Consider the following 57,671-nt stretch of genomic DNA (forward strand, 5'->3'; position numbering starts at 1 on the left):
CACATACGCAGTCTTCATATCTTCATCGACTTTAACCTCAAAAGAAACATGTGTTGTATTCGGCTTCTCGTTCTCACGGTACTCCCGTAGATACTTCTCAATAACCCGCTTACGATACACGTTGTCCTTTTTCTCGCCTTTGAAATCATAGTGCAACTGCTGCATCAATTTCTCGAAATGTATATGCTGAACCTTTCTAGTGCCTATCTCGTTCTTTAACATAACAAAAACTGTCCAAATATCCTCAAAGCTAAGAGCATGCATAGACGGTTCTACATACCACAAATCCTTATCGGATAAGAATGTTTGAACGTCACCCTTCTCGCTCCCCATAATTATATCTTTTTCAAATGCTGACTCCTTATGTTTTGGCGTGAGTCTATGTATGCGAGAAGTAAATGGCTCCACATAACCATCAAATAGACCATCAATTGTAATCTTCACATCGTTCTTTACTTCACTCCACAAGGATTTTGATACGCCCTCAATAATACATTGGTTAAGATAGTATAGAATCTCTTTTAACCTAACGTCCCCGTACTCTTCTTTATACGTGTTAATCAAATCAACATGAGAGCCCAAACGAGCCTCCCCGCGTATATACTGCCCGATTAATCCATGTGTTCTAATTAAATCTCGAACAAACAAATACTCAGTAGAGTTTAAATTTGTCTCTATACGTTCGTTAAACTGAATATCACTAAAGATATCAGCAGAACCCTCGTTATGTACCAATAGATTAATCCCGCTTTTCTTCCATTGCTCCCGCTGTTTTAAAGATCCTACCTTTGCAAGCTCACTATACGTTAGTACCCTTTCAATAATACGATACGCTTCTTCATCTAAAGGCAACCCATCTAACACTTGCAGCGTACGGTGTACATAGTACAACACCGCATCTGTTTTTAATGCACCAAGTACTTGTACATTCTCATAGTTTTGATGTATCTCCTCTGCCTCGATTAGATGCTTTAACCACGTAGGGAGAGCATCAGAAATCCCTTCAATGTATGTATTTAGAACTTCAATGTTTTTCAACTTATTTACCCCCATATATAATCAATATCTGTAGTGAGTTCTGAGATACCTTCTCCAAAAAGAGCGTCACCTTATGTCCCTCCCCCTAAATGCTACTACTTGCTTTTTACCATCTACACCTCTTTCAAATACAAATGCATCAAACCCAGTCTTTTTATTATGTAAAAGAGAGTTATCAATTTCGTTACTAACATGCCAAGGTTGTAACACATTCTTTTGTTTATCTCTTATTTTATCTTCATTAGGAATTTCGGAGGATCACTTCTTAAATTGATAAACGTATGTTGTAACAGAATCAACTGAAAATTGAAACGGCAAGCGGGTGCACTCCACTTGCCGTTTTTTCATAGCTTAGTATGTACTTGAATTTCTTTTGCTTTCTCTTTTTCACCCTTCACGCGTACAATTAAATCATATGATCCGGATTTTGGCGCTTCAAAAGAAAGCAAGCCTTCTTTTTGAGAAGTGACTTCTTCTTCATAAATAACCTTATCACCTTTTGTAACTTGCAATAAAATCGTACCTTCTTCAACGGCTGCTTCATAAGGGATTTCCACATTTCCTTTTTCAGCTTTAAGCGTTTGTACATCGTAATACCCTTGCAGGGAACCAATTTTCAAAGTCGTTTCGCCATTTTTTTGAACCTTTGTAACTTGTGTTGCTGTATTGCACGCGCTTAGCAATACAACAAGAGTGAGGATCATAAATACACGTAGTGATTTCATAGAAATTCTCCTTTTTTATGTATATGAATTAAGATTCATTCTTTAACTATTTCAAAAATACCAACATCTTAAAAGAATCGCTGCTTTTCTTCAATTTCTTTTTTAAATAATTTTTGAAACTCTAATTCTGTTTCATTAATAAAACCAAGATGTAACAGACTAGAAATATCTTCATAATTCAAAAAAAAATTGCACTCTGAAGAAATATTACCACGAGGGAAATAACAACATACATAATCCCATGTTTTTTTGTTTCAGAATCCATCCGTCTTCTTCCTTAAACCATTAATGGATGTTCCCAATCTTTAAACATTACAACAGATCCTATTGGAAGTAATTCTAACTCTAAATTTTGTCCCATCTTATTTCCCACCTCTTAAAATAGCTTTTTTTACAATAAAATAAGTTATAGAGAATAGTAAACAAGCTCCAATTGTACCGAAAGTTGCAATTGAAATTTTCCCTGCTAATGATTCATTTGGATCTAATGCATTAGGTAAAACTGTCCCAAAAATTGCAATGCAAGCTAATATAACCATAAAATATTTTAAATTTTTCACTTTCTTATTCATACTAATTTTCCCCTTTATTCCTTAACATTAACTTCTAAACCAAATCACCGATATCCCCAAATTAATATCCCTCCAAGTATTATACATACCAATTAATTGATATAGAAAAAGCCCCGTTCCAATCGAAACCTTAAGCTCCCATCTTTTTTTATAATACTCAAATAATTACAAACAAACTTCTCTATCAATTCATCTTAATACTCCAAATTACCTTTTAAGTATACCAAGGACAAAATATATAATCTAATATTTTTTTATATAATTAATAACAAACATAGTTACAGTAAGAGAATGCTTGTATGCTGATTTGTACTGCATTCCCTTATTCCATGTATGCTATATTTCTATTCTTCTTTTCCGATATTAAAACCCTATAAAGAATAACAACCACATTCAAGTAGCTTCTTTCTTAGCTATTTAATTTCGTTTACTACTAACTTCTTTTCACATAAATAAACTGCTCAATCTGATTTTTTTACAACTTCTTATGAATACGTACCTACAATTTTGCATTTATCTTCTATATATGTCGGGAACACCACCAAAGGATTTCCCTGCCCTCTGTAAAAAAACCTTACTTTTAAAAAGTAAGGTTTTTTGTATTTATTCATTAGTGATATAAGCATTCTTATAAGTATAAACACCACCAAATTGATGCTTTTCAATTCCCTTTACGTAATCCTTTTGTACATATGCTGAACCAATATGATACAGTGGTGCTACAGCTGCATCTTCTAATAATACCTGCTCAGCTTCTAGCAATGCTCCCCATCGTTTCTCTGGTTCTAGTACAAAATCAGTTTTCGCTTTCCTTATTAATTCATCGTAACGAGAATTAGAGTAATTCATTTTATTATTTGGATTACCCGTCGTAAATAGCTCTAAATAACTAATTGGGTCTTTATAGTCAGGTCCCCAATTTGCCATAGTTATATCGTAATCACCTGTTTGTTCTAACTGTAATTTTTGCTTAAATGGCTGTTGTTTAATTTGTATCGTTAATCCATGCAAATTCTTTTCTAAATCACCTTTTATATATTCTGCCATACGTTTTGCATTATCTTGTTCAAACGTTAAAAATTCGAAGTTTACTTGCTCTACTCCAAGCTCTTTTTTCGCTTCTTCCCAAATCTTTTTCGCATTTTGCAAATCATATGAAGAAAGATCTCCGTTTTCTTTTCTAAAATCTGTACCAGTCTCTTCATTTATATGACCAACTGGTACAAGTCCGCTTGCAGGTTTTGCCCCGTTATTAATAAAGTGAGCAACGAAATCTTCTTTATTTAACGCGAATGAAATAGCCTGACGCACTTTCTTATTTGCTAACGCATTATTTTTTTCATTAAAACGTAGCATAGCAATTCCAGGATCGCTCGACATATGTAATTCCTTATTCCCTTTATACTTGTCTACAAATTGAGAATTAATAGGCACTCGATCCAAATTACCAGCTTCGTATAAATTAACAGCCGTCATTGTATCCTTTACAATTTGAAAGTTTATCTCGTCTAATTTCACTTTCTTTTCATCCCAATATGTAGCATTCTTCTTTAATTGAAACTCTTGTTCATGCTTCCACTTCTCTAATACAAATGGCCCGTTATATATGAGATTACTAGGTTCCAATGCATAATTCTTTCCTTGTTCTTTCAAAAATGATTCATGCTGTGGTAAGTAAATCGGCAGTGCTAACAACTGTAAAAAATACGGAATTGGCTGTTCGAGTTCCACTTCTAACGTATAATCATTTATTGCTTTAACTCCAAGGTTATCAAGAGGCATTGTTCCTTTATTAATTTCTTTCGCATTTTTCACATGAAAGAGCATGTACGCATATTGAGACGCTGTTTCAGGGTTAATTGCACGTTTCCATGCAAACATAAAATCATTTGCTGTTACATTGTCACCATTTGACCATTTTGCATCTTTACGCAAATCAAATGTATATTTTTTACCATCTTCACTTCTTTTTAACGATTTTGCTACCGCTGGAATAGGCTGATCTTGATCATCTAATACATACAACCCTTCAAATATGTTTTGCATAACGTGCGCTGACGTACCATCCATCGTTTTCGCAGTATCAAGAGAAGGAATTTCTTCTGATACCGTTACATTTAATACTTGTTTTTTTGCCTCTGTTTCGCTTTTATTCGCTTTATTATTACAAGCTGTTAATAATAAAGATGTAACAAGTGCCATTACCATTAAATGACTCTTTTTCCACTTCATAAGTTGTTCTCCTTAAAAATATAATATTATAAAACGTTATATATTATAGCAGAAATACTACCAGAAAGATGCGACATTCTTTTGAATATTTATTCGTTCAAGAAAAAAGCTTTCTTTTTTAAAAGGGTACGGACTATCTTGGAATCTTTTTGATTTTTAACAAAAAACACATATAAAATAATAAGGTGAATTTTTTGGTTATAATCCCCAAATATCCAACTGGCAGTCCATCTTTAATTTTAATTACTCGTGTATCTTCTCACAGCGTATTTACAGCATGTGAAAATAATCATGATCCCGAAGAAGATGAAAAAGAAGGAAACGCAAAAGATTTCAGAGAGTTATTCACTCCTGAAGCGAAGAAAATCGTTACTTTTGTGGTCGGAAATGCAGATCTAATGAAATCAGTTAGCAAAGATCTTAAAAGCTATAAAATCCAAAAAAGTGAAGCGAAAAATGAAATTGCTACACTAACTGTTGATGCTGTATATAAAGGTAATCCTAAAAAAGTAATCGTAATTGAACTAGAGAAAACGGATGATGGTTGAAAAATTAGTAAATCATAAAAAAACGTTCTAGAATTCTAGGCCGTTTTTTAGTTCCCTCAATCTTCTTCTTCAAAATCACGTAGACTAGCAAGCAATTCTGTAAATGTTGAGCAAACAGGATATATTGCTTCCTCTATGTTTTCCTCCTCATGTTCCCAAAATACTACTGTCGGTGATTCAGGATTGCTACGGTAATCAAAACACAGATGATTCCCAAATGAATCCTTGCCAAAGGGATATACTTTATTTGCTAATCTATCTTTAATATCATCATAAACTTGAATGATTGAATTTCTACTTTCTAAATCAAAAGTTAAAAGCTTACTAAATACATTCTCATCCTGTCCGGGTACATCAAATATTTTTGGTCTTGGATAACCACTATCATATTTCTTTACACATTCTACAAAATCCATAGGGAACTTAATATTGAAATATTGTTCTACTTTCTGAATGTTTTCATCTGTAATTTCTTTTTTATTTACTCCAATCCAAGTAACGTTGCTCATATATACTCCTCCTTACTTATCGCTGTCTTTTCCCAAAATTTTATATCCGCCAGTGTGACCTGTTTTCCTATGTGTTTCATAATCAACAAGTTGCATTCGTCCTGCTTTACTAAGACCCTTATCCCCCAGAAGCCCGAGTCCTAACGTTGCTATACCATAAGCTACATAATGCTCTCTACTTTCCAGATCCCCATTCCAAAATTTATTCATAAATGTATCTGATACAGTGTTCCATGCAGCAGGAATAGTCTCCCTATAGTTTACAATCGCATCTCGCATATTAAGCCAGGTTTCTTTATCACCTAAGGATATCAGTCCTTCCCACGCATCCACTGCACCATCTACAAACCCATTAGAAATACCAGTCCACGCAGCATTTAAATCTTTTTTATTGAAAAATGACTCTTCTGATTTTGAAGGGAGTTTTCCGCACATGGCTCCTTCCTGAATATCAGAGTCAACTAAATTTCCGCCATACAATTCATCCGCTTCTCGGAATTTAACAGCTGCACGTTCTAATTCTACTGCGATTTTATCTAATTCTTGCAAAATGTTAAACATCATTGGCTTTGCTTCATCAAACATCTGATAGAAACGATCACTGCTTGCTCCGCTCCACTGAGAAGCTATATATTCAGTTTGAGAGTATAAGTCTTTATGTATATATTCTAATGATGATCTCGTATCTACATACACAGATACGCGCTACTCACAATCATTTTTTAAGCACCCCTCATAAGAAATCTATCCTTTCCCTCTTTTTATCAATATTGGCACAAAAAAGGCTCAGACACCAAAACAGGCTGTGGAGAAGACTTTCTCCACAGCCTGAAAATACTTATCTTTGTAAACCTCGTTTATATCGACTTGCTTCAAATATAATACGCTCTTCATCTAACGTTTTACATTCGCCATTCCAAACGACATGTTTTCCGTTAATAATGACATCGCTTATATCTTTTCCACTAGCAGCATATACAAGGTGTGATAACACTTCATCCGCTGGTTGTAAATGCGGCTTATTAGACGGGTCAATCGTAATAAAATCAGCACACTTTCCAACCTCAAGTGATCCTGTTTGTTTCATACCAATTACTTCAGCAGCTCCTTTAGTCGCAAGTGTAAGTGCTGTTTCAACTGGTAATGCTGTTGCATCTTGGTGAATACCTTTTTGTAATAATGTTGCTATACGCATTTCTTCAAACATATCTAAATTATTGTTAGATGCCACACTATCTGTTGCAATTCCTACTTTCATTCCTGCTTCTAGCATCGCTTTTACATTCGCTATACCAGAACCTAGTTTTAAATTACTATTCGGATTATGAGCTACTCGAACGTCATGTTCTGCTAAAAATGCACGCTCATCGTCATTTAATACTACACCGTGTGCAATAACTGTTGGTCTTTTAAACAACCCGCAACTTGCTGCATATTCTACTGGACGTTTTCCGTACTGTGCTTCAATATCACGTACTTCACGCTCCGTTTCCGAAAGATGAATATGAACCATCGTTTGATTTTCTACTGCAATACGTGCACACTCTTCTAACAGTTCTGTACTGCATGTATATGGACTATGTGGTGCAACCATCGTAGTTAACATACCACTTTCGTTATAGTAACGCTTCACATATTTCTCAGCTTCTTCAATTGCTTTCTTTTCATCTTCTTTCGTTCCAAAGCTAAATAAAGTTCTTGAAACAGCAGCTCGCATTCCGCTCTTTGATACCGTTTCCATAATTGCATCTTGATCTACTCCAATTGGATTAAACATATCAGAGAATGCTGTTGTACCACTTTTCACCATTTCAAGTAATCCTAATTCCGTACTAGCGACCGCAAGCTCTGGAGTAAATTGACTTTCAAGTGGCCAAATTCTCGTCTCAAGCCACGGCTGTAATAACATATCGTCGCCAATACCTCTTAAGAGACTCATTACAACGTGTGTATGTGTATTTACAAGCCCTGGTAAAACCCACTTTCCTTTCATGTCAATTACTTCATCTACTTCAAAATCATTAGCAAATTCCCCGCTATTTACATCTATAATTTGATCATTTTCTACAATGATATATCCATTTTCTATCACTTCATTTTGTTCATTCATCGTTACGATTGTAGCGTTTACATAAGTTGTTTTCAAAAGTATTTCCCCTTTCAACTCTATGAAGTTCCCTTTAATAAGTTACCACCATTATAGTAACTTATTAAAGATTAAGAGTCAAAAGATAATTTGAATTCTTTCGTTATCTTTTTCTTCAAAATGCTATATTGTTTTTCATTTGTATCTGCAAATGCTTCTTCTCGCTTTGATTCTACATCCGTATAATTCAGTTTTTCATTAAATTGAGCCTCTGTAAAATCAAGGCGCTGACCATCTATACAGTTATAAAAGTGCCACGCCTCTCTTACTTTTGTCTTTTTAATCTCTCCTCCGTATATGTCTTGAACGACTAGGGCTGTAACACCACATTGTCCCTTTGCTGGATTTTCAATTGTCCACTTTGAGCTTGTTTCAATCGACCACGATCTTATTAGTGCTTCACATATTTGCTTTCTCTTTACATTATCCATTCTCATCTTCTCCTGCTATTAATAGTTTTACACATCATATTTCAAAAGAGGCAGTAAACGATTCTTAAAAACAGTGGATGGTGTCTCTCCTATTAACTCTGCTCCCATTTTCAAGTAATATCCTTTTGCATTTGGATCACTATCAATCGTAAAACTTTTTAACCCTAGTTCATTTGCTTTTTCTATTACAAACTCCCAAAGTTTTTTCCCGTAGCCCTTCCCTTTGTAACGAGGATGAATGTATAGGAAATCGAGAGCTTTATCATTGCGTAAAAATGAGAAAAAACCAATCTTCGTATTATCATTTTCTAAAACATATACAAAATTATTATTTATATACTCTTCTGTAATTGTTAAATCTTCCTTACAAGCAAGTATGAATTCTTCGCTATAATTCCACGTTGCTTTTGAATGTAGTGCGAGTTCACTTAATTCATTTGCTTCACTAAATAACGCTTCTCTTATCTTCATGATTCTTTCTCCCCACCTTCGATATGTAAACTACTAAATTGATTCGGAAAGCACTTCAAAAAACCTTTTATTTTTATAAATTAGAGATTACTTTTATAAATCTTTATTATAATCAGTACGGTTTGTAACAATTTTTTTAAAGAAAAAGAACGCCATCTCTGAAAATTGGCGTTCTCTTTTTCTAAATTTCATCTTCAAACTCAGTCTTTCGTTTTTCTATTTCTTACGATACACACCTATACAGTTTCTACTACTGCTTCGAGCATCGTTCCATTTTTAGCATAATTCGTATGCCAAGAAAAAGCTTTCTCTAAAATATGAGGAGTTTGTCCGCCTCTTGTTTTTGCTTCCTCGTAATAAGCTCGTAGCTGATCACGATACATTGGATGTGCACAATTCTCAATAATGAGTTCCACTCTTTCACTTGGCGCAAGTCCTCTTAAGTCAGCAAACCCTTGTTCAGTGACAATAACATCTACATCATGTTCCGTATGATCTACATGAGAAACGAAAGGAACGATACTTGAAATGTTACCACCTTTCGCAATCGATTTAGTAACAAAGATAGCTAGACGGGCATTTCTTGCAAAGTCACCAGAACCACCGATACCGTTCATCATTTTTGTACCTAAAACATGAGTAGAGTTTACATTTCCGTATATATCTAATTCTAAAGCAGTATTAATCGAGATTAATCCAAGGCGGCGAATGATTTCAGGATGATTTGAAATCTCTTGTGGGCGCATCATTAATTTGTGACGATATTTTTCAAAGTTAGAAAATACTTTTTGCATTTTCTCCTCAGAAAGTGTGATCGAACAGCATGAAGCAAAATTGACTTTTCCAGCATCCATAAGATCAAATACCGCATCCTGTAAAACCTCAGAATACACTTCTAAATCTTCAAACTCGGAATCTAACATTCCATGAAGAACTGCATTAGCCACTGAACCAATTCCCGATTGTAACGGTGCTAAACGATTTGTTAATCGGCCCACTTTTACTTCTTCTCGAAGGAACTCTATTAAATGCTGTGCCATAATAACAGTTTCTTCATCCGGAGGAACAATTGTTGATGGCGAGTCTAGTTGGTTCGTAAACACAATCCCCTTCACCTTTTCAGCATCGATAGGAATACCAATCGTTCCAATTCGATCATTCGTTTTCACAATTGGAATTGGAAGCCTTTCTCCTTGTTTACCTGGTTCATATAAATCATGTAGTCCTTCTAGCTGCGCGGATTGTGCCATATTCATTTCAATAATGATAGACTTAGCATTTAAAGAAAACGCTAAAGAATTTCCTATTGAAGTCGTTGGAATAATCATGCCGTCCTCAGTAATCGCAACCGCTTCCAAAATAGCAAAATCTACATCCATAACGTCAGCGCGAAGTAACTCTGCTGTATGAGACAAGTGCTGATCCACAAATAAAAAGTCTCCATTATTAATCCCTTTTCGCATAGTCGCATCTGCTTGGAAAGGCAATCTTTTCCCTAAAATTCCTGCTTCCGCAAATAATTTATCTACATCAGAACCTAAAGAGGCACCAGTATACACATTTACTTTAAAAGATTTATCATTCTTAACTCGGTTTACAAGCGCAAATGGGACTGCTTTCACATCACCTGCACGTGTAAACCCACTTAAGCCTAAAGTCATTCCACTTTCAATCCATGAAGCTGCTTCTTCAGGTGTAACTACGCGATCTTTCAGACGTTGATCCCTAATTCTATCCAAATTATTCTCCATATGTAATCCCTCTCCCTGTGAATATTCATAATTATTTTACACTTTAACAGTATCCAAATAGGGATTTCAGTATACAATGCCGAAAATTCAGATAAAACAGCGAATCTAGGTTCTAAAGCAGAATAATTTAGAATCCTAGAAGCTTACGAAAATAACTGGCGTACGATTGACTAACTGGTACCCTCTCTCCGTTATCCATCGAAAGTACAAAAGTAGAATGCGTATCAGGATATATCGCTTTAATATGATTTACATTTACAATAAAGGAACGGTGGCATCTAATAAATGAATCTTTCGGAAGCAAGTATTCGAATTCTTGTAGCGAGTATTTATGTGTTCCTGTTAACTCTTCTGTATTCACATACGTCTTTTTATCTTTCGCCTCTAAATACATGACCTTTGAAAATGGAACCGGAATCCAGCCATCTGTTGTTTTTAAAGTAACGACTGACTTTCCATCCGATAAAGCTGGATAAATAGCCGTCACGCACCCTTCAAGCTTTCCATTGTTTGAAAATGGTACGGCCATCCCATGATAAGGAATACCAAAAACATCCCGATTAATAAACTCAGAAGTTTTTTGGTTCGTCACCATTGCTTTATGAGCAATCGTTCCTTCCTTAATAAGATCCCCGGTGCTTATCTTTAAATCAATTCGTTTACTTGGCCGATAGTATATATATTCTTTCGTATTTGATACAGCAATTGAAATTTCATCCGAAAATAATTCCCCAACAACATCTAGTAGTAAACCTAATGTTTTATCTTCCATTCTATTAACACCTCATTCACTATTATACTACTATTATGAATAGACAGCTGTTGCCGTGTATAAAAAATGTGATTAGAAGTTCATCTTAAAATATCGCAACTACAACTTTCAAAGCTATATCACATTTTAAAAATAGTTTCCTCAACTATTACTCCATTACCTTAAAAAACCTCACTTCAAAAAGTGAGGTTTCTTCTCATACGATATTTCTTTACTTTTTCACTAATGCTAATAACTTCTTAACAAAATGAATGGAATGATGAGAAGCAGAAACACAATTATCTTCAAACACTTCTATGCCAGACGCTTCTTCTGTATCTGTTATTGATCTCACTGCTAAAAACGGAATTGTATTTGCATAACAGACGTGAGCTATACTTGCAGTTTCCATATCTACACAAAATGGATTGTATTTAGAGATTATTTCTGTACGGCCGCTTTCACTAATAAACGCCTCCCCAGTAACAACTTTTCCAAAATAAATATTTTGGGTAAATTGATTGTTCTCAATCACTTCACGGCTCAATTCAAGAAGTGTACTATCTGTATTAAAGTACACACTTTCCATCCATGGATGATATTCAGTTAAGATCCCTTCATCAACATCGTGATATGCTATTTCTGTTGAAATTACTGTATCTCCAATTTTCAATACTTTATCAATCGCTCCTGCAACACCTGTTACAATAATATGAGTTACATCAAACTTATCGATTAATATTTGAGTTGCAATAGCTGCGTTAACTTTACATACACCACAATACAATGCAACAACTTCCACATTTTCATATTTCCCACTATGAAACGTTAACATCGCAAGGTTCGTTATTTCCTTATTAGTCATCTCTTCAATAAATGGCATAATTTCATCTTCTGATGGGCCGATAATTCCAAATTTCATATATTCATCTCCTTGAAACTATTTCTATATTTGTTTGAAGCAATTTAAAAAAAACACTTTGTCCTTATCTCTAACGAATATATAAATACAAGCCCAAACTACAAACAGTTTGAGCTTAACTTTCTTATCTATTATGCGCATCTAACCACGAAATCAAATCTTTAAATACTTCATCTCTATTCACTTCATGGAACATTTCATGTCTTCCATTTTCATACAAACGTAGTGTCACGTCTTTCACACCACATTTTTTATAGTTTTCATATACTTCTTTTACGCCTTTCCCCATATCTCCAACAGGATCACGGTCTCCAGAGAATATATGTATTGGAAGATTGCTTGGCGTCTTCTTGTATTCTTCTAGTTTATTTACTTCTAATACACCAGAAAATAATTCTCGATAGAAACTCGTCGTACAAATGAATCCACATAACGGATCCGCAATATATTTATCAACTTGATTATTATCTGAAGATAACCAATCAAAACTTGTACGATTTGGCTTAAAGTTCGAATTAAAGTTTCCGAAAGATAAAAAGTTTAACATCGGACTTTTCGTTTTTGCCCCGCGTAATTTCATTTCGATTGTTGCTACTTTATGACCAATGACTCCTAAAAACCCTGGACTCCCACCAGTTCCTGAAATAAGAAAACCATCATATAATTCGCCTCGAAGTTGCACTGCTCGTCTTGATAGGAAAGACCCCATACTATGACCAAGTATAAATAGTGGACATGTCTGTTCTTCTTTTATCATTTCCGAAACAAAGACCACATCAGACACAGCCTGATTCCATCCTATATCCGGTTCAAAATGACCATAATCTTCTTCTCTTTTTACTGTTTTCCCATGACCTTTATGATCATGCGCATAAACGCCATACCCTGCTTCTAATAACGCATCAATAAAGTCAGTATAAACACCTGCATGCTCTGTCATACCATGTGCAATTTGAATAATCCCTCGCGGATCTCCTTCTGGTAACCACTTGCGTAGATAAATTTCCGATCCATCCAATGCCGTAACGAAACTTTCCTGTACGTTCATTTCGTCAGCCCCCAAATCTTTTATGTATCTATTAAAAAAATGAATATACATTCATTATTCTTATTATGTATTATATGCAATTGCTTTCATTATGACAAATGCCGCACTTTATCGATTAGCTGTCAAACTATTATGTTGACGAATAGGAAATAAAATTATATAGTTACTTACATAAAGTAATTATTATATTTTTAGGAGGTTTCTATTATGATGCCATCATTATTTTTAGCACATGGTTCACCAATGCTCGCTATTCAAGATACAGATTATACACGCTTTTTAAAAACACTTGGAGAAACATATAAACCGAAAGCAATTGTTATTTTTACTGCTCACTGGGAAAGTGAAGTATTAACGATTTCCTCCTCAGATAACGAATATGAAACAATTTATGATTTTGGAGGTTTTCCTCCTGAGTTATACGAAATTAAATATCGCGCAAAAGGTTCTTCTAGCATTGCATCTATGCTAGAAACAAAATTTAAAAATAAAGGTATTCCAGTCCATCATAATATGACGAGAGGTTTAGATCATGGCTCATGGACACTTCTGCATCGTATGTATCCAGAAGCGAATATTCCTGTCGTACAAATATCAGTTAATCCATTTCTTCCTGCAAAAGAACAATTTAAGATTGGAGAAGCATTAAAAGGACTTGGGCAAGAAGATATTTTAGTAATCGGTAGCGGTGTTACCGTTCATAACTTACGAGCTTTGAAATGGAATCAAACCACACCCGAACAATGGGCAATTGAATTCGATGATTGGATTATTAAACATATGCAGACTACTGATAAAGATGCATTGTTTAATTGGGAAAACAGTGCGCCTCATGCACAATTAGCAGTTCCAAGAGCAGAGCATTTTGTTCCTTTATTTATCGCTATGGGAAGTGGCGATAATAAGGGTGAAGTCATTCACCGTAGTTATGAGCTTGGTACATTAAGTTATCTATGTCTTACATTTTAAAGAAAAGGATGAAGCAATCGTTGCTTCATCCTTTTTTCATTCACTTAGTTAACTAACTTCCAAATGTCGTTTCTCTGATACTTCTTCGTTCTTATTATGAAAATAAACCCAAATGCACGCGATAAATAATAGTGATGAAGTAGAGAAGAACACATATTGGAATCCTGCATGTGCTGCAATTTGTCCACCAAGTACTGGTCCAATCATATTTCCTAAAAACTGAAACGATTGATTATATCCAAATATTCGTCCGGTTACATGGGTTGGTGTATGTTGTTTTAGTAGAGTTTGTACGGAAGGTAATAATCCTGCTTGTGCGATACCTAATAAAAATCGAAGAATTAATAGTTGCCAAGCTGAGGTTACAAATGCTTGCGGAATAAAGATAATTCCTGCAGCAAACAACGCTACAACTAATGTTTTTTGAGGACCGATTTGATCTGATAATCTTCCTAGTCTTGGTGCTGCCAAAATAACTGCTAGCCCTGTCGCTGACATGACTGCCCCTGCAATCATTTCGATATGAGATGTCCCTGCCCCTTCCAAATTCTTTACGTATAACGTAATAATAGGTTGAATTGACATATTCGCAAGTTGAATAATAAATGTTGTTACAAATAAACTAATAATTAAATGCTTTGCTGGAACCATCGTCCATACTTTTTTCGGCTGTGCTTTTTTTGCCTTGGCAGAGTGATTTTCTTCATGTAAGAAGAAAAAGACGATTAGAAAAGAAAGGAATAAAAAAGCTCCTGTAACAAGAAAGACATGGCGCATTCCAATCAATTCAGATAAATAGCCTCCAAGTAATGGTCCAAGTAATGAACCGCTCACGCCACCAGTTGAAATTGTGGAAATTGCCCAACCTGAATGCTCTGTCGGAGTTTCTGCTGCAATAAATGTCATCGCCGTTGAAAGGAATCCAGATACTGCTCCCATCAAAAATCTTAGTGCGACTAATTGATATACATCCGTTACAAACCCCATAAGCGTCATAATAATCGCCATACCAAGGCTCGCGCGAATCAGCATCAATTTCCGTCCATGTATATCACCAAGCTTTCCCCATATCGGTGATACGATCGCACCCATTAAAAACGTTACACCAAATGCAAGTCCCGACCACTGTGCAATACTAGAAGTGCCAGTCACCCCTAATTCCTCAATATAAAAAGATAAGAAAGGAATTACTAGGCTCATACCGGCCGCAGTGGTAAAACAACCTAGCCAACAAATCATTAAATTTCGTTTCCAGCTGGCCATTTTCACACCTTCTTTCATTCGATACCCATTCTACACCCTTTCTTGTAAAAAGTTTAGTAATTTGCTTTATTTGTAAGACTTACTACAAAACCCGCTATTTTCCAGTAAGAATCACTACATCTCTACATTATTTTCATAATAAAACCAACTCCCATATATGGAGTTGGTTACTTATCCATTATTGGTATTAAACTAGCATCACAATTTCTCTCGTAAAACTCAATCGGACCCGCTTGTCCAACAATTGCATATGCATATCCATCTTGCTTCATACTATGTAAACAACAATGTAACAATTGATTTCCTACACCTTTCAAACGATTTTGTTTCGCTGTGCCCATCGGACCAAACAATCCCTTCTTTCCTCTCACTACATCATAACAAGCAAAACCTACTATCACTTCTTCTTGTTCTACTATGTAAATAGGTAAATTTTCTTTATATGTACGAAACCCATACTCTACCGAATGTAACCAACGTTCACCAAATTCCTCATTGACAAAGCTTGTTAATTTTTCAAAATCAGAAGAGTTAGCCTGTCTAACATGACAAGTTAAATTATTATAAGTAGGAACAAAACATTTTAAATCGACCGCTAAATCTCTTGGCTCAGCTATAATACGTAATATATCTTTTTGTATTTGTGGATTTTCAATAAACGTATCCGCGCGAAATAGTGCATATATAACATGTCCTTCATTCATTAATACTTGCCGGAAACGTTCCATACGTTTCTTCGCTATTTGTAAAACTTCTAGCATCTTATAAGATAACTTATATTGTCCTATTTTTTTATACTCTTGATTCGTTAAATCAGTTTGTTTTTGTATTGAAAGTTTTTCTAAAAAATCTGAACCCACGCTACGAAACAAATACATATACAACTCGCCACAAACGCCAGTACCTTCTTTACACATACCGATAAACAGATGAACTGGTTGAATGATATTACATTCTGCTTCTTCTGCTGCAATCTTCAATATGTTATGCACACGTTTTGTAAATTGAAATTCCTCCATATGTATCTCCATCCCCCTACTACTTTACTATTAAACCGTAACTATAAATAAGTGAAACAATGATTCCAACTACTAATATACCTGGAAGTAAATTTGCGACTTTAATTTTAATAAATCCGAGTAAATTCAATCCAATTGCGGCTATCATAATACCGCCTGTAGCTGTCATTTCCACTATAAATTGATTCATTAATTCTTTCGGGACAACACTATTAATTTGTGTTGCAAAAACTGCAATACCACCTTCATATAAAATGACTGGAATCGCTGAAAACACTACGCCAATCCCTAGAGTTGTCGTTAATATAATAGAAATAAATCCATCGATAATCGCCTTTGTAAATAAAATATCATGATTTCCGCGAATCCCACTGTCAAGTGCACCAAGTATCCCCATCGCACCAATTGCAAAAATAAGAGTAGCTGTTACAAAACCTTCTGATATGCTTCCTTTTCCTTTCGATCCAACTTTATTTTCTAGCCAATCTCCTAACAGTTTTAACTTTCCCTCTAATTGTAGCCATTCCCCGATGACGGTACCAATCACTAAACTTAAAATGACAACAAGAAAATTTTCACTTTTCAATGCCATTTGAAGTCCAAGCGCAGTAACCGCTAAACCGATTGCGTGCATTATGGTTCCCTTCATACTTTCTGGAATCTTACTAAATAATTTACCAAGTAAAGTACCAAATATAATACAAATCCCATTTACAACTGCCCCTAATATAACCATCTCTCGTTCTTCACCCTTCTAATTCTTTATTTCTATATTTTGGTTTATACATTGATTTACAGGTTATCTATATGTTAACTTAATATTGAGAATATTAACAAATGTTTTTCACTACATAATCCGCATTTTTTTGTATCTGCACATAAACCAATTATTTTTTATAGACTCATTGCTAATTTAATTGCGGGATAAACTCAAAAGGGAAGGTATTTATGAAAACTTTACTAAAACGATTTTTGTTAATAGCCTTTTGCATTACACCAATTGTTGTATTAATTAACCACTCTTTTACTTCAAAAGCGAAAGACAAACCCAATTTCCAAAACAAATCTAACAAAACCGCTTCAACAAGCGAGAAGAAAATAGAAAACCCGGAAATTACACTCACCTTTTCTGGTGATACAATGTTAGATTGGCAATTACGTCCGGTAATCGAAAAAAACGGGGCTGACTACCCATTCCAACATGTAAAAGAAGAAATAAAAAAAGCTGATATTTCTTTCGTTAATTTAGAGTCAGCATTTACAACGAAAGAAAAGAAAGCACCTGGACAGCTATTTTGGATTAAAAGTGATCCATCCACACTACAAGCGATTAAAAATACTGGATATGACATCGTAAATATCGGGAATAATCATACACTTGATTATGGTCAAGAGGGATTATTAGATACAATCTCTCATGTAGAAAAATTAAAGTTCCCTTATATTGGCGCCGGAAAAAATGCAAAAGATGCATATACAGCACGAGAAATAATAGTAAAAGGGAAAAAGTTCAAATTCCTTTCCTTCGTTCGATTTATGCCTGACTTTACTTGGGTAGCTGGTGAAAATAAGCCTGGTGTTGCAAATGGATATGATTTAAACCTTGTAACAAAAACAATTAAAGAACAAAAACAAGATGCAGACTATTTAATTGTCTATATGCATTGGGGCGTTGAAAAATCAAATCGTCCGGTAGAATACCAAAAACAATATGTACCTAAAATGGTTGAAGCAGGAGCCGACGCGATTGTGGGAAGTCATCCACATTGGTTACAAGGGTTTGAATATTATAATAACGTTCCTGTCGCTTACTCATTAGGAAACTTTTTATTCCCAAGTTATGTGAATGGAAAAAGTGCCGAAACTGGCGTATTAACTTTAACTTTTAAAGGAAAGGATGTCCAAATGTCATTCAACCCTTACATCATTCGTAATAATCAAATTTCCCCTGTAAATGAGGAGGAAAAGAGAAAAGCTCTACAATATTTACAAACAATTTCAACTGATGTAAAAATTGATGATACAGGGAACATAAAAAACACCCGCAACTAAACAACGCAAGATCTATTTCTCTGTAACATACTTTACAGAATAGGTGATGAACATGCTGAAAGACTTATTAGAAAATGTAAGTTTGTTAGAGAACATTTATAAAATGTCTATTGCGGTTCTACTTTTATGTTCAGTTTTCTCTGTTAGACTTCTAAAAAAAATAAAACGAGAACGAAAACTTACTACTTTTGAATTCACTATGTATGTAATCATTCGTATTGCGATACTCTTTTGGTTAACTAGCTTTATCCTTCTTGAATATGGAAATTATTTAGTTTAATTGTAAAAAAGATAGAACAAGCAGCGTTTCCCTTGCTTGTATCTATCTTTTTTGTTTCAATTACAACTGTATGCTAACCCTTTCCTTCTATTAAATAAGTAAATCAAATAAAACAGGATTTTTATTAAGCTCCACAAATTGAATATTATTTTCTTTAAAACGAGTAATTAATTGCTCATAATCCTCTTTATGTTTTAACTCTACTCCGACTAGTGCTGGACCATTTTCCTTATTATGTTTCTTAATGTATTCAAAGCGCGTAATATCATCTTCTGGTCCTAATCCTTTATCAAGAAATTCTCTTAGCGCTCCCGAACGTTGCGGGAATTCAATGATGAAATAATGCTTTAACCCTTCGTAAATGAGAGAACGTTCTTTCATTTCTTGCATTCTATCAATATCATTATTCCCACCACTTAATGTGCATACAACTGTTTTACCTTTAATTTCATCCCTATATAGATCAAGTGCTGCAATAGAAAGTGCACCAGCAGGCTCTGCTACAATTGCATTTTTCTTATACAGTTCTAAAATCGTCGTACAAACCTTTCCCTCTGGTACTAAAACAATGTCATCAATGACATCTTTACAAGTTTCAAATGTTAACTTTCCTACCTTTTTAACAGCTGCCCCATCAACAAAACTATCTATTTTCTCCAAAGCGACATTTTCATTTTGAAGAAAAGCCTCTTTCATAGATGCAGCTCCCATTGGCTCTACACCAATGATCTTTGTAGCAGGACTAACACCTTTTACATATGTACCAACACCTGATGCTAATCCACCACCGCCGATTGCTGTAAAGATATAATCAACCGATTTCTCCATATCATGCATAATTTCAACTGCCACTGTCCCTTGACCAGCAACGACATACGGATCATCAAACGGATGAACAAACGTCATTCTATTTTCTTCACAATAGCGCTGTGCTTCTTGGAAAGAGCTATCAAATGTATCACCAACTAATACAATTTCCGCAAAATCACCACCGAAAAATTGTACTTGTGATACTTTTTGTTTAGGTGTCGTCGTCGGCATGAAAATTTTTGACGGAATCTTCAATAAATTACATGTATAAGCAACTCCTTGCGCATGATTACCGGCACTTGCACACACAACACCATTTTGTAATTGTTCTTTTGATAAACTTTGAATTAAATTGTACGCACCCCGAATTTTGAAGGAGCGAATCAATTGTAAGTCTTCTCGTTTTACATAAACGTCACAATCATATTTCTCAGATAGAACTGTATCACGTTGTAACGGTGTTTTAATAACGATGTCTTTCATGCAATTATGAGCCATTAAGATATCTTCAATTTTCACTCTTTCCTTTACTTTCTGCACCATTTTCTATCATCCTTATCTCTTTTAAATTGGCTCAATCAAAATTCGGAATTTTTAGGACTGCCCCCGTATTCGCCGATGTTACCATTTGCGCATAACGTCCAAGCCAGCCAGTTTTCACTTTCGGTTCTGGTCGTTTCCATTCTTTTTTACGCTTTTCTAATTCCTCATCACTCACTCTTACTTCTAGCAAGCGTTCCTCAACATCGATACAAACGATATCCCCTTGTTCAAGAAGTGCAATCGTTCCGCCCGCAGCTGCTTCTGGTGAAATATGTCCTACTGAAATTCCACGTGAAGCTCCAGAGAAACGTCCATCCGTTAATAATGCAACCTCAGCACCTAATCCCATTCCAGCAATTGCTGATGTTGGTGCTAACATTTCTGGCATACCAGGGCCACCTCTTGGTCCTTCATAACGAATGACAACTACATCTCCTTTTTTCACTTTCCCAAGCATAATGCCAGCAAGTGCCTCATCTTGTGAATTAAAAATAACGCAAGGTCCTTCAAATCGTTTTACTTCAGTTGCACCGCTTTTAATAACTGCTCCGTCTTTCGCAAGGTTGCCTTTTAATATACGCAATCCCCCTTCTTCACTATGAGGGTTTTCGAGAGAGTGAATAACTTCCTTATCTTTAATCTCTGCATCAGCAATATTTTCTCTTAATGTTTGCCCAGTAGCAGTTATTCGATCAAGATGAAGTACTCCTTCTTTCCGGCTCATCTCTTTCAAAATTGCACTAATCCCGCCCGCACGATCAATATCTTCCATATGCCAATTTGAGGCTGGACTTACTTTACATAAATGAGGTACACGTCTTGAAACTGCATCAATACGGTTCATATCATAATCTAGTCCTGCTTCTTGTGCGAGTGCTAGCGTGTGTAGTACTGTATTCGTTGATCCACCCATCGCCATATCAAGTGCAAAAGCATCGTCAATTGCTTCTTCTGTTACAATATCGCGCGGCTTAATATCTCTTTCAATTAAAATTTTCAATTTCTCTGCTGCTTGTTTAATTAACTCTTCACGTCTTGGATCAATTGCTAAAATACTCCCGTTTCCAGGAAGAGCTAAACCTAAAACTTCACATAAACAATTCATAGAGTTCGCGGTAAACATACCCGAACAAGAGCCACAAGATGGACAGCCATGATCTTCAATATCTTTTAATTCTTCTTCTGAAATTTTCCCAGATTGATAAGCTCCTACTCCTTCAAAAACGGAACTCAGATCAACAACTTCTCCTTTAGATGTTTTTCCTGCTGCCATCGGGCCGCCTGAAACAAACACAGTCGGAATGTTAATACGTAGTGCGGCCATCATCATACCTGGTGTAATTTTGTCACAGTTTGGGATACAAATCATGCCGTCAAACCAGTGTGCATTTACAACCGTTTCTACTGAATCTGCAATAATCTCACGACTCGGAAGAGAATAACGCATACCGATATGTCCCATCGCAATACCATCGTCAACTCCAATTGTATTGAATTCGAATGGTACCATACCTGCCGCACGAACTGCCTCTTTTACAAGTTTCCCAAACTCGTTCAAGTGTTTATGCCCTGGAATAATTTCAATAAAAGAATTACAAATTGCTATGAAAGGTTTATCAAAATCTTCATCTTTCAAACCAGTTGCTTTTAATAAACTACGGTGCGGCGCTTTATCAAAACCTTTTTTAATCATATCACTTCTCATCTTGTCAAATCCCCTCTTACATATTTTTCATTTATACTCTCTTACTCTATTTCTTTACTAATTCTTTCGATGCATGAATCCAGCTCATCATTTCACGAAGCTCTGCTCCCACTTTTTCTAATTGATGATTTTGTTCTGCTTTTTTCATTGCGTTATACGTCGGACGTCCCGCTTGATTTTCTAAAATCCATTTCTTCGCAAATTCTCCTTGCTGGATTTCTGTCAGAACACGCTTCATTTCCTTCTTCGTTTCATCTGTAACAATTCTCGATCCTGTTACATAATCTCCGAACTCTGCAGTATCTGAAATAGAGTGGCGCATGTTCGTTAATCCACCTTCGTACATTAAATCAACAATTAACTTTAATTCATGCAAACATTCAAAGTATGCAATTTCAGGACGATACCCGCCTTCCGTTAACGTTTCAAAACCAGCTTTCACAAGTGCAGTTACCCCGCCACAAAGTACCGCTTGCTCACCGAATAAATCCGTCTCCGTTTCTTCTTGGAATGTCGTTTCAATTACACCTGCACGTGTACACCCTACACCTTTTGCATACGCAAGTGCTACATTTAATGCTGTGCCTGTTGCATCTTGATGTACTGCGACTAATGCCGGAACACCATTCCCTTCTTGGAATACACGACGAACGAGATGACCTGGACTTTTTGGCGCGACCATTGCTACATCTACGTAACTTGGCGGATTAATTTGTCCGAAATGAATATTAAATCCATGTGAGAAAAGTAACATTTTCCCTTCGCTAAGATTCTCTTCTACTTCTGCTTTATACACATGTGCTTGCTGTTCATCTGGCAATAACATTTGTACAACTTGAGCGGTTCGAACTGCTTCTGAAACAGACATTACTTCAAATCCATCTGCTTTTGCTACTTCAAAAGACTTACCCTGCCTAACACCAACTACAACTTCCACACCAGAATCGCGTAAATTTTGCGCCTGCGCATGACCTTGAGATCCATAACCAATTACCGCTACTGTTTTCCCTTGTAATAACTCTACATTTGCATCTTTCTCATAATACGTTTTCATATTCCATACACTCCTTATAATTTATTTACTTGCAGTACATCAATTAACTTTTTCAGTTGACTAACAAGTAATGTCGCTTCATTTTCAGTACAAACTGCTGTGAGTTTCATTTCAGAAACACCACTAGTATCTTTTTCGTTTAAATGTAAAGAAGAAATATAATACCCACGCCGAGCAAAAATTCCACTTATACGTAATAAGACGCTTGGCTCGTTATGAATAACGAGTGAAAAAGTATGACTCATTCTTCCCACCTCTTCATAATCATTTCGTTATTCCCTTTGTTTGGCGGAACCATCGGAAATACGTTTTCACCTTCTTCTACACAAAAATCAACTACGACAGGACCTCCATGAGCAAATGCTTCTAACATCACTTGTTTCGCCTCTGTTGCATTTGTCGCCCTTAATCCCTTCACTCCATAAGCTTCTGCCACTTTCACAAAATCTGGCGATCCAATCTTTGATTCTGATAAACGATTTTCATAAAACATTTCTTGCCACTGCCTTACCATCCCTAAAAATTTGTTGTTTATAATAAATACTTTTACAGGGATGTTATTTTCAGCAATTGTTTGTAGTTCTTGAATGTTCATTTGAAAAGAGGCATCGCCTGCAATACAAATGACGAGTTCTTCTTCTTTCGCAAGCTGAGCACCAATAGCTGCCGGGAAACCAAATCCCATCGTTCCTAGCCCGCCAGATGTAAGAAAAGTCCGAGGTTTTCTCGCTTTATAGAAGTGAGCAGCCCACATTTGATGCTGTCCTACCTCTGTGGTGACAACCGCTTCACCATTCGTTAATTCACTCACTAAGTTAATAACATGCTGTGGTTTTAACTCACCTTCTTTTTGAATATAGGAAAGAGGGTATTCCGCTTTCCACTCCTCAATTTTCGTAAGCCATTCATCTGTTTGTGTATAAATTGGCATATGTAACAGCATGTGTAACACTTTTTTCACATCTCCAACAATCGGATACTCTACCGTTATATTTTTATGAAACTCTGAAGGATCTATATCAATATGTACCTTTTTCGAATGCGGAGAAAAGAGTTCTAATTTTCCTGTTACACGATCATCGAAGCGAACACCTAAAGCAAGTAGTAAATCGCATTCTGTTACTGCCATGTTTGCAGCGTACGTTCCATGCATACCGAGCATTCCTAAAAATAATGGATTTCCCGGCGGATATGCACCCAGTCCCATTAAAGTTGACACGACTGGAATACGATTCTTCTTCGCAAATTTGATAAGTTCATCAGATCCACCTGAATGAATGACACCTCCTCCAATATAAAGAAGTGGGCGTTTCGCTTTTGAAATTTCTTTAGCTATCTCTCTAAGCTTCATACTGTCTGGCATAGGCTCTAGTTTGTACCCTGGAATCTCAATTACTTCATTATAAAAACTTGTTACCTTTTCATTTTGAACATCTTTTGGAACATCAATTAATACAGGTCCCGGTCGCCCACTTTCAGCGATGTAAAAAGCTTCTTGTACAATACGTGATAACTGATTCACCTCACGAACTTGGTAATTATGCTTCGTAACAGGTACTGTAATTCCGACAACATCAGCTTCTTGAAACCCGTCTTTTCCGATGAGTGGTGTTGCAACTTGCCCTGTAATGACAACTAAAGGAATCGAATCCATATAAGCATCTGCTAAGCCCGTAACTAAATTCGTCGCCCCTGGGCCAGAGGTAGCAAATACTACCCCGACCTTTCCAGAAGCTCTTGCATAACCTTCAGCCGCATGAATGGCAGCTTGTTCATGACGAGTTAATACGTGCTTTAATCCACTTCCGTATAACGCATCATATACTGGCAAAATAGCTCCGCCCGGATAACCGAAAACAGTCGTTACGCCTAATTTCTTTAAGCATTGAATAACGTGTCCTGCTCCTGTCACTTCTTCACACTGAAATTTCTCATAAGTTGTATACTGCTGTTCCATTTCAATTAACTCCTCTCCCTATCTACATTAAGCTTTCCGCCAGTCCTGGAACACGTACGCCTCTTTCTCTCGTTAACTTTTTAAATTCCTCTGTCAATTGTTTCGTTACACTTCCTGGTTTCCCATCTCCAATTTCTCTTGAATCAACTTTTACAACTGGAATTAATTCTGCTGCCGTTCCTGTTAAAAACACTTCATCCGCTACATAAACGTCATGGCGAGTGAATGGTCTTTCATCACACGGGATACTCAGTCGCTCACATAACTCAATAACACTATTTCTCGTAATGCCTTCTAACGCTCCTAAATATGAAGGAGGTGTTAGCACTTTTCCATCTTTCACAACGAAAACATTATCTCCAGATCCTTCACAAACATATCCTTGCTGATTTAACATAAGGGCCTCTAGCACTCCTGCTTGTGCCGCTTCAATTTTTACAAGTACGTTATTTAAGTAATTCATTGACTTAATACGTGGATCTAATGCATCTGGCGTATTACGTCTTGATGCAACAGATACAACACTTAGTCCATTATCATAAAATTCCTGTGGGAATAATTTTAATTGTTCTGCAATGATAATAACGCTCGGTTTCACACAACTTCTCGGATCAAGTCCTAAGTCCCCTTTTCCTCTTGAAACAATTAATCGAATGTAGGCATCTGCATACTCATTTTTTTGAAGTGTCTGTAAAACCGCTTCTTCCATTTCTTCAACCGTCAGTGGGATTGTAAGTAAAATAGATTTTGCCGATTCATACAATCGTTTTACATGTTCTTTTAAACAAAATACATTTCCACCGTAACTACGAATTCCTTCAAATACACCGTCTCCGTATAAAAAACCGTGATCATATACTGAAACAACTGCCTTTTCTTTTTCTACAAATTCTCCATTCATATAAATGTACTGGTTTCCCATCTCACATCGCTCCTCTTTTTCTCTCTATTTTTGCAATCAATTTCTATATCGATTGCTGAGATGAGTATTTTAACAGAATATTCAGTATATAAACCTTAAAAATATACTCGTCTCAACAATCGATTACATAATACATACTAGTAGCAATCCATTGCTGAGACGAGGGAATCGTGGTACCACTCAGCTTCCTTACACTTCTCACGAAATGTAAGCTCTGCAAGTCCAATTAGACTTTTGTTTTTCTATCGGAAACAACTCCGCTACTTTTTACTATTTTCAAAAGTAGTGCTCCGAGGTGATCTTCAATGATTCGATTGTTACCACCCTCACAGCCTTGGGGCAGCTCTCTGAAACAATGTATATCATTTACTCTCCTCTTCTACGCATTCTCTTATTCTATTTTTTAAAATAAAAACTCTCGCCCCAGCAATCAACTACTACAATTTAGTAGCTTTGATTGCTGAGGCGAGAGTTTCGCGTTACCACTCAGCTTCCTTATACTTCTCACGAAATATAAGCTCTGTAGGTCCAATTAGACCCCCGTCCTTTTACCGGAGACGATGCCGTCGCTCTCTACTCAGTTTCCCTTTCGCAAGCGATGCTCCGAGGTGATCTTCAATGATTCGATTGTTACTACTCTCACAGCCTAGGAGTAGCTCTCTGAAACGATCATAATCATCTACTTTCCTCTTCTTTGCATATACAACATATAAAGTTAGAAAATTCTTAATTAACTTTTATTTGTTAAACGTATTATAGGACGTTGTTCTTTTCATTGTCAACATGTTTTTCTAAAAAAAATAAAATTCAATCAATTTAAGAGAAGTATATTTATTTTTTCTCAAAACAAAATCGGAATGAACTTCTTACACATACTCATATATTACTTAAGTATGTTCGCATTACTACATAAAGAAAAATAACTTAAAAACATTTAAAATTTATGAGGAGATGAGAAAACTATGTTAAAAGGAAAAGTAGCATTAGTTACAGGGGCAAGCCGAGGAATTGGACGTGCTATCGCAAAACGTTTAGCAAACGACGGTGCATTAGTTGCTGTTCATTATGGTAATCGAAAAGAAGATGCTGAAGAAACTGTTTATGAAATTCAATCAAATGGTGGATCAGCTTTTTCTATCTGTGCAAATCTTGAATCTTTACATGAAGTAGAGACCCTTTATAGTTCTTTGGATAACGAATTACAAAAAAGAACTGGTGGTACTAAATTTGATATTTTAATAAACAACGCTGGAATTGGTCCTGGTGCTTTTATTGAAGAAACGACTGAACAATTTTTTGATAGAATGGTTTCAGTAAATGCAAAAGCACCATTTTTTATCATTCAACAAGCTCTATCTCGTTTACGTAACAATAGCCGAATTATTAATATTTCATCCGCTGCAACTCGTATTTCTTTACCTGATTTCATTGCATATAGTATGACGAAAGGCGCTATTAATACAATGACTTTCACACTAGCAAAACAGCTCGGAGCACGTGGAATTACAGTGAATGCAATACTTCCTGGATTTATTAAAACAGATATGAATGCAGAACTCTTGAGCGATCCAATGATGAAACAATATGCTACTACTATTTCTGCCTTCAATCGCTTAGGTGAAGTAGAAGACATTGCCGATACTGTTGCATTTCTTGCTTCTCCAGACAGCCGCTGGGTTACTGGACAATTAATTGATGTGAGCGGTGGATCTTGTTTATAAAAAACATATATTTTCGAATCTTTTTTATTGCGCAATAAAATAAATTGTATAATACTATATAAAACATATATATTTAGGAGGATTACAGTAATGTCCGAAAAAACATACGAACTCGCAACCTTCGCAGGTGGTTGCTTTTGGTGCATGGTAAAACCATTTGATGAACTTCCTGGTATTCATAAAGTACTTTCTGGCTATGCAGGTGGTCATGTAGAAAACCCAACATATGAACAAGTAAAGGCTGGAACATCTGGGCATTTAGAAGTTGTACAAATTACATTCGATCCTTCTATTTTTCCATATGAAAAATTACTAGATTTATATTGGCCACAAATTGATCCAACTGATGATGGCGGACAATTTTTTGATCGTGGTCCATCTTATCGCACTGCTATTTTTTATCATAATAAAACGCAAAAAGAGCTTGCTGAAAAATCAAAACAAGCTCTTGCAGAAAGCGGTACGTTTAAAGATCCAATCGTAACTGAAATTCGCCCGGCTGCACCTTTTTATGAAGCCGAAGAATACCATCAACATTTCTATAAAAAGAACCCTGAGAAATATGCTATCGAGCAAAAAGAATCTGGCCGTGCAGACTTTATAAAAGAAAATTGGCAAAAAAAATAATAAAAACGCATCGTGCTCTCTTTTCAAAGTGCGATGCGTTTTTATCTTTGAAAAAAGTACCATACAGTGATAAAAACAACAGCTGTTAATGTCCAAAGTATTATCTCATTTTTCACTCTACTCTTTTTCTGATTCATTTCATCCCCTCCTAGTAACAATTAAACATAGTCAAGACTTCTTTTGTTTAATTGTCCACGTAATAAAAGTAAATAAATCCTTACATATTCTTATAATAAGGCCACCTATTATTCCGATTGCAATTGAAATTAATAACATCTGTCCAAAATTAAGAGAAGTTGTATATGTTATGTAGAGAACGATACATACAAGTGAAAGATCCGGTAAAAAAAGTAAAAACTTTTTAAACATTTCTTCAGCTCTCCTATGCTTTATTTATATGTTTTACTGTAACTTTGAAATAAAGTTTGTTCAAAAATTCCATTTAGACCCTCATTTTACGAAAAATAATAAGAATCCCTTTTCAAAAGAGATTCTTATTCAGCAGATTTAAGTTTAATTATTTTCTACATATCCTATTCCATAACTACTCCTAAAATAGTTTAATATTACTAATAATTTATTGTAAATTGACTATTTGCCAGGCAATCGAATGTTGTGCCAGCTACCTACATCGCATTGGCCAAATTCATTATTCCCTACCGCGACCACTGTGCCGTCTGATTTAAGTCCAACCGTATGCGCACAACCAGCCGCTATCGCTACAATATCTCGCCAATCACTTACATTGCATTGACCATACTCATTCCAGCCCACTGCCACCACGGTACCGTCTGATTTAAGTCCAATTGTATGATTCGTACCAGCTGCTATCGCTACAATACCTCGCCAGCCACTTACGTCACACTGGTTATGTTTATCATTCCCCACTGCCGTCACTGTGCCGTCCACTTTAAGGCCAACAGTATGAAGATACCCAGCCGCTACCGCTACAATATCTCGCCAGCTGCTTACATCACATTGTCCATATCGATTATTTCCCACCGCCGTCACTGTGCCGCCCACTTTAAGACCGACTGTATGCCAGTCACCCGCCGCCGTAGCCACAATATCTCGCCAGCTGCTTACATTGCATTCTCCTTCTTTATTTCGCCCCACTGCAACTACCGTGCCATCCGGTTTAAGGCCAATGGTACGACGCCACCCTGCCGCTATCGCTACAATGTTATGCCAGTCGTTCACATCGCATTGATCATGCTTATTCCATCCCACCGCTTCCACAGTATTATCACATTTCAGAGCGATTGTATGAGCATTTCCTGTGTTTGTCGCCATATGAACATTGCCCGCTCCGACGGCTTCAATACCGCACCAGCTACTTACATTGCATTCTCCTTCTTTATTTCGCCCCACTGCAACTACCGTGCCATCCGATTTAAGCGCAACGGTATGACCACGCCCCGCTGCTATCGTATTTTTAGGCCACCTTTTCACTTTTAACACCTCTTCTTTCGGTGAAATGTAAGTCATGTTTTACCTCCTTGCATATAAGCAACTATATCTAATTAGATTTTTTTATTAAATTTCATTATGCAGCCTATTATTACTTCTTCAAAAAATAAAACCTCCAGTTTAAGCACTAGAGGTCTTTCATTTTATTTCTTTAATCTCTCAATAAAATCCTGTAATTTATCAAGTGATTTCATATTCTGATTGCAAGCTACACCATCTTTACAAATATAGTTTCCCTTTCTAACGAAAGTTCCTGGTACATCACCTTTAATTTCAACTAAAAACATTCCTACTTCTTCATGCCCATGACATAATGAACAAATGCTTTTTTTATTTAAACTTTGAAATGTTCCTTGCAGACCAACAAACTTATTTTTATCATTTTTCGCTATAATAAATTTCCTGCTTGACCCTTTATCAATCCAGCTTAAATAAGATAATTCTTTCATATCCAGTGTTTCCATGTCAGGAAGTTTTAACTTTTTCGCTTTAGGAAATAGTTTTTTTAATGTTTGCGCTGTAACTTCCTGAAACGGGATGACATACGGATTTATTTTCATTAAGAATGATTCTGCATCTTCTCTATTTTGAACTGTTAATACCGTATCAATTAACTCTTTCTGTTCATCTGTTAAATTCTCAAATACATGTATTATCTTTTCAATCGCAAGTGATTTTAACGCTTGAATTACACCTCTATCATTTGCCGTTGCATGTCCATTTGCTAAAATATAAGCTTGTGATTTTATAAAATTATATTGATCACTTCTAATAAAAGCTTCCATCTTTATCACTCCATACAAATTGTTGTTCTATTTCTATTGTATACAATGATTTATCTTTTTCATATGTAAAAGATAACTTAGAAATGAACATTACATACTCTGACTATGTTCTACCGAGGTATTTCCTGACAAAAGAAACCATCGTCTGTTTTCCATTCAGCATATAATACATCCTCAAATTTAGTAATCCCTTTTTGCTTTATTTGTTTATAAAGCCAACCTTCATCAAAACCAGCTTCCCTCAAATTATCTTTCACTACTTTTCCATCACTAATTAATGAAATTGGTAAGTATACAGGCTTATGTTTTAAACTTAAATCATTTATAGTGGGAGATTCATATTTGCTCTTTTTCAGAACACTTATGTTTCCATTAGGTTCCAAAATCATATATTCAACTTCTCGAATTGAAAATATGTCTTTCTGTTGCCTAAGCATTTGTTGTAATTGATTAATATCCAAATGATTCGATTTTAATTGTTCTCTGTCAATATGCCCATTACGAATGATAATAGAAGGGTATCCTTCAAAGAACTTTCTTGTCCTTCTAAATTTTTGTGTTATCACTTCTATTGCGTAAATTAATATTACCCATACAAAAACAGCATATAAAATAGACCATACTCTCACCTCAGGATCATATACAGTGTTTCCAACTAATTCTCCGATTACAATGGCAGAAATAAAATCAAAAGGGGTTAGCTGCGATATTTGTGTTTTCCCCAATATTTTAGTAGCAATTAATAAAACAAAAAAACCAACAAAAAGTTCTATCGTTATTTGTCCAAGATGATTCATATGTGTTCACCTTTCTGTAATATGAAATATAACGTTTTTATTCCTATTCACATTTCTATACGATACAATTGCGATTCATTTTTTCTATTATGATGTCCATTCACACCCTATATATCCAATACATACAAAACAAAAAGAGTCTAGTTCAAAATAATCTTTGAACTAGACTCTTTTATTTTTATTTAGAATACACAATCTTTTTAATCGTTTCTCCGGAAAGAAAATACTCTTCTGCAAGTTGATGAATAGAAATTCCGCTTTTAAACGCTTCTTTAATTGCTTTATTTCTTTCATCTAGTTGTTTTCTTCCCCCAGATCGTGTACCCCATTTATAATGTTTCGTTTCTTGTTTTGGAATGTAAATGGTTTCACCTTGTATATACTTTTGAATTTCAGTAATTAAACTTTCTGGTAAAACCGTCGCAGCTTTTACGTATTTCATTTCTGCTCGCCCCTTATTTTTTATGGTTCATTTCAATAAGGTGCAAAGCCAAATATAAAAAATGATACGAGCTCATTTAGGCGATTGTATATTACTTGTCTACCTCACGCAAAGTATCGCCATTTCCATACTTGGCTTTGCATGAGACGCTGCAGTGTCCGGCAATTGAATTATAATCGCCATATAAACACCTCCTAATATACCTTTTGCATTTTATTATATGATAAATTCCTTTCCCTTGCATCCACATCCTTTTTTAAAGCATGAAATTACTTAGTTTGGTATAATACTTTTTAGTCCAATCAAAAACTATAGTGAGGTTGCGTTATGAAGAAGAAAATAATCATTACAATCGTTACAATATTCATTATTACTGTAGCATTATTCGGAACATACAAATTGATGAATGCAAGAAGCTTTCAATTATTTGGAGATTTAACAAATCGCGTAGAAACAAATGAAAAGGTGATTGCTTTAACTTTTGATGATGGTCCTACTAACAATGTAAAACAAATATTACCGCTACTAGATACATACAATGCAAAAGCTACTTTCTTTTTAATCGGAAATGAATTAGAGAAAAATCTATCGTTAGGAGAAGCTATCGTACAATCTGGGCACCAAGTTGGAAACCATACATATTCTCATAATAGAATGGTTTTCAAAACACCTTCTTTTATTAAAGATGAAATAGAAAAAACGAATTCATTAATCCGCCAAACAGGATTTACAGGCGAAATTGATTTTAGGCCACCTAATGGAAAAAAATTAATTGGACTACCATATTATTTAAATAAAAATAATATCGAAACGATTACATGGGATCTTGAGCCTGATACTTTTTATAAATCTGCGGCAGATAAAATTGACTACGTTAATAAAAATGTAAAACCAGGTTCTATCATTTTACTGCACTCTATGTATGCTAATTCTAATGAAAATTTACAAACGATTGAAGGTATTTTAGACTCTTTATCTAAGAAGGGCTATCAGTTCGTAACAGTAAACGAACTACAAAAAAGAGCAAAATAAAAAGGTAGCGTATCATAAAACGATACGCTACCTTTCTTTTTAAATAATGCCAAGTACATTTAAGAATACGATAATAATCGCAATTGGTGCGATAAAGCGAAGTAAGAATAACCATAATACGAATAATTTATAGCCCTTATTTTTACTTACACCAAGTTCTTTCATTAATACATCTTTCTTCATTTTTAAAGGAACAAAGATGGAAACTAATAAAACACCAAGTGGCATTAGTACGTTACTAACTGCATAATCCGCTAAATCAAAGACTGTCTTTCCGAAAATCTTCAGATCACTTAATATACCAAATGACAATGCTGATGGTACTCCAACAACGAAGATTAATAATCCTACGATTAAAGCCATTTTTTCACGTTTTCCTTTACCTTTTGCAGTTAAAGATGCAACGCTAATTTCTAACATCGAAATTGCCGATGTAATAGTAGCAAAGAAGAATAGTAATAAGAAAACGATGAAGAATAATTTTCCAAATGCCATTTTACTGAAAATAGCTGGCAGTACGATAAATAATAGCCCCGGTCCTTGAGATGGTTCCATTCCAAATGCGAACACTACTGGGAAAATTGCAAGTCCTGCAAGTAATGTAATCACAAGCGTTAAAGCTACGATAGAAAATGCTGAACGCGGTAAGCTTTCTTCCTTCGGTAAGTATGAACTATACGTTACCATTACTGCTACTCCGACTGATAATGAGAAGAACGATTGACCCATCGCATATAAAATAACTTCTGATGTTACATGTGAGAAATCAGGTTGTAAGAAGAAACGAACTCCTTCTCCAGCACCATCTAATGTAAGGGCACGAACGATTAATACAAAGAATAAAACGAATAGTGCTGGCATGAAATATTTATTTACTTTTTCAACACCATTTTGTACACCTTTACTTACGATAAAAATAGTAATAAGGATGAATAATAGCTGTGATTCAACTGCTAAATACGGATTGGAAATGATTTCACCAAACGTAGCTTCGTATGCGCCATTTCCTTCCCATAGTCTACCTGTAATTGCATTCCATAAGTATAATAAAATCCATCCCCCTACAACGCTGTAGAAAGAAAGTAATATGAAACAAGTTACAATCCCCAATTTCCCTAACCATGGCCATAGTGTTTTTGGTGCGATTTCTCTATACGCATCAACAGCCTCTTTTTGTGTACTTCTTCCGATAACGAATTCAGCTAATAATAGCGGTAAACCAATTAATAATGTGAAACCGATGAAAATAAGGAAGAACGCGCCGCCCCCTCCAATTCCGGCCATATACGGGAACTTCCAAATCGCCCCAAGGCCAATCGCTGAACCTGCTGCAGCTAATACGAAACCTAATTTCGATGTCCATTGCTGTGAATTCATTTGTTAATCTCCTCTCTGTCTCTTTTTCTTTGTTTCAGTTCAGTATTTATATTGTTCTATCAATACTCTTTTCTAATACGTTCACTTCCTCCCTAATAATAAAAAACGCCCCTACGTAAATACGTAGGGACGACAAAAATATCGCGGTACCACCCTAGTTATGAAGATATACCAAAGTTAGGACCTAAATAAAAAACGCCCCTACGCACATACGTAGGGACGATAAAATATCGCGGTACCACCCTAGTTATGAAGCCACACCAAAGTAAGACCTAAATAAAAAACGTCCCTACGTAAATACGTAGGGACGATAAATATCGCGGTACCACCCTAGTTGTGAAACAATCTTCACCACTTTATTTGATAACGGTATAAACTACCGTCTTTCATTTCCTCACAATGTGAGATTTATGAAAGATGCTCCAGGACGAACTTCATGAATAATCTATATACTGATTCACACCAACCATCAGCTCTCTGAAATAGGGAGATATTCACTACTATACCCTTTCATTGCCCAAATATTATTTTCCGAATTGATTACTATCATTTTTATCATACATTAAAAATAGTGTCAACTTATATTTTGAATTTTTATGTATTATATTCTATTTAAAAATTTAAAATGTAAGTGTTATTTTAGAAAATAAGTAGATTAGTGTATAAAGAATTCAAGAAGGCATGAGAAAAAATTGCACATTATTGATACTTATTCCCGAAGAAAAATCATCTGAAAACATAAAATATCCCTATTTGTTATTAGCTTTTAAGAGCTTGATGGATACCAAGAAAATTTCGTATCACTATCCAATGGTTTATTCTTCGTTTCTTTTTCAATTACATTAAACCATTCATTTAGAATTCGAGTTTTTGGTAATTGAGCAGCAAGATTATCTTCCCAAATTATATGTGAGAACCAGGCTTTCGTTTCCCATTCAAACTGTAATTGTGCGAACGAGATTATAGGGTGGTCAGCTTCACGAAATTGCTGATTTACTGCATTTGAGACTTCTGGAGCTTGAGGTAACAACTCGTTCTGAATTCTATTTTTCATCACCTCATCTTCTAACTGATCCCAGAAATACAATTGCCCATTTATTTGATAAAAAATATCAAATGAAGCCTCACCTTTCTTCAAGTTCAGTAATACGAAGGCACGTTCCACATCATTGTCAGCTGCCTTTACAGCATTGATAATAATATTTTGTGCCATCGATACCCAATAACTAGTCGCTTCTTCTACCGTAGATTCCACATACAATTCTTCATTTAATTCATGTAAAGTGGCTTCTTGCTCATTTACTTTTTCAACTTTTTTGAAAAACCTATTAAAAAAGCCCATAACTTCCTCCTTATTTCTATTTTCTATTTTACAAAATAGAAAATAGATTTTTCTTGCTCATCGACATTTACTTCCGGAGCGAATGTATGAACTTGTTGCAACACTTCTTCTATTAGCAACTCTAACTCCTGCACACTATTTTCCGGATTCCCTATTAACGTTTCCGCCATACGCTCATATAAATTCTCAGGTTTAATCGTCATTAGTTCCACATTATTAGGCATCCATTTAAATGCTGGATGATGTACATACATTTTATTCAAACCAAATAAAACACCGAATACATTCCTTTGCACTTCACAAATAACATCATAAAGCATAAGCCAGTCTTTTCGTTTTAAAAGAGCCTTTCGATTATGCCAGCGATTGCTTAACCAAAGATTTTCTGAAATCATCCGTTTCGCTAGATTTTCTGGATATGCTATCACTCTATCTTTTAATTCATTCACTTTCTCTTCTCCATACAAACTAACACCATCATGAACAGATGATACGATACATTGTTTTTCATAACTTATATCATATTGATCCACCACATCCGAAATAACTTTCTCTACTGTTTTTGTTAAAAAGTTACTAATCTCTAATTTAATTCCTTCTTTCGTCAAATAGGTTTCTGACCATTCTTCTTCCTCGTAAGGATGATATGATAAAATCGTTCCACCAATATGGTTTATAGGCCCTTTTCGATCCTCATCCTCTAGTGGTGCTGACCATAAAATATGCAACTCAATATCTGAATGTTCATCTTCTAGCTTTCTACCTACTGAGCCCGCTAAAATAATAGCCTCCACCTTCGGATTTCCCCTATAAATCTCCGAAATTTCTATTGCTTTCTCTTTTAATCCCACTTCATTTCCCCCTAAAATTGCAATACATCATTACTTTTTCATTTATCTATTTCGATATAACCTTTTCAAATTCCTACTAAATCATATTTCTACCCAATAACGCTGAACAATTTCACCTGTATGAGAAGAAACCACTTCATTTTCTAACACACCGCCAACCTTTTGAATCGTTTTTGCCGATGCGATATTAACTTTATCGCAAGTTATTAACACTCTCTTCAACCCTAACTTTTGCGCTTCATCTAATGCGAGTTTCAATTGTTTTGTCGCGTAACCTTGGCGACGTTTATTCGGATGGACACTATATCCAATATGACCACTTTCCCGCAATAATTCTTCGTTTAATCGATGTCTAATATTTACAAAACCTATAAGTTCTCCTTTTTCAAAACTTAAAAACTGACTAGATGGTACTCGATTAGCGAGTAAATTTTCTCCTATTTCTTGTTTATTCACTTTTTCAAACCATTCATCGAGAAAATCATAATTTTGTAAAGAACTACTGCCGTGTGGTTGTTCATCAGTATGTAAAAATGCATCCCGATACTCTATAATTTGTTCACTAAATTCATGTATTGGTTTTAATAGTTTCATTGTCATCCTCCCCCTCTTTACAACCTAAAACAAACACCTTAATCATAACAATTTCACGATTAAGGTGTTTCTATCAGTTTCATTCAAATAATCCCATACTCAAATAACGTTCCCCTGTATCAGGTGCAATACATAAAACTTTTTTACCTGCGCCTAAGCGTTTTGCTATCATAATTGCTGCGTAAACAGAAGCTCCAGAAGACGGCCCAACTAATAACCCCTCTTGTCTAGCTAAGTTTCTCATTGTCGTTAAAGCCTCTTCGTCTGCAATTTGAATAATTTCGTTATACACTTCGGTATTTAAGTTTTTTGGGATAAATCCTGGACTTGTTCCTACTAGTTTATGAGGACCTGGGACACCGCCTGATAAAACGGGAGATCCTTTCGGTTCTACTACTGCAATATATAAGTTTGATAGTTTTTCTTTTAACGTTTCCCCAGTCCCTGTAATAGTTCCACCAGTTCCTGCCGTTGCTACAAACGCATCAAGCTCTCCATCCATTTGTTCATAAATTTCAAGTGCAGTTGTATAACGGTGAATATTTGGATTCGCCGGGTTTTCAAATTGTTGTGGAATAAAACTATTCGGTATCTGCTTTTGTAATTCTAACGCCTTCGCAATTGCTCCTGGCATTCTTTGTTCTGCTGGTGTTAAAACTACTTCTGCTCCGTATGCTTTTAATAAATTTATACGCTCTTTTGACATATTATCTGGCATTATTAAAATCGCTTTATATCCTTTTGCGGCTGCATTCATCGCTAAGCCTATTCCTGTATTTCCACTTGTCGGTTCAATAATTGTATCTCCTGGTTTGATGAGACCATTCTCTTCAGCGACGTGAAGTAAATTATAGGCGGCACGATCTTTCACACTGCGTGATGGATTAAACATTTCCAGTTTTACATACACATCTGCTGCGTCTTCTGGAATAAATTTAGATAATCGGACGACAGGCGTATTTCCTATTAGTTCTGTAACATTTTCACATAATTTCATAGTGCATCCCCTATTCTATCGTTTTCTTATCACTTGGCAGTAACCAAGAAGTAAGTCCAATTAATGGTAGACAACTACATAGTAACATAATGAATTGTAGACTATATATGTCAGCCAATTTCCCAAGAACTACAGATCCTAAAGCTCCGAGTCCAAACGCAAGCCCTACAATTAATCCAGATACCATTCCTACTTTTCCAGGTACAAGTTCTTGCGCATATACAACAATTACACTAAAACTACTTGAACTAATAAAACCGATACATAGAAATAACGGTACGACCCACGCGAGCGAAACGTGAGGTAGTAAAAGTGCAAGTGGCGCCGAACCTAGCATTGAAAATACAATAATTGTTTTCTTTCCAAATCGATCTGCTAACGGTCCACCAAAGAAAGTTCCTAATACACCGGCAATCATAAATGCGAATACGAAATACTGGGCATTTTTTATAGATAAACCGTAATGCTCAATTAAGTAAAATTGATAAAAATTCCCGATACCAGCACCATACCAAGAGCGTACAAAAGTAAGGAAAACAAGAAGTAAAATAACAAATTTAATATGTGTACTTACAATCGCATTTTCCGCCTCAAGCGCAGCCCTCTTTTTTCTTCTCACAGCGCCAGTCGCTAATTCATTCCTATACCAATTTGATACGAAAATTAATAATACAATCCCTACCGCTGCAAAAGCTGTAAAACCTAAAGAACCAATTTGGCCGAGCGGAACGAAAATTAACGCTGTAAAAATAGGAGCTAGGGAGTTTCCTGTATTTCCTCCCACTTGATAAATCGCTTGCGCTAATCCCCGTTTTGCACCGGCTGCCATATAAGCAACTCGGGCGCCTTCTGGATGAAAGACTGCGGAACCCAATCCGATAAATAAAACAGAAATAATAACAATAATAAAATTCGGTGCAAACGCGAGTCCAATCATCCCAAGCATACTTGAAAACATACCGAGCGGTAATAAAAATGGTGACGGTTTCTTATCCGAATACATACCAAAAACCGGTTGCATAATCGATGATGTCATATTTAACGCAAACGCAATCCACCCTACTTGCATATAGGATAAATTCATCGTTTTTTCCAAAATAGGAAACAACGCGGGCACAACTGCTTGCATCGAATCATTTAAAAAATGACCGAAACTAATCGCAAATAGTATTCGGTATATTGTCGGTGTTTCTACTGTGTTTTTTTGTGAAACTGCCTCCATATATGAATCTCTCCTTCCTGTACAAAATATATATTTATTACAGTAGGTGTAATAAATTCTGACTTTTGAAACATTTCTATTCTATACTGGTTTCATTTCTTTTTCCAGAAATATCACTTCTTACATAATATATTTTTTCTATACGTTTTATCGGGTTTATTTATAGAAATTTTCTATATTTTCTTTTATACTAAGGCAGAGATGAAGGGAAGGATGACAGCTATGAAGAAAAAAACTAAAGGAATCGTTGCACTCTCAATCACATTATCTATGTTTTTAACAGCATGTGGTCAAAAACAAGAGGCAACAACTACCGGAGAAAAGAAAAAAGATTCTTCAAAACAAGTATTAAACATTGTAGAAGCCGGGGAAATTTCTACACTTAATTCATCTATCGCAACCGATGGGTTCTCTTACGCTGCTTTAAACAACGTAATGGAAGGATTATATATGCCTGGTCCGGATAACAAACCTGTTCCTGCAGCAGCTGAATCATACAAACTGAGCGAAGACGGAAAAACATATACATTTACATTACACGATTCAAAATGGTCAAATGGCGATCCAGTAACTGCTCATGATTTTGAATATGCATGGAAACGTGCTGTTAATCCAGAAACTGCTTCTGAATACGCACATATTATGTTCGATATTAAAAACGCTGAAAAAATAAATAAAAAAGAATTACCAATTGATTCATTTGGTGTAAAGGCAATTGATGATAGAACACTTGAAGTACAATTAGAACACCCTGTTCCATACTTTTTAGGGTTAATGGGATTTGCAACATTTTATCCTCAAAACCAAAAGGTAGTAGAAGCACAAGGGAAAAATTACGGGCTTGAAGCTGCAAAGGTAGTTTATAACGGGCCGTTTCAATTAAGTGAATGGAAACATGATACAAGTTACAAAATGACGAAAAACCCGAACTACTGGGATAATAAAAATGTGAAGTTAAATGAAATTAATGTAAATATCGTAAAAGATACTTCAACAGCTGTTAATTTATTTGAAAGTAAACAAGTAGACCGTATTACGATCAATTCAGAGTTTGTTGATAAATATCAAAAAGATCCAAGCTTAAAGAAAATGGAACGTCCTTCTGTGACGTTTTTCCGATTTAGTCAAAAGAATTCTTTATTAGCAAACAAAAATGCTCGTAAAGCTATTTCGCTTGCTTTTGATAAACAAGGAATCGCAACAACGATTTTAAACAATGGTTCTATACCTGCGAATGCATTCGTTCCGAAAGGATTCGTAAAAGGACCTGACAATAAAGATTTTCGCAGTACAAGTAATGTAAAAGTAGAAACAAATGTGAAAGAAGCTAAAACACTATGGGACACTGCGAAAAAAGAAACAAATTTACAAAACGCTTCTCTTTCAATCATAACAACTGATGAATCTAACGATAAAAAAATTAGTGAGTTTTTAAAAGGTGAACTGGAGAAAAACTTACCTGGATTAAAAATCACATTACAACCACTTCCAGTAAAAGCATTTTTAGATCGTGAAGGAAATGGTGATTTTGAAATTTCACTTTCTACATGGGGACCAGATTATCCTGATCCTACAACATTTTTAAATATGTTCGTCACAGACGGACCGTTTAATAAGATGAGTTACTCAAACAAACAATACGACGAATTAATTGAGAAAACGAGTTCTACTTTAGTAACTGACTTACCAGCACGTTGGAAAGCGTTCCAAGATGCCGAGAAAATCTTACTTGAAGATGATGCAGCTATCGCTCCAATCTTCCAATCAGGACTTGTATATTTAGAACGTCCAACCGTAAAAGGTGTTGTTGTTCGTCCATTTGCAGGAATTTTTTCTTATAAGTGGGCCTCTATTACAGAATAAGAAAAAGGCGATCCTAACATATATTAGGATCGCCTTTTTTATTAAATTGCAAAACGCTTATACTTTTCGTAATCACTCGTCTTACATTCTACTTCTAGTTTCGTACCTTCGTTTTCATAACTTGTAGATAAAACGTGCGCATGAGTATTGAAATAAGAAACTACATGTCCTTGATCATACGGAATTAACATTTCACACTTCGTATACTCTTTATAGATGTGTGAGCGAATCATTTCAACAAGCTCTTCTATCCCAACATGTTTCTTCGCTGATAAATAAACGCGGTCTTCTTGTACTTTCGGAATTTCAACATCTACGATATCTGATTTGTTATAAGCATAGATTGTTGGAATATTTTCTACTCCAATTTTCTTTAACGTTTCATTTGTAATATCAATTAACTGTTCATAATTTGGATTTGCGTAATCTACAACATGAATAAGTAAGTCTGCTTCCGCTACCTCTTCTAATGTTGAACGGAATGCTTTCACAAGATGGTGTGGTAATTTACTTACAAACCCAACTGTATCTGTTAATAAGAATGATTTGTTATCTGGTAAATCAATGTTTCGCACCGATGTTTCTAACGTCGCGAATAACATATCTTTTTCAAATACTTGTTTTTCTTCTGTACCATTATAAATTTCAAGCATTGCATTCATCGTCGTTGACTTTCCTGCGTTCGTATAACCTACTAATGCTACAACAGGAATTTTATTTTTCTTACGTTGCTTTCGCTGCGTTTGGCGCTGCGCAACAAGCGCTTCTAAATCTTTATTTAAAACTGAAATTTGTTCTTCAATTTTACGACGATCTAACTCTAATTTCTTCTCACCGACACCTTTATTTTTCGTACCAACACCGCCGCTCTGTCTTCCTAACGATTCGCGAAGACCAATTAAACGAGGCATCATATACTGAAGATGGGCCACCTCTACTTGCAGTTGTGCTTCTTTCGTTTTCGCACGTTGCGCAAAAATATCTAAAATTAATATGGTACGGTCAATTACTTTACAATCTAAATCCGCTTCTAAATTTCGAATTTGTGAAGGAGATAATTCGTCATTAAAGATGACCATATTCGCATCTACTTCATTTACGTAGGCTGCTACTTCTTCAATCTTTCCTTTTCCAATATAATGGGATGGATTTACTCGTTGTAAATTTTGCGTCACTTGTCCAATTACCTCTACATCACAAGCTTCTGCAAGATTCGTTAGCTCTTCCATCGAATATGCAAAATCATCTTCATTACCTAAATTTACTCCAACTAAAACTGCTCTTTGTAATAATTCTTCCATATATTTATTCCTCCATTTCGATTACGTAAAATAAAAAACACAGGTCACTGCCTGTGTTTTCGTAAACGGATAAGGGTTCAGCAAAGAAATAGAAGAAAGCTGCGCTTTCATCCTATCTCATAGTCAAAAAGTCCCAAGATCATATACGTATCCACAATAAGTGTTCACCTATACGATCCCATTCTATTTATAAAGGCAAAACAAAAAGAGGGCGTATTCGTCCCTCCCTCTTTTTCACATATAAGCTTAATAAAGGGTTCCTTTAAAATAGGCAGACCAATCCCATTCACTCTGTACACAGACAGAGCCTTTGAGCGCTATTCAATTATTGGCACAAAGTATTGAGACGTAATCTGATTAAGATCAAAGGAAGCCCCTCCGTTCATTTTAAGTTACATAAAGTGTAGCATAAGTAATTCGCTTTCACAAGGTTTAACAACCTATATCACGCTAAAGAAAATCTTTATATTTTTACTTTAATCGTCATTTTTTGCGCATTTTTCTCATAATAAAAATAACAACAGCAATTATCGATAAAAGGCCAATGGAAATGATAGCAATCTGCCACCAACTGAAACCGCTCACCATCTCCCCTTTTAAATCCACTTTCTTCGTTGGAACAGACTCTTTTGCAATTTGACTTAAAGCCACTTTATCCGCCCCTGCTTCATCTAATCTCTTCGTTCTACTACAACTATTTGTGTGTAATTGTTTTTCAGATCCTCTTTGAGAAGAATATACTAAGTACTCTCCTCCTTCCACAAAGTGAAACACACAATCACCACCATTTGTATATATGATAATTTGCGAAGAAGTTGCCCCTTTCCAAATTTCTTTCACTTCAAATAATACTTCAATTCCAACCCCTTCTTTCCTTCCAACCTCAATTACCTTCCCTTCAAACACTACATCGTTTTTTTGAAAGGCATCTTCTGCCGATACATTAATACAATCACAAGCATAAGATTTCTCTGGAAAAATAATAAGAATAAAGCTACAAATAATGACAACAGGCAACATACGTAAAATTGTTTTCAAGGAGCTCAACTCACTTCATTATCAATTTTAGAAACTTCTCGTATATTATTTTTACAACACTCGCTAAATCCCTTCATAGTAAGCTAAGTCGTTCAATACACCAAAAATCTATATTGACATTTTTATAACCTGATATTAGTATCAGGTTATAAAAATAAAGTTAGGAGCTGTTCCTATGAATTCTAAATCCCGTATTACTGCAATTGGTACTCATGTTCCAAATCAAATACTCTCTAATCATGATTTAGAAAAAATGATCGATACGAATGATGAATGGATTGTACAAAGAACAGGAATGAAGGAAAGAAGGATTGCTAGCGAAGAAGAATACTCCTCACACTTAGCCATTAAAGCAATTGAAAATTTATGTACAACATTTAAAAAGAGCTTAGAAGATATCGACTGTATCATCGTCGCTACAACAACCGCTGACTATGTTTTTCCTAGTGTCGCGTGTCAAATACAACAACACTTCAACATACCTCATACAATGGCATTTGATTTAAATGCAACTTGCGCTGGTTTCACATATGGCTTGCACGTCGGTAATAGCTTGATTACTTCTGGATTACATAAAAAAGTACTTGTCGTAGCGACAGAGACATTATCAAAAGTTACTGATTACACCGATAGAACGACCTGCATTTTATTTGGCGATGGTGCTGGAGCTATTTTATTAGAAAGAGATGAAAACAAACCAAGCTTTATCGCTGCTCACATGGGCACAAACGGTGACGGTGGTATTCATCTATACAGAACAAACTTATCTACTACTATGAATGACACACCACTAAAAACAAATGAAAAAATCGTTCAAAATGGGAGAGAAGTATATAAATGGGCAACACGCACGGTGCCAGCAAGTATAAAAGAACTATTACATACTGCAAATATGAAAATGGATAATATAGACTGGTTCATTCCTCATAGTGCTAACTTACGAATGATTGAATCTATTTGTGAAAAATCTCAAATTCCAATACAAAAAACATTAACGAGCGTGGAATATATGGGGAATACATCTTCCGTCTCTATTCCACTCGCTCTAGATTTAGCTAGAAAAGCAGAAAAATTAAATAACGGAGACACACTTTTACTATACGGATTTGGTGGTGGTCTTACGCATTTAGGACTTATTGTGAAGTGGGATTTAATTTAAGTTTATAAAAAGAGGTTCTAGTTAGTAACTAGAACCTCACTTCAATTTCGTTACCCTTTTCGGGACCATATCACAACAGGGATAAGCATGAAAGCTAAAACGCCCCCGGCTAATGACAATGCCGCATAACTCGAATTCGCCACTACCATTCCTGACATCGCTCCGCCTGAAGCTCCAGCTAGCGCAATAAACACATCGATCTTTCCTTGTGTTTTTGCACGTGTGGAAGGGATAGTTGCATCAACAATTTGAGCAGTACCACTTATTAAACCGAGGTTCCATCCTAATCCAAGTAAAGACAAAGCAACAATTAATAGTATTAAAGAATCACTCGGCGCTATCGCAGCTATGACACCTGCCACTAGTAAAATTACTCCACCAGCTATACTCATCGTAGTTCTGCCAATTTTATCAATTAACATTCCCGTAATGAGAGATGGAAGATACATTGCACCTACATGAAAACCAATCACAAGTCCTACTGCACTTAAAGCATGACCGTGATGTCCCATATGAACTGGCGTCATCGTCATAATCGCAACCATCACGATTTGCGTAAGTATCATTACGATAGCTCCAACAGTAATGCCTTGTTTATTTTCTGTCGCTTCTTCTGTTACTGGTTGCCCCTTATATGTATGCTCTTGTTTATATGTTTCTATCATATTAGCAACAAGTAACGGATCTGGACGAAGCATAACAAATAAGACAAGACCAGCCAGTATAAATGCCGCTGCTGATAATATGAACGGACCAGCAAGTTCAGGAATTCCAATTGAATGAGCAAACCTTCCCATTACACCTACTAAATTCGGACCTGCGACTGCACCAAAAGTCGTCATTACCATCGTAATACTAATAGCAGTTGCTCTTTGTTTCTTATTCGCTAAATCCGTTCCAGCATAACGCGCTTGTAAATTCGTAGCTGTACCCGCGCCATATATAAGTAAAGAAACTAATAAAAGAATAATGCTATTTGTTAAAGCTGCCCCCACAACTCCAATAGCCCCTAGCCCGCCTACTATAAAACCAGCTGCAAGCCCTATGCGGCGACCATGTTTTTGTGATAACTTCCCGACAAAGAAAGCCGCTACCGCCGATCCCATCGTAAACATAGCAGCAGGTAAACCTGCAAATGCATCTGTCCCAAGCATTTGCTGCGCAAGAAGTGCACCTACTGTAATTCCAGCAGCTAATCCTGCTCCGCCGAACATTTGTGAAATGCTTACGATTATTAATGTTCTTTTGTATAATTTTTGTTGCTCTTCTTCTGTATACATACGATTACTTATTGAAGCACCTGCCGTATCTATCATTTCCTCACCCTCTCTATAAGACTAATACCTCTTGTTAATGTACTATAGAACAACAAAATCCCCAAATTTAAAATGCTGAAATTTATTTATACATGTAAAGAACCCCACGGTTTATGTTTTTCCCATTACCGAGGGGTTCCCAAAATAATTATACTAATTTTATCACAGCTTGCATTCCATCATTTGAATATAACTCACCTTTAGATTAATTCCCTTAGACTCCCTCTACAACTCTTTCCCCTCTCTTTTTACTCAAAGTCTTTCCTTCCCAAAATAACAAACTCACTAAAGCAAAAACTAAAATAATTGGCACACTCACTTTATATAAATCTGTAAAACTCATAGCCATCTGATTCTTAGCATAATGATTCACATCATTCGAAAATGCGAGTACTTCTTTCTTTATACTTTCTTCTTGTTTTTCAACTTCATTTGTTACTTGACTCATAACTTCTTCTCTTTTTACATCTCTATATTCTACTGGAACTTCTCTTAATACTTCATCCACCTTTTGGTGAATTAATTCGTCTTTTTTCTCTTTATTTAATCCTACAAATGTTTCATTTTGATGCTTTTCTACATTTTTATCTATACTTTGATTCTCTATTTTTTCTTTTGTTACTTGTAATATCTCCGCTTGCTCGGCACTACTCACATGAATATTACGAACTTTTTCTTCTGCATAACGATATACATTCTCTTTATTTACAGTTAAGTTGTGAGTTAAGTTAGATACAAATATTGCGATCGCTAAAACAATACCTACTTGCCGCAACATTGATATAACACTTTGAGAAGCAGTTAATAATTCCCCTTCAAACGAAGATGCACTTAAAACTGTAATTGGTCCCACTACCAAACCATATCCAATCCCTAATATCATACATGGAATAATAATTTCTATATTTGTTGAATTAACATCAATCATTTGCAACCAATAGTAGGATAGACCCATAACAAGAAATCCTGACATAATAATAGTTACTTTGCCAAGCTTTTTAATTAATGTTGCTGCAACTGGTGAGACCAAAAATATCATTGCTGAAATAGGTGTCACTAAAAAAGCTGCTTCAATTTCCGTTCGACCTTGTATTTTCGTCAAGAACGTTGGAAGTAATACAGTTACTCCAATTAAAAATAAATTACTTAATATTACAACGATAGATGCTCCAACAAACATTCGATTTTTAAATAAATTCAAATTCACCATTGGATTATGAATCTTTCGTTCCACTAGAACAAATAGAATAAGAGAAATAGTGCTAATTGCATAACAAGACAAAGCTATATTACTTTGCCATCCCCATGTATTTCCTTTTACTAATATGAGAGTAAAAGAAAAAATTGCTAAGCTACTTAATAGTAGTCCTACCCAATCTATTTTTGAGATAATACGTTCTTCATTTTTTATTTGTAGCATAATGCAGCATAAAATGATTCCAAGAATACAAATTGGAACATTTACGAAGAACACCCATCTCCAACCGAAATTTTGTGTAATAATTCCACCTATTACTGGTCCCATCGCAGCTGATAGTCCTTGTGTTACTCCTAAAATCGCAAGTGCAACATGCCTCTTTGCTAATGGCATAGCTGATACACCAATTACCATACTAGTTGGAAATAAAATCGCTGCACCTACACTTTGTATAAAGCGAGATAAGATAAGAAAATCGCCCGTATTAGCAAAAGCACAAAGTACTGATCCACCACCAAAAATTATCAAACCAAGAATATACATCTTTGCTTTCCCAAAAATATCAGCTATCCGTCCTAGCGGAATAGCAAGTACAGCTATTGTCATTGTATAAACATTTAATACCCAAGACATCTTTTCTAATGAAGTATTTACACTCGTTTGTATCGCTGGTAAAGCTATATTCATAATTGTCGTATCAATCATACAAAGAAATATACCTAAGCACATTAAAAAGACAATCTTAATACCCTTTGATTGTTCCATGTTCTTCTACCCCTTTATTCATTATGAACGTTTTTTCACTCTTCCATTTTATTGTGTTCTTTTGCTTCTAGTTGCTCTAGTTTTCTTTTCAAAGTCTCTACTTGAGCACTATACGATGCGATTCCTACATCAAGTGAAATTTCCTCAACAAAAGTAATACCTTCTCTCCACTTTTCATATTTCAGACGTAGATCCGCAATGTATGCTTCTTTCCTTTCAATTTCGTCCTTAATCCATTTTTTTATCGTCTGATCATCGCTGTAATTACCGAAATACATCCTCATTAAAAAATCTGAACGTAAAACATCTTTCTCTACATGCGTTTGCATGTATTGATAAAACTCTTCACGCCCTGCATCTGTAATAAAGTACATTTTCTTATTCGGTTTCCCTTCTTGCATAACAACTTCTTTTTTTATTTTCCCCTCTTTTTCCAACTGACGTAACGTTGGATAGATCATCCCAAAACTTCCATCAAAGAAATGAGTAAATACGTCTTCAAACACAATTTTAATATCATAACCAGACAATTCTTTTCCCATTAACAAGCCTAAAACAACATCTCTTCCTTTCAAAATAAGACCCCCGCATAGTATATAATCAATAATCATATTAACATTGTTAATATGATTATTGATTATATACCTTATTCTGTTATTTGTAAAATGTTTCTAAATAAAAAAAACCTGTAATTTTATTGTTCAAAATTACAGGGTTTTTCTACTTTATATTTCATAAACAAACTTTGTACTATTTTACAACTACATCTTGATTCGTTTCAAACTCTTCTGTCTTACCTTCTTTTATCTCATAATAATACGAAGGTAATTCTATATTATGATCTAAGAGGTAATCCTCAATTAATGAAATAATCACTTTCAATGTTCTCAAACGAGCGTATAATTTATCATTACTCGCGATAATTTGCCATTTCGCATTTGGCTTATTTGTTTTTTCAAACATTTCTTCCATTGCTTCAACATACTCGTCCCATTTTTCACGATTACGCCAGTCTTCGTCTGTAATTTTCCATCTTTTCAAAGGATTTTTCTCTCTATCTTTAAACCTCTTTAACTGTTCATCTTTACTAATATGATAGAAAAACTTCCCGATTATATAATGGTCATCTGTTAATAGTTTTTCAAAGTAATTAATCTCATCATACGCTCTCGTCCACTCTTCCTTTGTAGCAAAATCTTCAACACGCTCAACTAACACACGACCGTACCATGAGCGATCAAAAATAGTAATTTGCCCGTACTGAGGAAGTTTCCGCCAGAAACGTTGCAAGTAATGGTACCGTTTTTCATGAGGTGCTGGTGCTCCAATTGGATTTACTTGAAAACCACGCGGATCAAGGTGTTCCGTCACTCGTTTAATCGCTCCGCCTTTTCCAGCCGCATCCCAGCCTTCCATAACGAGCATAACAGCGATTTTTTCTTCTTTTACAATTTGCTGCAGCGCTAATAAGCGCCTTTGATATTTTTCAAGTTTCTTATTGTATTTAGATTTCGATACAATTCTTTTCGTCAAATCTACTTTAGCAAGATGTCCATTTTCCATAAAACAATTCCCCCTTGTTGTATGACAATGTTATTTTAACATATATTTGGTAATTTTTTCATATTACAAAAAACTGTGTAGAAAAATTTCTACACAGCTTTCATAAAAAATATAGCAGTTAAGATATAAATGACTGTCATGAGCGTCATAAAGATTGCCATAATTAAGAAAGCAACATACACTTTTCCTTTTATGAATAAATACAATCGTTCCAATCCATAACGCAATTGCTGCAGTCGATTGGTTAGCCCAAGAGAAATATCCCCATCTTATTCACTAAGAGAGTCTATATTTTTTACAATGGAATTATGGTATATCCTCTCACCAAAAGAAGATAATAACAAATAAATCAGTTACAGAATGGGAGTACTTTAAAAATGAAACGAAAAATACTTTCTCTCTTTGTACTAATCTGTTTAGCACTACCAATTCAAGCAAGTGCATACACATTTCAATCACTACCAATTGCATCAAAGTCTAAACAGTGGTATATCAAAATTGATAATTTTCATAACGCAAACAAGCCAGCAGTGCAGCCAAAACAGGGTGTATACGATACATATAGTTTACTCGTAAAAAACATCGGTAATGATGTATCAAACGTAGCTGTGGAAATACTTGATAACACTCCTACCTCTAAAGCTACTTTTAATTCTACCGCTTTAAATAACAACGTTTCAAAAAGTGATACAAGCTTTGATTACATCGTATTCCCATTAGACTTTAACAGCCATAATTTCAAAGTCGTCATCACTTGGGAAGAAAAGGATTTCTCTTACAACGGTCATCCGGTAAATGAGGGGAAACAAATGAAAGAAACATTTGTGTTTAATGAAGAGTAAGCCCTAATTTGATTAGGGCTTACTCTTCATTTACAAAACCAGATTGAATTGCTTCTGTCACTTCTTTTGTGATGTCCAGTTTTGTTGCATCGGTGCTAATTTTCTTATGCCAAATATGCACGGAAGGCTTTTCGTTACAAAAATGTTTTATTAATACTAGTTGGTTATATGCTAGCTTATTTTCTCTATGGGTAGCAATATAGACTGTGAAATTTTTTGCTTCAAAGATCTTTTCCTGCAAAGTATATTGGTTGTCTAATTCCTTTGCGACTATATCTTTCAAATCTTCTATAATCATATAAATCGTTCCCCCTCCTCTTATATCATCAATCAAATCTTCGAATACTCGGCACACATAATGCTACTCCAATTGTTACAAGTACTAAAATAGCTAGTGTTATAATCGTTATCTCGCCACCTATTACATTTGCTAACCAGCCAACAACTACATATCCTAATGGTAATAAAGCAAAAGATCCTAACATATCAAGGCTTGCTACCCTCCCAAAGGCTTCTTCTGGCACAAGCTCTTGTAAACTTGTTTCCCAAATGAGTCCAAATATCATCATACCGAACCCTTCAATTGCCATTAATCCAATTAAAGCAGGTGCCCAAGTAATAAACGGCATTATTAGAAGTGCGCAACCACTTATTAAAACACCACCATAAGCAAGTAATCCCCGCTTACGCCACCGTTCCCTCCCGCCAAATATTAGCGCGGCAATTACAGCTCCAACACCAGAAGATGCCATTCCTAGTCCATACACGTATGCTTCAAAATGATGATGAACATTAAATAGCCATGGAATTAATACGACGATAATTCCTGAATAACAAATATTTATGAAAGAAAAGACTAAAATTGTAATCCATAGCCACGGATGACTTTTTAAAACGAAAACCCCTTCCATAAACTCTTGTTTGTAAACGATCTTACTCTTTTCAATAGGTTTTACTTTTTTAAACTTTATTTCTCTTAAAAATAGTAAACAGAAAAATGATAGCAAATACGTTACTGCATCCAGTCCAAACCCTATTCCGGCAGAGGCAACTGAAACGATCAAGCCTCCAAGGGCCGGTCCAATTAGTCGTATGCCTTGATTACTCATTTGAGTTAATGCATTAGCTGCATTTCGAATTTCCGGTACAAATACTTTCGCTCTTACGGCCGCATACGCTGGCTGAAATATGCCTTCCATAAGCCCATATAATGCTACGAGTACATATAGAAGTGGGATTGTTAAAACATCCATAAATATAAGTATTGCAAGTAATAGCATTAATATGCAGCGAATGATATCTGTAAATAACATTACTTTCACCCGATCAATCCGATCTACGACTAATCCAGCAAACGGTAATGCAAGAATATTAGGAAGCATGTACATTGCCATAGTCATGCCCATTACAACTGTTGAACCAGTTAATGAATATACAACAATTGGCAGTATGACCATAGTTATTGAACTACCTAAAGTCGAGAGTAATTGTCCAATCCATAAAAACTTAAAGTGTGGTGATACTTTAACTGGTAATAATAATTTACCGATATAACTTAAACTTTTCTCTGTTGGTATTTCTCCTTGCATATATCTCTCCTCTTTTCAAATTAAGTTAACACTAAAATTAAAACAGAAAATTCAATCTTTAATACTTTTAATTATATATGAAACGGTTTAATGATTGGTAAAAACATAAAAAAAGAAACTCATAATGAATCTAAAAATATTACATGTTAAATATAAATAAAAAAGGTGTTTTCATAAGTGAAAACACCTTTTTTATTTATATTTTTAAGTTCTTCTTCAATGTCCAATACTTTTCTTGAGTATTTTCAAATGAAAATTCTACAAAGCCGTTTGGATCTTCGCGATATACATTTACTTTCTTACCATTTTCTAATTTTCCAACTTCATTTTGTGTAATATTTGGTACACTCTTAATTGTATAGCCAAATGGATATGGTACTTGATAGTAAGAACCTACTAATTGAATAGTAGCTGTTGCACCTTTTGCATAATCTTTATATGGAATCGCTTCACCTAGTGCATTTACATTTAATGTATTAGGGTTTTTCGATAATCGTTTTACATTTTGATAATCTTTCTTGTTAAACGGTTTAATACGCTCCATAATATTAGCGATTTTACCAGCCCATTCTTTATCTGTTGCATACTTAACATTCATAGCAGGTAACGTGTAACCATTGAAATGATTAGCACCTTCTTCTAAGTAGTTCTTTCTTACATAATCAGCATTGTACGAAATACTATGCCCGTAAGACGGTAGATATTTCGCATAGCCAAATGGATCCCAATCAAATGCCTTTAGTCCAAATAGATTATGTTTACGATATGCAATTTCTGATTTCCCGTATCCAGATTCTAAGATTGCATGTGCAGCTAAGTATAATGCGCTCACACCGTACTCATTTTGTGCTTGAATAAAATCTTTTCCAGTTCCAATAAGAGGACTGTCAGGATGCCATTTTTCAATAAAATTATCAATCTCTTGTGCTGTTATATTAGATGGTAACGTTATATCTAGATTGATATACGATGCCATAGCATTAAATAAAAATTGTGCATATTCTTCACGTGTTAAAACACTAGTTGGATTAAATGCACCTGCTCCGTTACCTGCTGTAATGCCGTTAGATTCTAATGCACTAACTGCATCATTTGCCCAATGCGTGCTTGGTACATCATTAAACGTATGTTGAGCCTTTATTTTAAACTTAAAAGCATTCTGTATAATTACTGCCATCTCAGCACGAGTTAACGACTCTTTCGGCCTAAATGTCCCTTTACCATCACCTACGAAAATCCCCATATCTGTCAATGCCAAGATTTCTTTTGGGAACATCGTCGTTCCTGCGCTAATATCAGAGTATGGATTTTTATAATCGCTTTTTGCTTCTGGTTTTAATACGCGATACATTAATGCTGCTACTTGCTCACGAGTTACAACATCTCCGAACCCGAATTTACCATTATCGTACCCTGCAATAACCCCTTTTGACGTTAAATCAGTAATCGCTTCAAATGACCAATGATTTTTCGGAACGTCTGGAAATTCTTTTGTAGATGCAAACGAAGTTGCTGGAGCCATCACTACTTGAAGTGCGACTGTCACTGCTAACACATTAGAAATAACTTTTTTCATAAATTTTTTAACACGTTATGTATATGCTTGTCCCGTGTTAACTTGCCTCCCTTTATCGTATAATTTTCCCTATTAAACTAACAAACTCTTAAATAGTCAACAGTAAAAGTATACGTGATAAAAATAAACTAATCTACCATTATTTTATTCATAATCAGCATAATACGATATATCTTTTTATTCCGATACAAAATTACATAAACTCACAAAAAAAGCCCACCTCTATGTAGACGATGGGCTTAGCAATCAGCATTGTTATTTAGCTAAACGATATTTTGCAACATCGAAACCTTTCCACTCATAATAATCTAAAATCCCAGCATAAACTGCCTCAGCAGCAATTTGTCTTCCTGATTCAGTAGCTAATTTACCATTATCTATATTATTATCAATAAAAGCAAGCTCTGTTAAAACTGCTGGTACTGTATTATTATTTACTACATAAAGTGAGTGATTGTCTTTTATATTTCTATCTCTTGTATGTAGTGCTTCTACTACTCGTGTTTGAATTTTCTTCGCTAATACTTCACTATCCTTTTCAATCTGTGTCTCTTCTCCACGCTTGGATTTTTTATAATAATATGTTTCCGTTCCATGACCATCATGATTTTCAGAAGAATTTGCATGAATGCTTACAAATATATCTGCATTGTTCTCTTGACCAAATTTCACTCGATTCGCAAGAGATTCATTTTTGTTACTTCCTGGATTTCCGTTCTCTTCACGTGTTAACAAAGGTCTTAAAGGTGTATTTTTTTCTAGCAACTTCTGTAATCTTAAAGATGTATCAAATACAATTTTACTTTCCTCTACACCTTGCCCTGGATTCCCTGGATCAAATCCTCCATGACCAGGATCAATAATAACTACCTTTTCTAATAAAGGGTTACCTATTTTAAGGGAATCTGCATTTTTAATAAATTGAGCGGCTTCTGCTTTAGTTAGAATTTTTTTAGGTTCCCATTTATCACCAGTACCAACAGAGATTCCTAATTCAACTAGGATGTTAGCTTTTTCTTTACCCCAGTTTAATGTTTCTAAATCTTTGAATTTAGTTGCTGGAGTACCGTTTACTTTAGACTCTAATTTGTAAGCTTCTACAATAAGAGATGCCATTGAAACGCGGTCGATTTTTCCATCTGGCTCAAATCCATTGCCTGTACCTTTAACAACACCAGCTTTTTCTACTGCTGCGATTATTGGAGTAGCCCAATGTTTTTGAGAATCAGCGTAGGATGGTTTAGCATTTGTATCGATTGGTAAGTTTAAGATTTTAGCCATCATTGTAGCGGCTTCTGCACGAGTGATTTCTTTTCCTGGCTCAAACATTCCTTTATCATTACCCGTAACTGCACCCTTATCTACTAAATAGTAAATAGAATCTTCTGCCCAATGTTTAGCTGGGACATCTGGAAATTTTTTTGTTTGTGCGAAACTACTAGATGAATAAGATAATATACTAACTGCAATTATTCCTGCTGCAATTATTCTATTTTTCATAGAACATATTCCCCTCTCAAGTACAATGTATTTATATAACAGACTAATTATAGTTCTGAAAATTAGTAATAGTCAATTGAAATTTGTATAATTTTGTATTATTATTGTATTTTTTGTCATAAGTAACTATAGTTAAAAACTATAAGGTTTTATAAGAGGAGAGATTCATATGAGCAAGAATTGGAAAGATATAGAACACCGTATGTATACAATGAGTATGATTCAGCGAAATAACGACGTATTGCTAATACAGCGCCCCAATCATCTAGGCTTCCCTGGTTACATCGCTCCTGGCGGTAAAGTGGATTTTCCAGAAAGTATCGTTCAAGCTGCTAAGCGAGAAGTAGAAGAAGAAACTGGATTACTTGTTTCAAATTTAATTTTTAAGGGATTAGATGAATACGTAAACCCGAAAGAAAATGTTCGATATATGGTATTTAACTATTGGACAGATTCAGTTGAAGGTGAACTCCTTTTGAATCCTCCTGAAGGCGAATTATTATGGGTACCAATCGATACAGCACTAAATCTCCCTATGCAAGATTGGTTTAAAGAAAGATTCCCATTATTTTTTGAAAAAGGTACGTTTGAAATTCAACGTGTTTGGGACAATGACTTAGATAAACAAGTTGCTATGACCATTACCCATACATAAAAAGCTTGGAATCTCTCCAAGCTTTTCTTACTTCTCCTCTAATCTCTTAATCTCATAATCAATTTCTAAAAACTTGATTCCGAATATCCACATTTTATGGTTAGCTTCTAATATTTGATTTGCGCCCTCTTTAATAATAAATGTCTCTGCTAACGGTAAACGGATTGTAAAGTAGCGAGTGTGTAAATAAATCCCCTCATCTCCCTTACCATTTCTTCTCAGCTTACTAGTAATAATTAAATCATTACTCCTATTACATAATTTCAAAACCCCCGTCATATTCGAATATGGTAAAGGTAATCCGATATTCATGTACGTCTCATTCTTATATGTATGTTTTGAGTAAAGAGCTGCAAAAATAGACTCTCCTGCTTCATTCTTTCTTAGCCAAGCCCTTACATTCTCTCTTCCATCCTTCTCATCTATTACCCCTAGGATAGAACCATGCATCGTTTCCCACTTGTCGCCCATTCCTAAATGTATTTGTCCTACACGCTTACTCATTTTCTCATAACAAAATGCAAAGGGGCGAAACCAACGAGTCCATTTAATATGCGCTTGTAACTCATACTCTTTTGTATTTTCATAAAAACGAATAATACTTACAGGAATCTTGTCCGTGTCAAATGCCTCACTATGAAAATCCTTCATATTATCAACTAAACCTGTGTATTCCTTACTTTCTACTAAATTTCTACTATGTAAAAACACCTCACCAATTTTCACATTTCCTCTTAACCTGCTCATTGGTTTCCCGTAGTATTTATAATTCGGAGCACTCTTTTCAATCATCCAGCCGACAAATGCCGGTAATGCTACTCCAATTCCGTTAACAACACCGTGAATCCAAACCATTTGAGCAATTGTAATCGTCATTACATGTTTCAAATTCCCATACGAGTATATAAGTGAAAACATAATTGTTACCATGAGTGTACTAGACGATATGACTAGGAGGATTTTTGCGCTGATAGCATTAAATTTCGTGCGCCAAACATAAATCCCATACCCATAAATCGCACATAAATATAGGCACACTGCAAAAAATTCAAATACCCTTGAGTACGTAATTCCAATCGCAACTGTCATAGGTGAAATGACAATGATAGACATAATCGCATCATATACTTTACTGCTCTTTTCTCTCTTCCGCCCTATTAAACCAGCTGATAATGGCAATAGAAACGCCGAATAATGAAAGTGTGCAGCTGTGAGTAAAACAATGTCAGAAGTAAACTGCATAATCGAGAGTTTTGCTACAGAAGCAAAAAACCAGAAACCACCTAAAAACAAATAAATAAACGCACTATCGATAGCTGTCTCTTCTAACGGTTTCCATCCTCTTTCTAGTAATCTATTTATACCAAATAACGCAACAATTCCTGTGTATACAAACCAAAGTAGCGCAAAGAAAAAGTGATTTGTTACGAAAGCCAGCATTGCACTAATTGCTGCGATTGGATATAAAATCGATACAAATTTATAAAAGAGTACATACGATCCATTTCTTATTTTCTTATCAATAATGCAAAATGACATCGGTATAAATAACAAAATAGATAATAAAATAATTGCTTCAACTGGATTTACATTTGACCACTCACATATTAGAAAAATAATATAACAAGCAAGACCAAATATTATATTTCTCATATCGTTTATTTCCTTTCCACAAACGTTCCCTTATATGAAAATAGCGAACCAATTAACGGATTTCGTACTTGTACATGAATTCGAAAACATTGTAATTCGTCATCATAACTTTCAACAATTTTTGCCTCTCCGTATAAAAGTTTCGGTAAAGAGATTTTTCTTCCAAACATATAAAACCATTGTTTCTTCGAAGAAATATGCATTGCCCCTAACTCATCAATATGAAAATTCAATGTAGAGACGAGTATATGTGGTTCACCAAAATAATCTACAATTTCATTTTCATCAATTTTCATTACCGCATTAAAATATCTTTTCTTATTATGAAAATAAAAAGTACGATTCCACCGCACAAGTTCATGTCCATGTTCATCACGCTCAGCGGTATTATGTATTGTAAATGGCACTTCCTTACCTCTCTCAGAGAAAAACATTCGAAACTTCGATGCAATTTTTAATATTAATTTTACAAAAAAAGAACCACCGTAAATTTCATCCATCTTTCCTTCTCCAGTAAAGCTATTTTCTTCTGTAATCTCATAGCGTTTCTGTAATTTTGGATGAAGTTTTTTATAAGAATCTCCTAATAGTCTTTCATAAATATTAGCCATACACTATCCCTTTCTCTTCCTCTTGCAATTTTTTGCACTTGGTAAATCAAAACTATTTATATAACCG

The 57,671-nt window shown here is 35.2% G+C and carries 56 protein-coding genes, 3 pseudogenes and 3 other annotated features (2 of these 62 cut by a window edge); of the genes and pseudogenes, 11 read left to right on the forward strand and 48 right to left on the reverse strand.

Annotated elements, in window-relative coordinates; all coding sequences use genetic code 11:
• The 5 genes and pseudogenes from ACYVEC_RS27100 to ACYVEC_RS27120 form a co-directional block, all read right to left on the reverse strand.
• Window positions 1-1,053 carry the 5' portion of a class I SAM-dependent methyltransferase gene (locus tag ACYVEC_RS27100; protein WP_460509243.1) on the reverse strand. The gene continues 993 nt to the left of window position 1, outside the view, so only the first 1,053 of its 2,046 coding nucleotides appear in the window; it begins with the start codon at window positions 1,051-1,053; its stop codon lies off the left edge, out of view.
• A 329-nt stretch (window positions 1,054-1,382) separates the two neighbouring features.
• Complete coding sequence (locus tag ACYVEC_RS27105; RefSeq protein WP_063224278.1) at window positions 1,383-1,763, reverse strand: BA_1872 family lipoprotein; 381 nt, start codon at window positions 1,761-1,763, stop codon at window positions 1,383-1,385.
• A 68-nt stretch (window positions 1,764-1,831) separates the two neighbouring features.
• Window positions 1,832-2,124 (reverse strand): annotated as a pseudogene (locus tag ACYVEC_RS27110) (DUF4176 domain-containing protein).
• A 1-nt stretch (window position 2,125) separates the two neighbouring features.
• Window positions 2,126-2,335 carry a hypothetical protein gene (locus tag ACYVEC_RS27115; RefSeq protein ID WP_063224279.1) on the reverse strand — a complete coding sequence of 70 codons (210 nt, stop codon included), beginning with the start codon at window positions 2,333-2,335 and terminating at the stop codon, window positions 2,126-2,128.
• Window positions 2,336-2,938: 603 nt separating this feature from the next.
• A complete protein-coding gene (locus ACYVEC_RS27120) occupies window positions 2,939-4,567 on the reverse strand; it encodes a peptide ABC transporter substrate-binding protein (protein WP_063224280.1) in 1,629 nt (542 codons plus the stop codon).
• Window positions 4,568-4,803: 236 nt separating this feature from the next.
• Between ACYVEC_RS27120 and ACYVEC_RS27125 the strand changes: the two genes are divergently transcribed.
• Window positions 4,804-5,115 carry a lumazine-binding protein gene (locus tag ACYVEC_RS27125; RefSeq protein WP_063224286.1) on the forward strand — a complete coding sequence of 104 codons (312 nt, stop codon included), beginning with the start codon at window positions 4,804-4,806 and terminating at the stop codon, window positions 5,113-5,115.
• 56 nt (window positions 5,116-5,171) lie between these two features.
• Here ACYVEC_RS27125 and ACYVEC_RS27130 read toward each other — a convergent pair whose 3' ends face one another.
• From ACYVEC_RS27130 to ACYVEC_RS27170, 9 genes and pseudogenes are all read right to left on the reverse strand, one after another.
• Entirely contained in the window at window positions 5,172-5,624 is a 453-nt protein-coding gene (locus ACYVEC_RS27130; RefSeq protein ID WP_063224281.1) for an SMI1/KNR4 family protein, read from the reverse strand.
• Window positions 5,625-5,717: 93 nt separating this feature from the next.
• Window positions 5,718-6,320 (reverse strand): annotated as a pseudogene (locus ACYVEC_RS27135) (WXG100 family type VII secretion target); the annotation flags it as partial.
• Window positions 6,321-6,462: 142 nt separating this feature from the next.
• The gene (locus ACYVEC_RS27140) at window positions 6,463-7,788 is read right to left on the reverse strand and encodes a bifunctional S-methyl-5'-thioadenosine deaminase/S-adenosylhomocysteine deaminase (RefSeq protein ID WP_142332868.1); all 1,326 of its coding nucleotides are present in this window, start codon (window positions 7,786-7,788) and stop codon (window positions 6,463-6,465) included.
• A gap of 53 nt (window positions 7,789-7,841) precedes the next feature.
• Complete coding sequence (locus tag ACYVEC_RS27145; RefSeq protein ID WP_063222689.1) at window positions 7,842-8,201, reverse strand: YunG family protein; 360 nt, start codon at window positions 8,199-8,201, stop codon at window positions 7,842-7,844.
• 27 nt (window positions 8,202-8,228) lie between these two features.
• Window positions 8,229-8,672, reverse strand: a complete 444-nt coding sequence (locus ACYVEC_RS27150) for a GNAT family N-acetyltransferase (protein WP_063222688.1) — start codon at window positions 8,670-8,672, stop codon at window positions 8,229-8,231.
• Window positions 8,673-8,908: 236 nt separating this feature from the next.
• The gene (locus ACYVEC_RS27155) at window positions 8,909-10,423 is read right to left on the reverse strand and encodes an acetyl-CoA hydrolase/transferase family protein (RefSeq protein WP_063222687.1); all 1,515 of its coding nucleotides are present in this window, start codon (window positions 10,421-10,423) and stop codon (window positions 8,909-8,911) included.
• Window positions 10,424-10,550: 127 nt separating this feature from the next.
• Window positions 10,551-11,195, reverse strand: coding sequence for a LytTR family DNA-binding domain-containing protein (locus tag ACYVEC_RS27160; protein WP_063222686.1), 645 nt, complete (start codon window positions 11,193-11,195; stop codon window positions 10,551-10,553).
• A gap of 211 nt (window positions 11,196-11,406) precedes the next feature.
• Entirely contained in the window at window positions 11,407-12,096 is a 690-nt protein-coding gene (locus ACYVEC_RS27165; RefSeq protein ID WP_063222685.1) for a 5'-methylthioadenosine/adenosylhomocysteine nucleosidase, read from the reverse strand.
• Window positions 12,097-12,220: 124 nt separating this feature from the next.
• Window positions 12,221-13,144 (reverse strand): alpha/beta hydrolase, encoded by a 924-nt coding sequence (locus tag ACYVEC_RS27170; RefSeq protein ID WP_063222684.1) that lies wholly within the window; start codon window positions 13,142-13,144, stop codon window positions 12,221-12,223.
• A gap of 207 nt (window positions 13,145-13,351) precedes the next feature.
• Here ACYVEC_RS27170 and ACYVEC_RS27175 point away from each other — a divergent pair, with 207 nt between their 5' ends.
• The gene (locus ACYVEC_RS27175; RefSeq protein ID WP_098557105.1) at window positions 13,352-14,113 is read left to right on the forward strand and encodes a DODA-type extradiol aromatic ring-opening family dioxygenase; all 762 of its coding nucleotides are present in this window, start codon (window positions 13,352-13,354) and stop codon (window positions 14,111-14,113) included.
• Between the two features lie 48 nt (window positions 14,114-14,161).
• Here ACYVEC_RS27175 and ACYVEC_RS27180 read toward each other — a convergent pair whose 3' ends face one another.
• The 3 genes from ACYVEC_RS27180 to ACYVEC_RS27190 form a co-directional block, all read right to left on the reverse strand.
• Window positions 14,162-15,376 carry a multidrug efflux MFS transporter gene (locus tag ACYVEC_RS27180; protein WP_063222682.1) on the reverse strand — a complete coding sequence of 405 codons (1,215 nt, stop codon included), beginning with the start codon at window positions 15,374-15,376 and terminating at the stop codon, window positions 14,162-14,164.
• A gap of 167 nt (window positions 15,377-15,543) precedes the next feature.
• A complete protein-coding gene (locus ACYVEC_RS27185; protein ID WP_063222681.1) occupies window positions 15,544-16,395 on the reverse strand; it encodes a GNAT family N-acetyltransferase in 852 nt (283 codons plus the stop codon).
• Window positions 16,396-16,414: 19 nt separating this feature from the next.
• Window positions 16,415-17,131, reverse strand: coding sequence for a DUF554 domain-containing protein (locus ACYVEC_RS27190; protein WP_063222680.1), 717 nt, complete (start codon window positions 17,129-17,131; stop codon window positions 16,415-16,417).
• A 212-nt stretch (window positions 17,132-17,343) separates the two neighbouring features.
• On the opposite strand from ACYVEC_RS27190, the gene ACYVEC_RS27195 reads away from it, so the two are divergent.
• Both ACYVEC_RS27195 and ACYVEC_RS27200 read left to right on the forward strand, forming a co-directional pair.
• Entirely contained in the window at window positions 17,344-18,447 is a 1,104-nt protein-coding gene (locus tag ACYVEC_RS27195) for a CapA family protein (RefSeq protein ID WP_460509251.1), read from the forward strand.
• A gap of 52 nt (window positions 18,448-18,499) precedes the next feature.
• A complete protein-coding gene (locus ACYVEC_RS27200) occupies window positions 18,500-18,727 on the forward strand; it encodes a hypothetical protein (protein ID WP_063222678.1) in 228 nt (75 codons plus the stop codon).
• Window positions 18,728-18,817: 90 nt separating this feature from the next.
• Here ACYVEC_RS27200 and ilvA read toward each other — a convergent pair whose 3' ends face one another.
• Genes ilvA through ilvE form a run of 6 tightly spaced genes read right to left on the reverse strand, consistent with a single transcriptional unit; the run spans window position 18,818 to window position 25,718 of the window.
• Window positions 18,818-20,080, reverse strand: a complete 1,263-nt coding sequence (ilvA, locus tag ACYVEC_RS27205; protein ID WP_063222677.1) for a threonine ammonia-lyase IlvA — start codon at window positions 20,078-20,080, stop codon at window positions 18,818-18,820.
• A gap of 31 nt (window positions 20,081-20,111) precedes the next feature.
• Window positions 20,112-21,785 carry a dihydroxy-acid dehydratase gene (gene ilvD, locus ACYVEC_RS27210; RefSeq protein ID WP_063222676.1) on the reverse strand — a complete coding sequence of 558 codons (1,674 nt, stop codon included), beginning with the start codon at window positions 21,783-21,785 and terminating at the stop codon, window positions 20,112-20,114.
• A 46-nt stretch (window positions 21,786-21,831) separates the two neighbouring features.
• Window positions 21,832-22,839 carry a ketol-acid reductoisomerase gene (gene ilvC / locus ACYVEC_RS27215; protein ID WP_063222675.1) on the reverse strand — a complete coding sequence of 336 codons (1,008 nt, stop codon included), beginning with the start codon at window positions 22,837-22,839 and terminating at the stop codon, window positions 21,832-21,834.
• Window positions 22,840-22,853: 14 nt separating this feature from the next.
• The gene (locus ACYVEC_RS27220) at window positions 22,854-23,084 is read right to left on the reverse strand and encodes an ACT domain-containing protein (RefSeq protein ID WP_063222674.1); all 231 of its coding nucleotides are present in this window, start codon (window positions 23,082-23,084) and stop codon (window positions 22,854-22,856) included.
• A complete protein-coding gene (gene ilvB, locus ACYVEC_RS27225) occupies window positions 23,081-24,796 on the reverse strand; it encodes an acetolactate synthase large subunit (RefSeq protein WP_063222673.1) in 1,716 nt (571 codons plus the stop codon). The genes ACYVEC_RS27220 and ilvB overlap by 4 nt, the downstream gene beginning before the upstream one ends.
• 22 nt (window positions 24,797-24,818) lie before the next feature.
• Window positions 24,819-25,718 (reverse strand): branched-chain-amino-acid transaminase, encoded by a 900-nt coding sequence (gene ilvE, locus ACYVEC_RS27230; RefSeq protein ID WP_063222672.1) that lies wholly within the window; start codon window positions 25,716-25,718, stop codon window positions 24,819-24,821.
• A gap of 152 nt (window positions 25,719-25,870) precedes the next feature.
• Window positions 25,871-26,109, reverse strand: a binding site (T-box leader).
• 67 nt (window positions 26,110-26,176) lie between these two features.
• Window positions 26,177-26,422 (reverse strand) — a binding site (T-box leader).
• 258 nt (window positions 26,423-26,680) lie between these two features.
• Between ilvE and ACYVEC_RS27235 the strand changes: the two genes are divergently transcribed.
• On the forward strand, window positions 26,681-27,439 hold the full coding sequence (locus tag ACYVEC_RS27235; protein ID WP_063222671.1) for an SDR family oxidoreductase: 759 nt from the start codon (window positions 26,681-26,683) through the stop codon (window positions 27,437-27,439).
• Between the two features lie 90 nt (window positions 27,440-27,529).
• Entirely contained in the window at window positions 27,530-28,066 is a 537-nt protein-coding gene (gene msrA / locus ACYVEC_RS27240; RefSeq protein ID WP_063222670.1) for a peptide-methionine (S)-S-oxide reductase MsrA, read from the forward strand.
• Between the two features lie 168 nt (window positions 28,067-28,234).
• Here the strand turns inward: msrA and ACYVEC_RS27245 are convergent, their stop codons facing one another.
• The 5 genes from ACYVEC_RS27245 to ACYVEC_RS27265 all read right to left on the reverse strand — a co-directional run bounded on the left by ACYVEC_RS27245 (window position 28,235) and on the right by ACYVEC_RS27265 (window position 31,560).
• The gene (locus ACYVEC_RS27245; protein WP_063222669.1) at window positions 28,235-28,435 is read right to left on the reverse strand and encodes a hypothetical protein; all 201 of its coding nucleotides are present in this window, start codon (window positions 28,433-28,435) and stop codon (window positions 28,235-28,237) included.
• Window positions 28,436-28,657: 222 nt separating this feature from the next.
• Window positions 28,658-29,554, reverse strand: coding sequence for an RCC1 domain-containing protein (locus tag ACYVEC_RS27250; protein ID WP_063222668.1), 897 nt, complete (start codon window positions 29,552-29,554; stop codon window positions 28,658-28,660).
• 125 nt (window positions 29,555-29,679) lie between these two features.
• Window positions 29,680-30,321: a FusB/FusC family EF-G-binding protein gene (locus ACYVEC_RS27255; RefSeq protein WP_063222667.1), complete on the reverse strand. Its 642-nt coding sequence runs from the start codon at window positions 30,319-30,321 to the stop codon at window positions 29,680-29,682.
• 110 nt (window positions 30,322-30,431) lie between these two features.
• On the reverse strand, window positions 30,432-31,118 hold the full coding sequence (locus ACYVEC_RS27260) for a DUF421 domain-containing protein (protein ID WP_063222666.1): 687 nt from the start codon (window positions 31,116-31,118) through the stop codon (window positions 30,432-30,434).
• A 178-nt stretch (window positions 31,119-31,296) separates the two neighbouring features.
• Window positions 31,297-31,560, reverse strand: a complete 264-nt coding sequence (locus ACYVEC_RS27265) for a CD3324 family protein (RefSeq protein WP_000878310.1) — start codon at window positions 31,558-31,560, stop codon at window positions 31,297-31,299.
• A gap of 327 nt (window positions 31,561-31,887) precedes the next feature.
• On the opposite strand from ACYVEC_RS27265, the gene ACYVEC_RS27270 reads away from it, so the two are divergent.
• On the forward strand, window positions 31,888-32,592 hold the full coding sequence (locus tag ACYVEC_RS27270) for a polysaccharide deacetylase family protein (protein ID WP_063222665.1): 705 nt from the start codon (window positions 31,888-31,890) through the stop codon (window positions 32,590-32,592).
• Between the two features lie 39 nt (window positions 32,593-32,631).
• Here ACYVEC_RS27270 and ACYVEC_RS27275 read toward each other — a convergent pair whose 3' ends face one another.
• The 6 genes from ACYVEC_RS27275 to ACYVEC_RS27300 form a co-directional block, all read right to left on the reverse strand.
• Window positions 32,632-33,969, reverse strand: coding sequence for a sodium-dependent transporter (locus tag ACYVEC_RS27275; RefSeq protein WP_460509259.1), 1,338 nt, complete (start codon window positions 33,967-33,969; stop codon window positions 32,632-32,634).
• 300 nt (window positions 33,970-34,269) lie between these two features.
• Window positions 34,270-34,492, reverse strand: a binding site (T-box leader).
• 243 nt (window positions 34,493-34,735) lie between these two features.
• Complete coding sequence (locus ACYVEC_RS27280) at window positions 34,736-35,311, reverse strand: hypothetical protein (RefSeq protein WP_063222664.1); 576 nt, start codon at window positions 35,309-35,311, stop codon at window positions 34,736-34,738.
• Between the two features lie 23 nt (window positions 35,312-35,334).
• Window positions 35,335-36,162: a DUF4037 domain-containing protein gene (locus ACYVEC_RS27285; RefSeq protein ID WP_063222663.1), complete on the reverse strand. Its 828-nt coding sequence runs from the start codon at window positions 36,160-36,162 to the stop codon at window positions 35,335-35,337.
• Window positions 36,163-36,243: 81 nt separating this feature from the next.
• Window positions 36,244-36,756: a GNAT family N-acetyltransferase gene (locus tag ACYVEC_RS27290; protein WP_098557092.1), complete on the reverse strand. Its 513-nt coding sequence runs from the start codon at window positions 36,754-36,756 to the stop codon at window positions 36,244-36,246.
• 79 nt (window positions 36,757-36,835) lie between these two features.
• Window positions 36,836-37,753 (reverse strand): cysteine synthase A, encoded by a 918-nt coding sequence (gene cysK, locus ACYVEC_RS27295; RefSeq protein ID WP_063222661.1) that lies wholly within the window; start codon window positions 37,751-37,753, stop codon window positions 36,836-36,838.
• A gap of 10 nt (window positions 37,754-37,763) precedes the next feature.
• On the reverse strand, window positions 37,764-38,975 hold the full coding sequence (locus tag ACYVEC_RS27300; protein WP_063222660.1) for an MFS transporter: 1,212 nt from the start codon (window positions 38,973-38,975) through the stop codon (window positions 37,764-37,766).
• Window positions 38,976-39,197: 222 nt separating this feature from the next.
• Here ACYVEC_RS27300 and ACYVEC_RS27305 point away from each other — a divergent pair, with 222 nt between their 5' ends.
• Entirely contained in the window at window positions 39,198-40,838 is a 1,641-nt protein-coding gene (locus ACYVEC_RS27305) for a peptide ABC transporter substrate-binding protein (RefSeq protein ID WP_098557089.1), read from the forward strand.
• A 41-nt stretch (window positions 40,839-40,879) separates the two neighbouring features.
• Here ACYVEC_RS27305 and hflX read toward each other — a convergent pair whose 3' ends face one another.
• Window positions 40,880-42,139, reverse strand: a complete 1,260-nt coding sequence (gene hflX / locus ACYVEC_RS27310) for a GTPase HflX (protein ID WP_063222658.1) — start codon at window positions 42,137-42,139, stop codon at window positions 40,880-40,882.
• A gap of 483 nt (window positions 42,140-42,622) precedes the next feature.
• Window positions 42,623-43,177 (reverse strand): hypothetical protein, encoded by a 555-nt coding sequence (locus ACYVEC_RS27315; protein WP_063222657.1) that lies wholly within the window; start codon window positions 43,175-43,177, stop codon window positions 42,623-42,625.
• Between the two features lie 175 nt (window positions 43,178-43,352).
• Here ACYVEC_RS27315 and ACYVEC_RS27320 point away from each other — a divergent pair, with 175 nt between their 5' ends.
• The gene (locus ACYVEC_RS27320; RefSeq protein ID WP_063222656.1) at window positions 43,353-44,336 is read left to right on the forward strand and encodes a ketoacyl-ACP synthase III; all 984 of its coding nucleotides are present in this window, start codon (window positions 43,353-43,355) and stop codon (window positions 44,334-44,336) included.
• 50 nt (window positions 44,337-44,386) lie between these two features.
• Here ACYVEC_RS27320 and ACYVEC_RS27325 read toward each other — a convergent pair whose 3' ends face one another.
• From ACYVEC_RS27325 to ACYVEC_RS27345, 5 genes and pseudogenes are all read right to left on the reverse strand, one after another.
• Window positions 44,387-45,652 carry an MFS transporter gene (locus ACYVEC_RS27325; RefSeq protein WP_275718998.1) on the reverse strand — a complete coding sequence of 422 codons (1,266 nt, stop codon included), beginning with the start codon at window positions 45,650-45,652 and terminating at the stop codon, window positions 44,387-44,389.
• Between the two features lie 214 nt (window positions 45,653-45,866).
• Complete coding sequence (locus ACYVEC_RS27330) at window positions 45,867-47,615, reverse strand: MFS transporter (protein ID WP_063222654.1); 1,749 nt, start codon at window positions 47,613-47,615, stop codon at window positions 45,867-45,869.
• Between the two features lie 35 nt (window positions 47,616-47,650).
• Entirely contained in the window at window positions 47,651-48,190 is a 540-nt protein-coding gene (locus ACYVEC_RS27335) for a PadR family transcriptional regulator (RefSeq protein ID WP_063222653.1), read from the reverse strand.
• 175 nt (window positions 48,191-48,365) lie between these two features.
• Window positions 48,366-49,178, reverse strand: coding sequence for a polyphosphate kinase 2 family protein (locus ACYVEC_RS27340; RefSeq protein ID WP_275718999.1), 813 nt, complete (start codon window positions 49,176-49,178; stop codon window positions 48,366-48,368).
• 89 nt (window positions 49,179-49,267) lie between these two features.
• Window positions 49,268-49,445, reverse strand: a pseudogene (locus ACYVEC_RS27345) (carbon starvation CstA family protein); the annotation flags it as partial.
• Window positions 49,446-49,555: 110 nt separating this feature from the next.
• On the opposite strand from ACYVEC_RS27345, the gene ACYVEC_RS27350 reads away from it, so the two are divergent.
• Window positions 49,556-50,020 (forward strand): hypothetical protein, encoded by a 465-nt coding sequence (locus tag ACYVEC_RS27350; protein WP_063222651.1) that lies wholly within the window; start codon window positions 49,556-49,558, stop codon window positions 50,018-50,020.
• A 19-nt stretch (window positions 50,021-50,039) separates the two neighbouring features.
• Here the strand turns inward: ACYVEC_RS27350 and ACYVEC_RS27355 are convergent, their stop codons facing one another.
• The 4 genes from ACYVEC_RS27355 to ACYVEC_RS27370 form a co-directional block, all read right to left on the reverse strand.
• Complete coding sequence (locus tag ACYVEC_RS27355) at window positions 50,040-50,318, reverse strand: hypothetical protein (RefSeq protein WP_063222650.1); 279 nt, start codon at window positions 50,316-50,318, stop codon at window positions 50,040-50,042.
• Window positions 50,319-50,346: 28 nt separating this feature from the next.
• A complete protein-coding gene (locus ACYVEC_RS27360) occupies window positions 50,347-51,609 on the reverse strand; it encodes an MFS transporter (protein WP_460509267.1) in 1,263 nt (420 codons plus the stop codon).
• A 196-nt stretch (window positions 51,610-51,805) separates the two neighbouring features.
• On the reverse strand, window positions 51,806-53,185 hold the full coding sequence (locus ACYVEC_RS27365) for an S-layer homology domain-containing protein (RefSeq protein ID WP_242251396.1): 1,380 nt from the start codon (window positions 53,183-53,185) through the stop codon (window positions 51,806-51,808).
• Between the two features lie 255 nt (window positions 53,186-53,440).
• The gene (locus tag ACYVEC_RS27370; protein WP_275719002.1) at window positions 53,441-54,685 is read right to left on the reverse strand and encodes an N-acetylmuramoyl-L-alanine amidase; all 1,245 of its coding nucleotides are present in this window, start codon (window positions 54,683-54,685) and stop codon (window positions 53,441-53,443) included.
• 169 nt (window positions 54,686-54,854) lie between these two features.
• Here ACYVEC_RS27370 and ACYVEC_RS27375 point away from each other — a divergent pair, with 169 nt between their 5' ends.
• Window positions 54,855-55,340 (forward strand): 8-oxo-dGTP diphosphatase, encoded by a 486-nt coding sequence (locus ACYVEC_RS27375; protein ID WP_242251394.1) that lies wholly within the window; start codon window positions 54,855-54,857, stop codon window positions 55,338-55,340.
• A 27-nt stretch (window positions 55,341-55,367) separates the two neighbouring features.
• Here the strand turns inward: ACYVEC_RS27375 and ACYVEC_RS27380 are convergent, their stop codons facing one another.
• The 3 genes in view from ACYVEC_RS27380 to ACYVEC_RS27390 are tightly spaced (at most 5 nt apart) and all read right to left on the reverse strand, a layout consistent with a single transcriptional unit that may run on beyond the window.
• Window positions 55,368-56,993, reverse strand: coding sequence for a YndJ family protein (locus ACYVEC_RS27380; RefSeq protein WP_275719003.1), 1,626 nt, complete (start codon window positions 56,991-56,993; stop codon window positions 55,368-55,370).
• Window positions 56,994-56,998: 5 nt separating this feature from the next.
• Window positions 56,999-57,604 (reverse strand): DUF4166 domain-containing protein, encoded by a 606-nt coding sequence (locus tag ACYVEC_RS27385; protein WP_063222644.1) that lies wholly within the window; start codon window positions 57,602-57,604, stop codon window positions 56,999-57,001.
• Window positions 57,605-57,607: 3 nt separating this feature from the next.
• Window positions 57,608-57,671 carry the 3' end of a DoxX-like family protein gene (locus ACYVEC_RS27390; RefSeq protein ID WP_275719004.1) on the reverse strand. 845 nt of this gene lie beyond the right edge of the window, so only the last 64 of its 909 coding nucleotides appear in the window; the start codon falls outside the window, past its right edge; it ends in the stop codon at window positions 57,608-57,610.

It is taken from the genome of Bacillus sp. MN7755 (assembly GCF_054771475.1).

Excerpts from the sequence above, each read along its gene's own strand:
- ACYVEC_RS27105 (WP_063224278.1), bottom strand. The coding sequence starts at position 1,763 with ATGAAATCACTACGTGTATTTATGATCCTCACTCTTGTTGTATTGCTA.
- ACYVEC_RS27115 (WP_063224279.1), bottom strand. The coding sequence starts at position 2,335 with ATGAATAAGAAAGTGAAAAATTTAAAATATTTTATGGTTATATTAGCT.
- ACYVEC_RS27120 (WP_063224280.1), bottom strand. The coding sequence starts at position 4,567 with ATGAAGTGGAAAAAGAGTCATTTAATGGTAATGGCACTTGTTACATCT.
- ACYVEC_RS27130 (WP_063224281.1), bottom strand. The coding sequence starts at position 5,624 with ATGAGCAACGTTACTTGGATTGGAGTAAATAAAAAAGAAATTACAGAT.
- ACYVEC_RS27145 (WP_063222689.1), bottom strand. The coding sequence starts at position 8,201 with ATGGATAATGTAAAGAGAAAGCAAATATGTGAAGCACTAATAAGATCG.
- ACYVEC_RS27150 (WP_063222688.1), bottom strand. The coding sequence starts at position 8,672 with ATGAAGATAAGAGAAGCGTTATTTAGTGAAGCAAATGAATTAAGTGAA.
- ACYVEC_RS27155 (WP_063222687.1), bottom strand. The coding sequence starts at position 10,423 with ATGGAGAATAATTTGGATAGAATTAGGGATCAACGTCTGAAAGATCGC.
- ACYVEC_RS27160 (WP_063222686.1), bottom strand. The coding sequence starts at position 11,195 with ATGGAAGATAAAACATTAGGTTTACTACTAGATGTTGTTGGGGAATTA.
- ACYVEC_RS27165 (WP_063222685.1), bottom strand. The coding sequence starts at position 12,096 with ATGAAATTTGGAATTATCGGCCCATCAGAAGATGAAATTATGCCATTT.
- ACYVEC_RS27170 (WP_063222684.1), bottom strand. The coding sequence starts at position 13,144 with ATGAACGTACAGGAAAGTTTCGTTACGGCATTGGATGGATCGGAAATT.
- ACYVEC_RS27175 (WP_098557105.1), top strand. The coding sequence starts at position 13,352 with ATGATGCCATCATTATTTTTAGCACATGGTTCACCAATGCTCGCTATT.
- ACYVEC_RS27180 (WP_063222682.1), bottom strand. The coding sequence starts at position 15,376 with ATGGCCAGCTGGAAACGAAATTTAATGATTTGTTGGCTAGGTTGTTTT.
- ACYVEC_RS27185 (WP_063222681.1), bottom strand. The coding sequence starts at position 16,395 with ATGGAGGAATTTCAATTTACAAAACGTGTGCATAACATATTGAAGATT.
- ACYVEC_RS27190 (WP_063222680.1), bottom strand. The coding sequence starts at position 17,131 with ATGGTTATATTAGGGGCAGTTGTAAATGGGATTTGTATTATATTTGGT.
- ACYVEC_RS27195 (WP_460509251.1), top strand. The coding sequence starts at position 17,344 with ATGAAAACTTTACTAAAACGATTTTTGTTAATAGCCTTTTGCATTACA.
- ACYVEC_RS27200 (WP_063222678.1), top strand. The coding sequence starts at position 18,500 with ATGCTGAAAGACTTATTAGAAAATGTAAGTTTGTTAGAGAACATTTAT.
- ilvA (WP_063222677.1), bottom strand. The coding sequence starts at position 20,080 with ATGGTGCAGAAAGTAAAGGAAAGAGTGAAAATTGAAGATATCTTAATG.
- ilvD (WP_063222676.1), bottom strand. The coding sequence starts at position 21,785 with ATGAGAAGTGATATGATTAAAAAAGGTTTTGATAAAGCGCCGCACCGT.
- ilvC (WP_063222675.1), bottom strand. The coding sequence starts at position 22,839 with ATGAAAACGTATTATGAGAAAGATGCAAATGTAGAGTTATTACAAGGG.
- ACYVEC_RS27220 (WP_063222674.1), bottom strand. The coding sequence starts at position 23,084 with ATGAGTCATACTTTTTCACTCGTTATTCATAACGAGCCAAGCGTCTTA.
- ilvB (WP_063222673.1), bottom strand. The coding sequence starts at position 24,796 with ATGGAACAGCAGTATACAACTTATGAGAAATTTCAGTGTGAAGAAGTG.
- ilvE (WP_063222672.1), bottom strand. The coding sequence starts at position 25,718 with ATGGGAAACCAGTACATTTATATGAATGGAGAATTTGTAGAAAAAGAA.
- ACYVEC_RS27235 (WP_063222671.1), top strand. The coding sequence starts at position 26,681 with ATGTTAAAAGGAAAAGTAGCATTAGTTACAGGGGCAAGCCGAGGAATT.
- msrA (WP_063222670.1), top strand. The coding sequence starts at position 27,530 with ATGTCCGAAAAAACATACGAACTCGCAACCTTCGCAGGTGGTTGCTTT.
- ACYVEC_RS27245 (WP_063222669.1), bottom strand. The coding sequence starts at position 28,435 with ATGTTTAAAAAGTTTTTACTTTTTTTACCGGATCTTTCACTTGTATGT.
- ACYVEC_RS27250 (WP_063222668.1), bottom strand. The coding sequence starts at position 29,554 with ATGACTTACATTTCACCGAAAGAAGAGGTGTTAAAAGTGAAAAGGTGG.
- ACYVEC_RS27255 (WP_063222667.1), bottom strand. The coding sequence starts at position 30,321 with ATGGAAGCTTTTATTAGAAGTGATCAATATAATTTTATAAAATCACAA.
- ACYVEC_RS27260 (WP_063222666.1), bottom strand. The coding sequence starts at position 31,118 with ATGAATCATCTTGGACAAATAACGATAGAACTTTTTGTTGGTTTTTTT.
- ACYVEC_RS27265 (WP_000878310.1), bottom strand. The coding sequence starts at position 31,560 with ATGAAATACGTAAAAGCTGCGACGGTTTTACCAGAAAGTTTAATTACT.
- ACYVEC_RS27270 (WP_063222665.1), top strand. The coding sequence starts at position 31,888 with ATGAAGAAGAAAATAATCATTACAATCGTTACAATATTCATTATTACT.
- ACYVEC_RS27275 (WP_460509259.1), bottom strand. The coding sequence starts at position 33,969 with ATGAATTCACAGCAATGGACATCGAAATTAGGTTTCGTATTAGCTGCA.
- ACYVEC_RS27280 (WP_063222664.1), bottom strand. The coding sequence starts at position 35,311 with ATGGGCTTTTTTAATAGGTTTTTCAAAAAAGTTGAAAAAGTAAATGAG.
- ACYVEC_RS27290 (WP_098557092.1), bottom strand. The coding sequence starts at position 36,756 with ATGAAACTATTAAAACCAATACATGAATTTAGTGAACAAATTATAGAG.
- cysK (WP_063222661.1), bottom strand. The coding sequence starts at position 37,753 with ATGAAATTATGTGAAAATGTTACAGAACTAATAGGAAATACGCCTGTC.
- ACYVEC_RS27300 (WP_063222660.1), bottom strand. The coding sequence starts at position 38,975 with ATGGAGGCAGTTTCACAAAAAAACACAGTAGAAACACCGACAATATAC.
- ACYVEC_RS27305 (WP_098557089.1), top strand. The coding sequence starts at position 39,198 with ATGAAGAAAAAAACTAAAGGAATCGTTGCACTCTCAATCACATTATCT.
- hflX (WP_063222658.1), bottom strand. The coding sequence starts at position 42,139 with ATGGAAGAATTATTACAAAGAGCAGTTTTAGTTGGAGTAAATTTAGGT.
- ACYVEC_RS27320 (WP_063222656.1), top strand. The coding sequence starts at position 43,353 with ATGAATTCTAAATCCCGTATTACTGCAATTGGTACTCATGTTCCAAAT.
- ACYVEC_RS27325 (WP_275718998.1), bottom strand. The coding sequence starts at position 45,652 with ATGATAGATACGGCAGGTGCTTCAATAAGTAATCGTATGTATACAGAA.
- ACYVEC_RS27330 (WP_063222654.1), bottom strand. The coding sequence starts at position 47,615 with ATGGAACAATCAAAGGGTATTAAGATTGTCTTTTTAATGTGCTTAGGT.
- ACYVEC_RS27340 (WP_275718999.1), bottom strand. The coding sequence starts at position 49,178 with ATGGAAAATGGACATCTTGCTAAAGTAGATTTGACGAAAAGAATTGTA.
- ACYVEC_RS27350 (WP_063222651.1), top strand. The coding sequence starts at position 49,556 with ATGAAACGAAAAATACTTTCTCTCTTTGTACTAATCTGTTTAGCACTA.
- ACYVEC_RS27355 (WP_063222650.1), bottom strand. The coding sequence starts at position 50,318 with ATGATTATAGAAGATTTGAAAGATATAGTCGCAAAGGAATTAGACAAC.
- ACYVEC_RS27360 (WP_460509267.1), bottom strand. The coding sequence starts at position 51,609 with ATGCAAGGAGAAATACCAACAGAGAAAAGTTTAAGTTATATCGGTAAA.
- ACYVEC_RS27365 (WP_242251396.1), bottom strand. The coding sequence starts at position 53,185 with ATGAAAAAAGTTATTTCTAATGTGTTAGCAGTGACAGTCGCACTTCAA.
- ACYVEC_RS27370 (WP_275719002.1), bottom strand. The coding sequence starts at position 54,685 with ATGAAAAATAGAATAATTGCAGCAGGAATAATTGCAGTTAGTATATTA.
- ACYVEC_RS27375 (WP_242251394.1), top strand. The coding sequence starts at position 54,855 with ATGAGCAAGAATTGGAAAGATATAGAACACCGTATGTATACAATGAGT.
- ACYVEC_RS27380 (WP_275719003.1), bottom strand. The coding sequence starts at position 56,993 with ATGAGAAATATAATATTTGGTCTTGCTTGTTATATTATTTTTCTAATA.
- ACYVEC_RS27385 (WP_063222644.1), bottom strand. The coding sequence starts at position 57,604 with ATGGCTAATATTTATGAAAGACTATTAGGAGATTCTTATAAAAAACTT.